The sequence below is a fragment of the Sphingomonas sp. Leaf412 genome, assembly GCF_001425405.1.
Lineage (GTDB): Bacteria > Pseudomonadota > Alphaproteobacteria > Sphingomonadales > Sphingomonadaceae > Sphingomonas.
Map to the genome: position 1 here is coordinate 1,035,108 of NZ_LMQP01000003.1, position 55,001 is coordinate 1,090,108.

Genomic DNA, 55,001 nt, shown 5'->3' on the forward strand with positions numbered 1-55,001 from the left:
GGAGGCGTGGGGCGCGACGAAGTGGTCGCGCCACCTGATCGCAGTGTTCTCGCAGGGGGAGTGGCAGCCGGAGGGCATCCGGGTGGCTCCGCGCACCGAAACTGAGTGGGAACGCACCCACCGCTTCATGACCGGCCAGTATGCGCGGCACATGTTCGAGGGGGGCAAACTCGCCCGCGACAACCTCATCGTGCCCGGACGCGCGGCGAGCTGGCGTGAAGGACTGCGCCTCTTCTTCGCGGAGATGGAAGAGGATGTCGCGGCTATCATCCGCGAGCGGATTAAGGCTGGCGATTGGACCCCGAACGATCGTGACGCCTACGACGTGCAGGGACCGGCGATCCTGGGATGGGAGGCGTCGTGATGGCGTCGCTCCCCGACCTCGACCGTCGCTTCTCTCGGAAGATCGAGGCAGGCAAGGGCATCCAGCTTTCGGCGGATGACCTTGACCTGTTCGTATCGACCGGAGCCTATGACGTGTTCCGCCAGGCCGTCGCAGAATACCAGAGGACCCAATGCCAGCAACGAAACGCCCGAAGCCGATCTACCAGCGCGGCCAATTCGCCCTCTACGAACGGCCAGGGCGCAACCTCGAGATCGTCTGGTATGACCACGAGCGACAGCGTGAGCGAAGCGCAAGCGCGGCTACGCGCGATCCTGAACAGGGACGACTAGCCGTCGACCGCAAGTTCCTCGAGTCCGAGGGCGCGCACCATTGCCCGACCTGTGGTCGGGCATGGGAAGCGTCCGGCAGTCCGCTGCTCTTGTCGCTCATTGCCGACTACCTCCTGCTGTCGACGGGCAAGGCTGGCGAGAAGTCTGCCAGGACCCGGCTCGGTCACGTCGTGCGCTACATCAACACGAAGAACCCGGCGATGACCGCCGCCCAGGCGGACCAGAAGTTTGCCGACGCCTTTCGCAAGTGGTTTGGAGCGGAGAAGATCACGAGCGGATCGCGAGGTGTAGTGGAGCGGAACCGATCCTTATCCTCGATTGAGGGAGCCTTGATGCAGCTTGCGGCGGCGATCAACGCCATGCCTGGACAGAAGGCCGGGTTCACCGTCATCCAGCAGAAAGAGGTCTCAGCCTCGCCGCAGTACCGAGCCGACGTGCCGACGATCGCTGCCATGTTCAACTACTGCCTCCGGCCCGACGACAAGTCGGTTCGGCACTGGCGGAACCCCGACGAGATCAACGCCAACCTCGTCGCTCGACGCGTAGAGGAGCGCGCGAACCTGTTGCGCTACCTCCGCGCGGCCGTCGCCACATGGGCGCGTCCCGATGCGCTCTACGACCTCCGCAAGCGGCAGTGGCACTCGGCGTCGGGCGTCCTCGACCTCAACCCGCCCAACCGGCGACAGACCCGGAAGCATCGACCCAAGGTGCCAGTCGCACGGCAGTTCGCTCCGCACCTGGATGACATGGGCGATGTCTGGCTGCCGGTGGCGTCGATCCGCGCAGCGTGGGACCGCACGGCGACCACGATCGGGCTGCCCGAGCATGGAGAGGCGGGCGAGAAGCTCATTCGTCGTAGCATGGCCACGATCGCGCGCGGACGGATCGGCGAGGCACAGTGGCAGCAGGGCAAGATGATGCTCGGACACGTCCGCGCCGACATCTCAGACATCTACGCTATCCGGGACACGGCCAACTTGGGACTGGCCCTCGCAGCAACCGAATCCATCATCGAAGAGGTCGAATCGCTCGCTCCCGGAGCATTTTACCGCGAATTTACCGCAGCGGCTGGGAGGCTGACCGTCGCGGCTTAGTCGCTAAGTCATTCGAAATACGTGAGAAAATCATGGAGCGGGTGAAGGGAATCGAACCCTCGTCGTAAGCTTGGGAAGCTTCTGCTCTGCCATTGAGCTACACCCGCCCGGAAACCCGTTCCGAACGCCTGCGCGCTTGCCACAGGGTGGGCGGGGCGGTCAACCGGCTACAGGAAGGTGTCCAGCTCCGCCATGAAGCGGTCGAACTGGTCGTGGTGGAGCCAGTGGCCGGCATTCTCGAATTCCACCACGCGGGCGTGGCGGAAATGTTTGATGCGGCCGTCCTTTTCGGGGTTCGATGCCCAGCTGTCGGCGCCGTAGAGCAGCAGCGTCGGGCAATCGATCGCCTGCCACAGTTTCTCCAGCTCCTCCTGCGGCATGTCGTGGAAGGGCCAGACGTTCAGGTGATTGTCGAACTTCCAGCTCCACGTGCCGTCCTCGTTCCGGCTCATGCCGTGCACGGTCAGGTGGTGGGCCTGTTCGTCCGTCAGATACGTGTTCTCCGCCTTCATCCGCGACAGCGCGTCGGCGAAGGTGGCGTAGCGTCTGGGCAGGCGGGCGGCGGCGGCGTGCTTGTCCGCGATCCACGTGCGCCAGCGGTCGGCGAAGGGCGTCTGCGCGCGGTCGGCGAGGACCTTCGGCGAGGGGCCAAGCCCCTCGATCGCGACGATGCGGCGGACCAGGTCGGGATAGAGGCCGGCGAAGCGCAGCGACACGTTGCCGCCCAGCGAATGCGACACGATCGTCACCGGGCCGCGATCGAGCTGTCGTACCAGTTGCGCCAGGTCGTAGACGAAGGCCGCGGTGTCGTAATTGCCGTCGGGCGCCCATTGGCTGTCGCCATGGCCGCGCAGGTCGGGCGCGACGACGTGCCAATCGTGGCGCAGCCGTTCCGCCACCCAGTCCCAGCTGCGTCCGTGGTCGCGCCCGCCGTGGACCAGCACCAGCGGCGGCGCATCGCGGTTGCCCCAGTCGGCATAATGCAGGCGCAGGCGTTGCGAGATGAAGCTGTTGGAGCTGGGAGCCGTCAGTGTCATGACGCCCGCATCGCCATGAAAGCGGGCTCGCGTCAACCGGCGCGGGACCCGACGCGCGCCGGTGCGTTATCGCGGTTCCATCTGATACGAGGCTGAATGACCAAGCTATTCCATGTCAGCGATGTCCATTTCGGGGCCGAGGACCCGGATGCCGTCGCCTGGTTCTCCGCCTGTGTCGCGCGCGAGAAGCCCGATGCGGTCATCATGACCGGCGACCTGACGATGCGGGCGACGACGAAGGAGTTCGAGGCGGGGGGCGCCTGGCTGCGCGACCTGGGCGTGCCGGTGACGCTGGAGGTGGGGAACCACGACCTGCCGTATTACTGGGACCCGATCCGGCGCTTCTTCTCGCCCTATTCGCGCTACGCCGCGGTGGAGAAGATGATCGAGAAGCCGCTGGAGGTGGACGGGATCACGGTCATTCCGCTGAAGACGACGGCGCGGGCGCAGTGGCGCTGGAACTGGTCGAAGGGGCGGGTCAGCACGGGATCGCTGCGCCGCGCCCTCGCGCTGATCGAGGCCGCGCCGAAGGGGAACCTCATCTTCGTCGCGGGGCACCATCCGCTGATCGAAGGCGGGACGAAGGGCACGGCGAAGACGCGGCGGGGGGATATCGCGCTGGCGGCGCTGGCGGGGGCGGGGGCGCATGCGGTGCTGTCGGGGCATGTCCACGATCCGTTCGACGTGCCGGTGGAGCGCGGGCAATGGACGGTGCGGCTGATCGGGGCCGGGACGCTGTCGCGGCGCACGCGCGCGACGCCGCCGTCGTTCAACGAGATCCGCGTGATGGGCGACCGGTTCGAGACGCTGGTCCGGACGCTGTCCGACGAACCGAGCCGCGCGATCAGCGAGACGACGCGGAGCGGGGAGGGCGTCCCGATCGGCTAAGCCACTGTTTTCGTTCGGGTGGTGAGTCGCGAATGTTGCGAATGTTGAGGCGATCGCGCGTAACGGCGCCGGGGGCGGTCTGGTCCCACGGGCACGCGTTCGCGTGCTCGCGGGCCATCGAACCTGCGGCCCGGTGGACCCCGGAACACATCCGGGGTGACGCGGGCTGTTCGCCCGGACGATATGGCGATCGGTCCGATGGGGCGAGGCGTTTCGTGAGAAAGAGCTTGGGGTTGTCGGTATAGCCGGCGCGGCGGCTGTAGGACAGGGGCGCTGGCGCAGCAGGCAGCATCAAGCACCATTGTGCTCCCGCGAAGGCGGGAGCCCAGACTGGGTCCCCGCCTTCGCGGGGACACACACCGTATGGCCGGTGCCGAAGCCCGGGCGCCTATCGCAGCTTCGCGATCTCCAGTCCGTCGGCCTTGGCGCGGTCCTTCACCGATTCCTCGCTGCGGGTCAGCGCCTTCGCGATCGCCTTCAGCGCCATGCCCTTCTTCGCCAGCAGGTGCAGCTTCTGGATCTCGTCCGTCTTCCACGGCTGTCGGTGGCGTTCGAAGCCTTCGCCCTTAGCCATGGAACACCGCCATCCCCGCATGAAGCGTCATCGCCGCGAGGCAGAGGGTGGACAGCGCGAACAGCGGAAAGCGGATGCCGACGCGGTTCACGGTCGCCTGGACGATCGAATGCGCGATCCGCAGGCCGACATAGCCCCAGGCCAGCCACGTGTTGAAGCCGTTTCCCGTGCCGGTCATCGCCAGTACGATGGCGATGGCGTAGAAGATCGTCGGCTGTTCCATCAGGTGATTGTAGTTGTGCGCGGGCCAGTTGACCGTCGCGGGCAGCGCGCGGTCGGCGTCGCCGGTCTTGGAGCCGGTCAGGGTGCGCAGGTCCACACCCGCCGCCTTCAGCGCGGGCATCCGCCGTGCCAGCATCCACACGCACATCACCAGCGTCCATGCGACCAGCACGACGACAGGTTTCAGAATGTCGTGATCCATGAACGGCGTTCCCCGATTACCTGCCGGGCGTGCCGGATTTGGTCGGGGTTGGCAACGGGCCGGACGTCACGGGAGTAAATCCCGTGAGCCTGCCCCCGCGGCGGCGGGGGTCGAACGCGGGCAGTTTGCCCGCGCCGGCCGGCGTGCGCCGTCTCGCAAGTAGCTTCGCTACCCGCGTGCGGCTTACGCGAACAGTTTCGCCCAGCCGCGCTTGGCGCGGTCCTTCCAGTGGCCGCGGTGATAGGCGTCGGACGCCAGCAGCGGCATGACGCTGCCCGCTTCGGCGAACACCATCTGCTCGATGCCGGTGTTGACCTTGCCCCAGCTCGCCGCCTCCTGAAGCGTCGAGGAGGAACAGGCGCCGTCGCGCACGTCGGCGACGGTGATCTGCACGGCGTACTTATGCACCTCGACATCGTCGTGGCCGAGGATTTCGGCGCACACGACGGTGTCCTGGATGAAGTTCTTCGGCACGCCGCCGCCGATCATCAGCAGGCCGGTGACCCCCGCCTCGATCTTGATCTGCGTCAGCTCCCGAAAATCGGCGATGGCGTCGAGCAGCAGGTACGGCTTGCCCGCCTTCGCGCGGTCGACCTGATGCTTGACGAGGCCGAAGCCCGCGGAGCTGTCCACGAACGCGGGGCAGAAGATCGGCACGTCATGCTCGTAAGCCAGCTTGACGAGGCTGTTGTCCTTCTTGCCATGTTCAACCAGATACTTGCCCATCTCGCGGATGAAGGCGCGGCTGCTGTACGCCTTGGGCTCCAGCGATTCCGCGATCTCGAAAATGGTGTGGTCGACGTTCTGGAGCGCTTCCTCGTCGATATACGTGTCGTAGATGCGGTCGATGTACAGCGAGCGCAACGTGTCGTCGTCGGGGATCTCCAGCGCCTGATAATGCTTGTGACCCAGCCCTTCGAAGAAGTCCATGTCGACGATCGTCGCGCCGGTGGCGACGATGACGTCGACCATGTTGTTGCGGACCAGTTCGGCATACAGGTCCATGCATCCGCCCGCGCTGGTCGAGCCCGCGATGACGAGGACGACGGTGCAGTCCCTGTCGGCCAGCATGTCGTTGTAGATCTTCGTCGCACGGCCCAGGTCGCGGCTGGTGAAGCTCATGTCCGCCATCGCGTCGACGATCGGGCGCGCGTCGAACGACGTGATGTCGATATGCTTCACCTGCTTGGACAGCAGTTCCGCCTTGCGCGTGTCGTTGATCGGCGCGTTCGCCGCGGCGGTCTTGGTCAGGGTGTCGGTCATGAGAATCCTCAAGCAAATAGCCGTCACCCCAGCGGACGCTGGGGTCTCATGCGGCTTGAGACCCCAGCGTCCGCCGGGGTGACGTGATGTGATGTGCGAGCGTTACAGCTTCACGACGTTCGAGGCGACCCCGACATCGTCGGCGCGCTCCACGACGGTATAGAGCGAGACCATCGGCTCGTCGGCGGCGACGACGGTCTCGTCCGAGCCGAAGCCGTTGAACGCGGTCCGCATCGCGCAGCCATAGGCGCCGAGCATCCCGATCTCGATATAGTCGCCGGTGCGGATGTCCGCGGGCAACTCGAACGGACCGGCCATGTGGTCGATATCGTCGCAGGTCGGGCCGTAGAAGCTGAAGCCGTGATCGCGGACGGTCGATTCCGGTTCGCGCAGCAACGCGACCGGGAAGCGCCAGCCGACGTGCGCGGCATCGAACAGCGCGCCATAGGCACCGTCGTTGATGTACAGCTCGCTGCCGCGACGCTTCTCGACCCGTACCACCAAGCTGGAATATTCCGCGCACAGCGCGCGGCCCGGCTCCGCCCACAATTCGGCCGAATAGCTGATCGGCAGGCTTTCGAACGCGCGATGGATCGTCTCGAAATAGCGCTCCAGCGGCGGCGGGGTCATGCCCGGATAGGCGGACGGGAAGCCGCCGCCAACGTCGATCACGTCCACCGTCACCGCGGCCTCCACGATGGCGGCGCGCACGCGCTCCATCGCCTCGGCATAGGCGTCCGGGGTCATCGCCTGCGAGCCGACGTGGAAGCAGATGCCGAGCGCATCCGCGGCTTGTCGCGCCGCGAACAGCAATTCCTTCGCCTCCTGCGGGGAGACGCCGAACTTCGATGCCAGGCTGAGCTTCGAATATTCCGACGACACGCGCAGGCGGACGCACAACGTCAGGTCGCTGGCGTGGCGGGTCGCGCGCTGAATCTTCTCCAGCTCCTCCATGCTGTCGAGGCTGAAGGTGCGGACGCCGTGCGTGAAATACGCCTCCGCGATCGCTTCCTCGGCCTTGACCGGGTGCATGAAGCACAGGGTCGCGTCGGGCAACGTGCGCGCGACGAGGCGGACCTCCGCGATGGAGGCCACGTCGTAATGCGTGATGCCGTTGTCCCACAGAATCCGGATCAGCTCCGGACTCGGGTTCGCCTTCACCGCATACATCGCGCGACCCGGAAACTTCTCGACGAAGAATCGGGCGGCACGGCCTGCGGCGTGCGGACGAACGAGCGTGACCGGCTGGACCGGCTGACGCTGGGCGATTTCGATCGCTCCCGACACTCGGTCGGAAGTCTTCGACGGGGCAGCTAGCCCCAGCGCGCGAGGATGCTGGTGCAAATCAAGGGACCTCCAATTGCCTTGCGGCAGACGACCACGAAAGCTGCCTTGCGGTTGGAAGTCCCATGGGGCAGCGGAAGCGCGAAGTAGGGTCGCGGTTTCGCGATGTAAAGTGGCTGCTGCGACGAAAGGTGCGATTGTGACGATTGTGCGACACCCGACCCGGGCCGGGGTGCGCGACGCGGCGGCGAAGATCGCCGCGATCCTGCCGCCGACGCCGATTTTCGTCCATGACATCAACGGGATGGCGGTCACGTTCAAGGCCGAGTCGTTGCAGCCGATGGGCGCGTTCAAGATCCGCGGCGCGTGGCACCGGCTGACCGCGCTGGACGAGCAGGCGCGCCGCCGGGGCGTGGTCGCCTTCTCGTCCGGCAACCATGCGCAGGGGATCGCCTGGGCCGCGAATCGCCTCGGCATCCCGGCGACGATCGTGATGCCCGCCGATGCGCCGCGCGCGAAGCGGGAAGGGACGCTCGCGCTCGGGGCGGAGATCGTGGACTACGACCGCGCGACGCAATCGCGCGAGGCGATCGCCGGGCGGCTGGCGGAGGCGCGGGGCGCCACGCTCGTCCCCAGTTTCGACGACCCGTGGGTGATCGAGGGGCAGGGGAGCGCGGGCGTCGAGGCGGCGACGCAGATGGCGGCGAAGGGACTTGGGCGCCCCGCGCACGTCGTCGTCCCGTGCGGCGGCGGCGGGCTGGCCGCGGGGATGGCGCTGGCGCTGCCCGACGCGCGGGTGACCGTGGTGGAGCCGGAAGGGTGGGACGACATGCGCCGCAGCCTGGAGGCGAGCTGGATCGAACCGGTGGGGCCGAACCCGCCGCCGACCGCGTGCGATGCGTTGCAGACGATGCGGGTGTCGCCGCTGACCTTCGACGTCCTGTCGCGCCGCGATGCCACGGGCGTGGCGGTGGGCGAGGGGGAGATCCGCGCCGCGCAGCGCTGGGCCGCGGCGCACCTGCGGCTGGTGGTCGAGCCGGGCGGGGCGGTGGCGCTCGCGGCGGTATTGGCGGGACGGGTGGCGGCGGAGGCCGGATTGCTGGTCGTCCTGTCGGGCGGGAACGTCGACATGGCGGCCTATGCCCGCGCGATCGGGGAGGATCGGGCATGAACGCGCTGTTCCCGGCCGTCGCCGTCCTCGCCGCCTTCGCGCTGGCGGGCGGGGGGATCCACCTGATCGCGAAGCGGCGCGACCGCACGCGCGGCGTGCTGATGATCGTGATGGCCGCGGTGCTGATCGGCAATTTGCTGATCTGGTACGCCTGACGCGTCCGCGCGCCGGCGCTATCGGCTTCTTAACCATGGCGGGGTAGCGTCGCGTTCATGTTCGCTGCCGAATTCGAACCCGCCGTCGACGATTCCCGCCGCCGCACCGCGCGGGCGGCGGTCGTCATCGATGCGGCGGCCGACGTCGGGCCGGGCGCGATGACGCGGGCGTTGTGCAAGGTATTGGACGTGTCGCAGCACGGCTGCCGCTTGCAGACCTATTCCGCGCTTCGCCGCGGCAGTGCGATCTGGCTGAACATGCCCGGTGTCGGGGCGATCGCCGCCGACGTGATCTGGGTCAACGACTTCATCGCCGGATGCCAGTTCCGCCACGCGCTGGACCCCGCCGCTCTCGCCGACCTGGCGACGCGACACGCGTGACCAGGGGAGCTACGGTCATGCGGCGTTCGGGGGGCAGATCGTTACGCCCCCGGAAAGATACGACATCAACACTGTCGTAAATCTGCCACACCGTTTCCGGAATATGACGGTTTCGATTAACCATTATTGCCGAGATATTTCGATGGGTTAGCATCCCTGCCATTCCCGCGACGCGCCGCAATGAATGCGGCGCGCGTCGGCAGCAGGATGGGACGCGCACATGGCCTTGGCTCGATCGACTACGTTTCGCGGAGGCCACGTCCTTCGCGCCCTCGCTCTCCTGTCGGTCGCGCCGGCAGCAATCTGCATCACGACGCCCGCATCAGCGCAGGACTATACGAACGTCACCGCCGCAGGCCGGGTGACCGATACGGCCGGCAAACCGCTTCCCGGCGCCACCGTCGTCGTTCGCTCCAACGATCAGGGCTTCACACGTCAGGCCGTGGTCCAAAGCGACGGCGCCTATCGCATTCCGCAGATTCCGCCCGGCACCTACACCTTCACGGTCAGTGCGGAAGGCTTTGCGCCGTTCACCGATGCCTCCGTTCTGATCTCGCAGGTCCAGTCCAGCAACAGCTTCCAGCTTGCGCCGGTGGCGGCTGCGGGAAGCGACACCGCCGCGTCGGATGGCGAACTGGTCGTCACGGGCCGCCGTGTGCAGACCGCGGACTTCGACCAGACCACGACCGGCGTCGTTATCCCGCTGGGCGAATTGCAGACCCGTGTCCCCGTCGCCCGCTCCTTGCGCGACGTCATCCTGCTCGCGCCCGGTACGACGCAGGGCAGCTCCGGACAGAATGCGGCCTTCGCCAACCAGACCGGCATCAGCGGATCGTCGTTCACCGAAAACGCCTATTACGTGAATGGCCTGAACATCACGGAATTCCGCCAGGGCTTCGCTCCGGTGACGGTACCGTTCGACTTCTACGAAACCGTCGATGTGAAGACCGGCGGTTTCCAGGCCGAGTTCGGCCGTTCGACCGGCGGCGTCGTCAACGCGACGACCAAGCGCGGTTCGAACGAATTCCACGGCAGCGTCTTGTTCAACTGGGAGCCCGACGACCTGCTTTCCGATGCGCCGAACACTTATCTGGCGGACAACGACGGCGATTATACCAATCGCACGGATACCGTCCTCCAGCTCAGCGGCCCGATCATCAAGGATCGCCTGTTCTTCTACGGACTTTACAATTTCCGTGACGTGACGAGCCGTAACGGCACCGTCGGCGCAGTTAACCCCGCCAACAACCGCATGACGCAACAGCGTACGACCAGCCCCTTCTACGGTGGCAAGATCGATGCGATCCTGTTCGAAGGGCATCGACTGGAGGGAACGTACTTCAACACGACCCAGGAGACGCAGACTTATACCACGGTCTACAACTCCGACACCAACGCCCGCGGCGCCTTCACCGGCGGATCGACGATCCGGTCGGGCGGCGAGAATTACGTCGGCCGGTACACGGGCACGTTCGCCCCGTGGATCACCGTCTCGGCGGCCTATGGCGTCAACAAAAACCGCGGCGGCACGCTGCCGCTCGACCTCATCAACTCGCGCATCACCGATCAGCGGAGCGGCACGCCGTCGGAAATCGGCAATCCCAACACGTCGGTGCAGACCAACGACGACAAGCGTGAATTCTATCGCGGCGATGTCGACCTGTATTTCCAGCTTCTGGGGTCGCACCATCTGCGCGGCGGCTACGACCGGGAGAATCTGACCGCGACGCAGCTGTCCACGACGCTGGGCAGCGGTTATCTGAACTATTTTACCGTCACCACGGCTATCGACCGGACCGGCCTGCCCATCGGCACGCAATACGTGACATCGCGCTTCTTCGAGAACGGCGGCACGTTCGGCACGACCAACCAGGCATTCTACCTTCAGGACAGCTGGTCCCTGCTGAGCGATCGCGTGACGTTGCAGCTGGGTATCCGGAACGACAAGTTCACGAACAAGGGTGCGGACGGCCGGGCCTTCTACGAATCCGGTGACCAGTGGGGACCGCGGCTTGGCTTCACGGTCGACCCGCTGGGTGATGGTCGGAACAAGATCTACGGCTCGTTCGGTCGCTATTTCGTGCCGATCGCGGCAAACACCAACATCCGCGGCGCGGGACGAGAGCTGGACTACACCCGCTTCAACATCCTGAACGGGGTGAACGCAAACGGCACGCCGATCGTCGGTGCACCGATCCTGACGGTCGCCAATCAGCGCGCCTGCCCGGACACGGGCGTGGCCAATTGCACGATCACCGCAAACGGCGAGGTCACCGATCCCACTGCGTTCATCGCCCAAGGGCTGAAGCCGCAGTCGCTCGACGAATATATCATCGGGTTCGAACGGCGGATCGGGTCGCGCATTCGCGTCGGACTGAATTATCAGTATCGCAAACTGGGCGAAGTCCTGGAGGACGTCGCGATCGATCAGGCGGCATTGGCCTATTGCACGAGCCAGGGCTTCTCCGCGGCCGATTGCGGCGAGATCTATACCGGTTTCGACCAGTATGTGCTGGTCAATCCGGGCCGTCCCGCCGCGATCCAGTTGCTCGGTCTGCCCGACGGCACGACGCCGGTGGTGAATTTCACGGCGGAACAGCTGGGATACCCGCGCGCGCAACGCGACTATCATGCGGTGACGGCGACGTTCGATCGTGAATTCGACGGCGTGTGGAGCCTGTCGGGGTCGTACACATGGTCGAGCCTGAAGGGGAATTACGAGGGCGGCGCCAAGTCCGACGTCGGACAGGCGGATACCGGCGCCACGCAGGACTTCGATCAGCCCGGCCTGACGCTGGGATCGGACGGCTTCCTGCCGGGGCACCGCCGCCATTCGTTCAAGCTGTACGGCAGCTATCAGTTCGGCGAGTTCCTCACGCTGGGCGCCAACGCGTTCGTCCAAAGCCCGAAGAAGTTCGGTTGCCTGGGCGTCGTCCCGGATGCGGTCGATCCGTTCGCGGCCCAGTACGGCGCGGCAGGCAATTTCTGTCAGGGCGTCGCGACACAGCGCGGTCGGTCGTTCGAGAGCGACTGGCGCAAGGAGCTGAATCTGACCGTCCAGGTCAAGGTGCCGGCAGACTTCGACGCGAGCATCCGTCTCGATGTCTTCAACGTCTTCAACTCCAAATCCGCGCTCGATTTCGATGAGTTCGGCGATCTCGACAGCGGGAGCGTCAACCCCAACTATCGCGCACCGCTGGTCTATCAGCAGCCGCGGTCCGCTCGCATTCAGTTCCGCGTCGGATTCTGATTCATCGGCAAGGGTAGCGGGGAACCGAACACACGGTTCCCCGCCGTCCTGGTACTAATTCCGCGCGTTGTTTGGAAGCGTACAACGGCGGCCCATCATCTCGTCGGCCAATCTTCCAAAGTTACGTCATCGCCCGGTTACTAAAGCAAAGCTTCAACCCGGAACGGCATCTCGCGTAGCCGCTTGCCCGTGGCATGATAGACGGCGTTCGCGATCGCCGCCGCGCAGCCGGTCATCGCGACCTCGCCCAGCCCCTTGGCGCCGAGCGTGTTGAAGAGGTCGTCGGGTCGGTCGACGAAACCGACGTCGATCTCGCCGATGTCGGCATTCACCGCGACCACGTAATCGGCGAGGTCGTTGTTGAGCCATCCACCGTAGCGCGGGTCGACTTCCGTTGCCTCGCGCAGGCATGCGCTGATCCCCCACACCACCCCGCCGCGCACCTGGCTGGCGGCGGTGCGCGGCGAAATGACGCGCCCGCAATCGGCGATGCTGACGACGCGAGGGACGCGGATGCGGCGCGTGCGCGGCTCGACGTGGACCTCGACGAAATGCGCGATGTAGCTGAAGCTGGTGAACTGCGGATAGGCCGGGCCGGAAACCGCCATGCCGCCCTTGCGCAGCGCCGCGACCTGCATCTCGCCCTGGCCGGGACCCACCGTCGTCACCTCGACCTGCACCGAGGGCCTGCGCACGCCGGCGAGCTGACGGTGGAGGTCGCCCGGCGGGGTGCGGCCGGCGAGCAGCTCGACCATCGCGGCCTTCAGCTTCGTGGCGGCACCTTCGGCCGCGGTGACGGCGCTCGCCGTGCCCCAGGATCCGGCAGTGACGTGCTGCGGCGCGACCGAGGTGTCGCCGATCGCGATCTCCAGTCCGGCCGGATCGATCGCCAGCTCGCGCAGCAGGACCTGTTCGATCGTCGAGCGGATGCCCTGGCCCATTTCGTGTCCGGCGGCGGCGAAGCGCGTCTTCCCGTCCGCACCGACGCGTAAGGTCGCGATCGTCGGGTGGACGATCGCGGGATAGGCGCCGCAGCCGACGCCCCAGCCGACCTGCGTGCCGTCGCGGCGCACCATCTTGCCCGGCGCGAGCGGACGCCCCTCCCAACCGAAGCGCTTCGCGCCCTCGACCAGGCATTCGTTGAGGAAGCAGGTCGAGAAGGGCTTGTCGTCGATCGGGTCACGCAACGCGCGATGCTTCAGGCGGAAGTCGAGCGGGTCGACGCCGAGTTTTACCGCCAGTTCGTCCACCGCGCTGTCGAACGCGAAGGAGGAGGGGTGCGGCGTGGGGGCGCGCATGTAGCCCGGCGCCTGGGTGTCGATGCGGATGTTGGCGGCGGTGCCGTGATAGTCGGCGATGCCGTACATCATCGGCGGGGATTCGTGATAGTCGGGTGGGAACTGCCCCTGCCGCGACTGCTGCTGGTCGGCGTCGTAGCGGACCGCGACCATCCGTCCGCCGGCATCCGCGCCGATCTCGATCCGGTGGCGGTTCTTCGGCCGGAACGTCGCGTTGTGGAAGATCTGCCCGCGCGGGACGACGAGCTTCACCGGACGCCCCGTCAGCATCGCCGCGCGCGCGACCAGCGCGGTCTGGCGCTGGGGGCCGCCCTTCTGCCCGAACCCGCCGCCGACCTGCGGGCTCTTCACGACCACCTGCTCGGGCGTCAGGCGAAGCGTGCGCATCAGCGCGCCCTTCACCATGTTCGATCCCTGCGTGCCTTCGTACACGGTCAGCACGCCGCCTTCCCACACTGCGGTGGTCGACAGCATCTCGATCGGGTTGTGATGCTGCGCCGGGCTGACATATTCCGCCTCGTGCCGCGTCACGGCGCGCGCCATGATGGTCGGGGCGTCCCCGGCGGTCGTCGGCTTCACCGGCTCGGTCTTTGCGTTCTTGTCCTCGATCGTCGCGACGAACGCGGCAGGGGCGTAACCCGGCCGCATCGCCTCCGCGCCCTCGATCGCGGCCTCCAGGCTTTCGGCGACCACAAGCGCGACCGGCTGGCCGCGATAGGCGATGTCCGCGGTGATCGTCGGCGGTGGCGGCGGACCACCGGGGCCGCCGGCGGGCGGGGGTGGAAAATCCTCGGCGGTGAGCACGCGCACCACGCCCGGCACGCGCATTGCCGCCTCGGTCGACAGCGCGGTCACGCGCCCCCTGGCGATCGTCGCGGGCACCTGCATCGCGTAGAGCAGGTTCGGGACGGCGACGTCGGCGGCGTAGCGCGCCTGGCCAAGCACTTTCTCGCGCGCGTCGACCCGGGGACGATCGGGAAAGCGTGCGCTGCTCATGCCGGTTTCCTTTGCGCGGCGATCATCAGCGCGTCGGCAACGGTGCGCCGGGCCAGATCGATCTTGAAGCGATTGTGCGTACCCGCGACGGCACCGTCGAGCGCGGCGCGCCCCGCGGCGGCGGCGCTCTCGGCGGTCAGCGTTCGTCCGACCAGCGCAGCCTCCGCCGCGGCGGCGCGCCACGGCCTGGTGGCGACGCCGCCAAGCGCGATCCGCGCCTGTCGCACGATGCCGCCCTCCATCTCCAGCGCGACCGCGGCGGAGGCGAGCGCAAAGGCGTAGCTCTCGCGGTCGCGGATCTTATGATAGGTCGATCGCCGCCCGGCGCGCGTCTTGGGCACCACGATCGCGGTGACGATCTCGTCGGGCGCGAGGGTGAATTCGAGATGCGGGGTGCTGCCGGGCAGGCGGTAGAGATCCGCGACGGGCAGCGAGCGCGTGCCCTGGTCGCCCAGGATCTCGACATAGGCGTCGAGCGCGACCAGCGCGATCGGCCAGTCCCCGGGCGACACCGCGGTGCACGACCCGCTTGCGCCCAGCACGGCCTGCCCGCGGTCGAGACCGCCGATCGCGGCGCATCCGGCGCCAGGCTCGCGCTTGTTGCATGGGTAGGTGGTGCCCGCGGACGTGCCGCCGGCGCCGTTGCGGAAGTACAGGCACCGGGTCCGCTGGAAGAGATTGCCTCCGACCGTCGCCATGTTGCGCAATTGCTGCGACGCGGCCTTGGCAAGCGATTCGGCCAGCACCGGATAGTCCCGCAGCACGGTGCGATCCGCCGCCACCGCGCTCATCGGCGCCATCGCGCCGAAGCGCAGCCGTTCGCCGCCGGTCTCGATCGCGTCCAGCCCTTTAATTGCGGTAACGTCGATCAGATGCTGCGGCCGCTCGATGTCGAGCTTCATCAGGTCGTAGAGCGTCGTTCCGCCCGCGATGTACCGTGCCCCCGGCCCCGCGGCGGCGAATGACGCGACGGCGGCCTGGGCGCTGTCGGGGCGGGTGTAGCTGAAGGCGCGCATCAGACCCGACGCCCCTTCTTCGCCACATCCTCGATCGCGGCGACGATCCCGACATAGGCACCGCACCGGCAGATGTTTCCGCTCATATACTCCCGGATCGTCGAGCGATCGGTGGCATTGCCTTCGCGCACGCAGGCGACGGCTGCCATGATCTGCCCCGGCGTACAATAGCCGCATTGCAGCGCGTCGTGATCGATGAAGGCCTGCTGCATCGGATGCAGCGTGTCGCCGTCGGCGAGCCCCTCGATCGTGGTGACGTTGCGCGCGTCGGTCTTGACCGCGAGCGTCAGGCAGGAGGCGACCCGCCGTCCGTCGACGTGCACGGTGCAGGCGCCGCACTGGCCATGGTCGCAACCCTTCTTCGCGCCGGTCAGCCCCAGCCGCTCGCGCAGCAGGTCGAGGAGCGAGGTGCGCGGATCGACCGCGACCGGGGTGGCGCGGCCGTTGACGATCGGCGCGATGTCGATCGAGGGTCCGCGTGCCGCTGGGGCCTGCGGTGCGGCCTGCGCTTCGGCCTGTTCGAGCAGGACGAACGCCGACGCTATCCCGGCCGCACCGCCGAGGGTCGTGCGCCGGGTAATGCCGGGACCGTCGACTTCGCTCGCTCCGCCGTCGCCCATATCGCCGCTCTCCTGCCGGTCCATGCATGGGCCCGAAATCCTATCGTTCTCGATCCTCGTGACGATGGCAAGCGGCGTCACGGTATCGCGCGAGCGGTTTGTGCGTTTGGCCGGGAAACGACGGAGCTTCATCGATGACCGACCCCCTTTCGCAAACGCGCCGGCGTGAGATCGCCATCGAGCATCTGCTGTTCAAGACGATGGAGTATGTGGAGGATCGACACCCCGGCCTGCTGAATTTTCTCGCCGGCAGCCTCGACCATCTCGGCGATCCCGCCGATGCCCCCGACAAGGACGACGAGGCGGTGCGCGGGATCGCGCGGGGGATGATCGAAGGCGCGCGACGCCAGGGCGTGGCGCGTGACTGACGCCGGGGACGTGGTTCACCTGCGCCGCTGCGTCGACCTCGCGGCGGAGGCCGTCGCGGCGGGTGACCAGCCGTTCGGATCGTTGCTGGTTTCGCAGGACGGCGACGTGATTTTCGAGGATCGCAACCGGACCGGCGGCGGCGACCGTACCCGCCATCCCGAATTCGCGATCGCGCGATGGGCGGGCGAGAACCTGTCGCCGGAGGAGCGACGGACGGCCACCGTCTATACGTCGGGCGAGCATTGCGCGATGTGTGCGGCCGCGCACGGTCTTGCCGGACTGGGGCGGATCGTGTTCGCCACCTCCACGCCGCAATTGCTGGCGTGGATGGACGAACTGGGCAAGCCGCCATTGGGGATCGCTGCGCTGCGCATCACCGACGTGATCCCGGATGCGGAGGTGAGCGGCCCCTTCGCCCAGTTTGCGGAGGAAGTGCATCGATTGCATGCCGCGGCACGCCGCCGAGGGGCCTGAAGCGCATCTGCGTCATGCAAGCGCGCGTCCGCGAAGGCCGAATGCGTGCTGCGGAAACGGGAAGGGCCGATTATGGAGCAGCGATGCACGCCACTCCGTATCCCCTATGCCTGCCATGAGGCAGATGCCATCCCGGCTGCGCCGTCTCGACGATGCGCTCGCCGCGCTGCCGCTCGACGAACCGATGCTGCTGACCGAGCTGGACGGCTTCCTCACCGGCATCCTCGTCTCTCCCGAGCTCATCATGCCTGCCGAGTGGCTCCAGAGCATCTGGGGCTCGGACGACAGCGGATACGCGCCGTTCGACGATCCTGTGGATGTGCAGTGGTTCGCCGACGCGGTCCAGGCCCGTTACAACGAGGTCGCGCGCGACCTTGACCGCGGCAAGTTCCAGCCGATTTTCGACGTCGACGGGCGCAACGGCGACCTGCTCTGGGACCTGTGGATCGATGGCTTTTCGCAGGCGATGGAGCTGCGACCGGCAGCATGGGCATCCTTGGGCGCGAGCGGGGATGCCGATCTCGAACTGGCCATGTCGCGCATCTCGACCCTGATCGCGATCGCGCGGAACGAGAGCGATCTGGACAGTATGGAGATCAACGCAGTGGAGGATCAGGCGCCGTCGACGATCATCGACGGCGTTGTGCACCTCCACGCTGCGCGTCGGCGGGCCACGGGCTTTCAGGCGATCCCGGCAGCCGGATCGCGCGCTGCCAAGGTCGGTCGCAACGATCCGTGTCCTTGCGGTTCGGGCAGGAAGTCCAAGCGGTGCTGTGGATAGCTGACGTCGCAACGGTGTCGGGCACCATATTCTCGCCTGACGTCAGGCGGCTGCGCGACTTATCCGCTCCCGTTCGTTGAGGGGCAATGAGTAGCCGATCAACCTCGCATCGCATCCCCGGCGCGAGCGTCGCGGGCAACACCGCCGCCAAGGTTGACCGGCCCGCGGCGGTCGCGGCGGCGCCGTTCGCCGCCTGGTTATGCTTCGCAGCGCTGCTGGCCGAGCGTATCCGGCGCGACAGTCCGGGGGAGGGGACATGACGGGCGTCACGCGCTGCATACCGGGTGAAAGGGAATGGTGACGCCCGCCCTGCCGCCCTGCCTTCGCGACTGGCGGGAAGCGCCGCGCGTGCGGACGCTGAACGAGCGCGTTGCCGACACCGCAGGACGTTTCGTCCTGTGCTGGTTGCAGCAGGCCTTGCGGGCGCACGACAATCCCGTGCTCGAGGCCGGCGTCCGGCTCGGCAACGCGCTCGGTCTGCCCGTGCTGGTCTATCACGGCGTGAACGAGCATTATCCCTACGCCTCCGACCGGCTCCACCACTTCATCCTGGGGGCGAGCCGCGACCTCGGCATCGCGTGCCGTGAACGCGGTCTCGCCTGCGTTCAGCATGTCGACCGCGCTGGACGTCGTGAGAAGGGCCTCGTGTACCGGCTCGGCGCTCAGGCGGCGGCGATCGTGCTGGAGGACCAGCCCACATTCGTCGCGCGCTGGCAGTCCGATCGGGTCGCCGCACGGACAGCGGTGCCGGTCTACGCGGTCAACGCCGCTTGCCTGGTGCCACCCGCCGTGATCGGCGACGATGTACGCGGCCGGTCGGGCTTCCTTCGGCGGCATGAGCCCGAGCGCGCCACCTGGGTGGAAGCGGACGCGGCGGCGCCGGACATGCCTGCCTATGCCGGACCGCTGCCCTTCGTGCCGGACGTGCTCGATACCTGCGATCTCGACGCGCTGGTGGCCGGTCTGGACATCGACCACAGCTTGCCGGCCAGCGCCTCGCACCCGGCCGGCCGACGTGCGGCGAAGGATCGGCTTCAGCGCCTGGTGGCGGAAGTTCTGCCCGGCTATGCGTCGGTGCGCAACGACGCCACGCGGACGGATGGCGCCAGCGGTCTATCGCCCTATCTGCACTTCGGCGTCCTGGGCCCGCGCGAGGTGATGAATGCGGTCGCCGCCGCCGATGCCGGGAGCAGGCATAAGGCCAAGTTCGCCGACGAGCTTCTCGGCTGGCGCGAGTGGTTTCACCATCAGGCGCGAACGCTCGCCAAGCCGGAGCATTACGGTCGGGTCGCGGGCTGGGCGATCGAAACGCTGGCCGACCACGCGAGTGACCCGCGGCCCGACCTGGAAACGCTGGACGCGCTCCTGCACGGCAGGACCCGCGACGAAACCTGGAACGCCTGCCAGAAGCAGTTCCTCATCGACGGCTGGATGCACAACAATCTGCGGATGTACTGGGGCAAGCGCATCATCGCGATGACGCCTAGCCCCGAGGCGGCGTGGGCCACCGCCTGCTATCTCAACGACCGGTTGAGCCTCGACGGTCGCGATCCATCGACATACGGCAACATCGCGGCGATGTTCGCCGGATCGCCATCGGATCGCGAGCGGCCGATCTATGGGCGGGTGTCGACCCGCGGCGATGGCTCTACCCGTCGCAGGGAGGGAGGCGACCAGTGGCTTGCTGCCGAAGCGGCGAGGCACGCGCCGCGCGTATCGATCCCGGCGGAGGTGCCGGTCGACCCGTACCTGACCGGCGAGGCGACGGGCTGAGCCGACATGCGGGCGCCATTTAGACGATGGCCGCTTTCGGAACGGTCACGGGTTGCGCTGAACGTGGCCCGCGGGTCCATCTCCCACCCTGCAAGCGAATGTCGACGCGGACCGCTTGTGCTGCCTCCGGGCGACTGGCACCCTTGGCGATCATGAACTTACGAGGGGTGGTTTCAGGATGCCTTTTGCGCCGTTCAATCTCTCGGGGAAGGTGGCGTTGGTCACCGGCGGCAACGGCGGCATCGGGCTGGGCATGGCGGAGGCGCTCGCCATGGCCGGTGCGGATGTCGTCGTGTGGGGGATGAAAGCCGACAAGAACGCCGTGGCGCTGGAGCGGCTGCGATCGCACGGCACGCGCGTGGCGGTCGAGCGCGTCGACGTGGCCGACGAGCAGGCGGTCGAGGAAGGTGTCGCCGCCGCGGTCCGCGCGTTCGGCCGGCTCGACTTCGTCGCCGCCAACGCCGGCATGGGACTGGCCTCCCCCGGTTTCGACGCGATGACGACCGATACGTGGCGGCGTGTTCTCGTGGTCAATCTGGACGGCGTGTTCTGGACGCTGCGCGCGGCCGCCCGCCACATGAAGGAGCGCGCGGAGCGTGGCGATGCCGGCGGTTCGCTTCTGGCGACATCCTCGACCAGCGCGATCCACGGCGCACCGCGCAACCAGGCCTATGCCGCGGCGAAGGGCGCGGTGCTGCCGCTGATCCGCGGGATCGCGGTCGAATATGCGCGCTGGGGCGTGCGTGCCAACGCCGTCCTTCCGGGGTGGATCACGACCGACATGACGGCACGGCTGCACGGCGAGGAGCGGTTCGAGGAAAAGGTGATCGGCCGCGTGCCGATGCGGCGTTGGGGAGAGCCGGACGATTTCGGCGGGATCGCGGTCTACCTCGCGTCCGATGCCTCACGATTCCATACCGGCGACAGCTTCGTGATCGATGGCGGCTACACGATCTACTGATCGGAGGGCAGGGGCGGTCAAGGCGATCCGTGCCCTTGCGGTTCGGGCAGAAAATTCAGGCGATGCGGTGGATAAGGCAAGTATGACAAGCGAAGCGCGCATCCTGCACGTCACCATCCGCGTGCCGATGGACAGGGCCTATGCCTTCGCGCAGCGGCCGGAGAACTTCCCGCGCTGGGCGGCCGGGCTGGCCGACAGCCTGCGCAGCACCGAGCGTGGCTGGATCGCCGACACGCCGGAGGGCGAGGCGGCGATCCACTTCAGCGAGCCCAACGCGTTCGGAATCTTGGATCACCGGGTCACAAGGCACGGGCAGCCCGACGTGATGGTGCCCATGCGGATGATCCCGAACGGCGACGGCACCGAGGTGGAGCTTATTCTGTTCCGCCAGCCCGACATGACCGACGCCGACTTCAAGCGCGACGCACGCATGGTGAAGGCAGACCTGGGAGCGTTGAAGACTTTGCTCGAAGCCGAGGCGTGAAAATCGACGCGATGATCGGAAACTTGCCGTCTTCGCACAGGCTTCCGCCTTATCGTCGCAGCATTATCGCGCGGAGGGGCTACGCCTGTACGACCAGCTCCTCAAGCCCGCGGAAGAAGGGCAGGGTTCGCCATTTCGGTTCCGCGTCCGGCGCGACGATGCGGAGCGCCGGGAAGCGCTGGAACAGCTTGAGCAGCGCCACCTGGCCCTCCAGCCGCGCGAGCGGCGCGCCGATGCAGATGTGGCTGCCGCCGCCGAACGACAGGTGCGGCGCACGCTTCGCATCTATCACGAACGCTTCGGCATCCGTGTAGACCGCGGGATCCCGGTTCGCCGCGCGCAGGATCGCCGTCACCGCCTGCGTCGCCCGGACGGGGCAGCCGCCGACCTGCGCATCTTCGGCCATGATCCGCTGCGTGATGTCGACCGGCCCTTCGTAGCGCAGCACTTCCTCGACCAGGGCAGGCGCCAGGCCAGGATCGGCGAGGAGCTTGTCGCGCTCGCCCGGATTCAGCATCAGCAGCCGCGCGCCGTTGCCGATCAGGTCGGTCGTGGTCAGATTCCCGCCGACCAGCAGCGCGATCAGGTTGATCGCGAGTTCGGCGTCGTTGATCGCCGCACCTTCCGCCTGCAAAGCCACCATGTCGCTGATGAGGTCGTCCTGCGGCGCGGCCCGGCGGCGCGCGATCTGGTCGTGGAAATAATCGTGCAGCGCGGCGCGACATCGCTCCAGCGTCGCGGTCTGTTCGGCTGAGCGGAAGGGGTTGAGGCCGAGGATCACGCCTTCGGACCAGTCGCGAAAGTCGGTCAGGCGATCGTTGTCGACGCCCAGGATGCTGGCGATCGCGTCGACCGGAACGGGGACGCAGAAGGCCGCCATCAGGTCGAACGGCTGCGTCGGGTCGATCGCGTCCAGCGCCGCGTCGATCACCTGTTCGACGCGGGCGCGGCACGTCTTCACCCGCGCGTAGAAGGCGCGCTGGAGCGGGCGGCGGATGCGTGCATGGTCCGGATCGTCCAGCGTGAGAATCGACACCGCCTCCGTCCGCGGTACGCCGGGCGGCAGCTGCGCCGCCTGCCGCCGGACCAGCAGCGCCGCCTCCTCCGCACGCGCACCGTCGCGCCAGGTCCGCCGGTTTGCGAGGACGCGGTGCGCCTCGGCATAGCCGGTGACGACGAACGTCCCCGCCTGCGCGTCGCGCGCCACGGGGCAGGCATCGCGCAGCGGCCGCAATACCGCATGGGGATCGTGCTGATAGGCCGGGTTCATCGGCGTCAGGGCGGCGAGCGATGCGCCGGGTCGGTCATCCATATTCGACTCTCCTGCCATCACACTCGACTGTTATCGTGCGGACGGCAACAGGGCAGCGGCGCCCGGTGGCGCGGTGACGCGAACCGGCATAAGCTGTTGGGATGACGATCGATCGAGACACGTTGCTCGCCCGCTACGCCGCCGAGCGCGACAAGCGACTGCGGCCGGAGGGGACCGCGCAATATATCCGTCTGGACGCGCAATTCGCCGACCGGCCGGTCGACGTGCAGGCGCCGGTGGCGGATCGGGCGCCGGTCACCGACGATGTGACCTTCGCCTTCGTCGGCGGCGGGTTCGCCGGGCTGGTGACGGGCGCGCGTCTGGCGGAAGCGGGCGTGACCGACGTGCGCATCGTCGAGAAGGGCGGCGACGTCGGCGGTACCTGGTACTGGAATCGCTATCCGGGGGCGCAATGCGACACCGCGTCGATGGTGTACATGCCGCTGCTGGAGGAGACGCAGCACCGGCCGACGGAGAAATATGCGCACGGGCCGGAGATCCTCGCCCAGTGCCGCCGCATCGCGGAGCGCTACGGCCTGTACGACAAGGCGCTGTTCCATACCGAAGTGACCGGGGTGACCTGGGACGAGGCCCGCGCGCGCTGGGTGATCGAGACGAACCGGAACGACCGCTTCACCGCGCGCTTCATCGGGCTGGGCACCGGGCCGCTGCACGTTCCGAAGCTGCCGCGCATTCCGGGTATCGCCGATTTTCGCGGGCACAGCTTCCATACCAGCCGGTGGGATTATGCCTATACCGGCGGCGATCCCGACGGCGCGCCGCTCGACCGGCTGGCGGACAAGCGGGTCGCGATCATCGGCACGGGCGCGACCGCGGTACAGGCCGTGCCGCACCTCGCCGCGGCGGCGCAGCAACTGTACGTCGTGCAGCGCACGCCCTCCTCCGTCGACGTCCGCGATAACGGGCCGATCGATCCCGACTGGTTTTCCGAGGTGGCGGTGCCGGGCTGGCAGGCGCGCTGGCTGGAGAATTTCACCGACAACCAGGCGGGGGGCAACGCGCGGGAAGACTGGGTCAAGGACGGCTGGACCGACCTGTCCCGGCGTATCCGCGCGCGGCTCGCCGGATTGCCGCGCGAGGCGATGACGCGGGAGGCGATGCTCGCCGCGTACGAGGAATCCGATTTCGAGAAGATGGAGGAGATCCGCGCGCGCGTCGACGCGGTGGTCGCGGACGCGGGCACGGCGGAGGGGCTGAAGGCCTGGTATCGCCAGCTATGCAAGCGACCGTGTTTCCACGACGACTACCTTGCCGCCTTCAATCGACCCGGCGTCCAGCTCGTCGACACGGGCGGCAAGGGGGTGGAGCGGATCACCGAACGCGGCTTCGTCGTCGCCGGGCGCGAATATGCGGTCGATTGCATCGTCTGGGCTTCGGGATTCGAGGTCGGCAGCGAGCATCACGAGCGCGCGGGCTTCGATCCGGTCGGCCGCGACGGCGTGCGGCTGTCCGACGTCTGGGCCGAGGGCATGCGCTCGCTGCATGGCATTCACGTTCACGGCTTCCCCAACGCCTTCTTCGTCCAGCCCGCGCAAGGGGCGAACCTCATATCGAACGTGCCCCACAATCTCACGGAATCGGCCAGCACCATCGCGCCGATCGTCCGTGCGGCGCTCGATCGCGGCGCGCGGGAGGTGGACGTGACGGCCGAGGCGCAGGAACGCTGGGTGAAGCTGCTGCTCGACGCGCCCCCGCGGTTGATCGGCGGACCGGACTGTACGCCGGGATATTACAACAACGAGGGGCAGGACCCGACCCCGGCCATGCGCCTCGCGGTCGGTTACCCGGCCGGACCGAGCGCGTACTTCCGCTATCTGGCGAAATGGCGCGACGACGCGGCATTCGCCGGTCTGGAGTTCCGGTAGGACCGTCGGTCAAGCGACGCGCGCGCCTGACCGTGTGACGTCACGCCTGGGTCTTGGTCGGCTCGTCATTCGGGATCGGACTTTCGATCGACGGATCCTCGACCCCGTCCTCGACGGCAGCCTGCAATCTGGCGATCTCCATATCGGTGACCCCGTTGCCCGTCGGCTGGATCGGCAGGTCCGCGGGGGAGTCGATGTCGTGCTCGGATCGCGTGTCGTCGGTCATGTAATGCTCCTGACTAGGTTCGTTGAACGCACCATTCGCCGAACAGGGGGCATCGGTCCGCGAAGCATTCGATACGACGGTGCCGGACCGCGCGGTTGCTCCCGCCGGGATTAAGGACCAGCATGGCACGCCACGATCGGCGGAGCCACGATGCAGGATTATTCCTCCTATGACGCGATCGGGCTGGCGCAGCTCGTGCGGACCGGCGCGGTCTCGGCATCCGAACTGGTCGAGGCCGCGATTTTGCGGGTCGAACGGCTGGATGGGCAGATCAACGCCGTCGTTCATCGCGCCTTCGACGAGGCCCGGACGGCGGCATCCGGCCCGCTTCCCGACGGGCCGTTCGCGGGCGTGCCGTTCATCGTCAAGGATTTCGGCATCGGCGTGGCGGGCTGGCCGAACACCAGCGGTAGCCGGTTTTGCGCCGACATCGTCGATGCGGACGACAGCGGGCTGACGCGGCGCTACCGCGATGCCGGAATCGTCATGCTCGGGCGCGGCGCCTCTTCCGAATATGGCATCGTCGGCAATGTCGAGACCGCCTTGTTCGGCCCGACGCGCAATCCGTGGAATCCGAATCACATCGCGGGCGGATCGTCCGGCGGTTCGGCGGCGGCGGTGGCGGCGGGGATCGTGCCGATGGCGCATGCGTCGGACGGGCTGGGCTCGATCCGCATCCCGGCGGCCTGTTGCGGCCTCGTCGGCATGAAGCCGACGCGCGATCGCGTGCCGAACCTACCCGACGGCTTCGATTATGCGATGGGGTTCTGCGTCGATCACGTGGTGACGCGCAGCGTCCGAGACAGTGCGGCGATGCTCGACGCCTCGGGCATTCCCGAACCGGGGTCACCCTATGCCGTGCCGCCCAAGGCGGGGCCGTATCTCGACGAGGTCGGACGCAGCGTCGGCACGTTGCGGATCACCTGGTCGGGCGACACCCCGTCGGGGCAGCCGATCGATGCCGAAGTACAGGCGGTGCTCGAACGGACCGCCGCGACGCTGGCCGCGCTGGGGCACGAGGTGCGCGAGGGGACGCTCGGCGTCGATCATCGCGCGATGGCGCGGGCGCGCGCGCCGGTGTCGGCCGCCAACTTCGCGGCGGGCATGCGCCGCGTGATCGAGCGGGTCGGGCGTGAGCCGCGCGAGGATGAGCTCGAACCGATGACATGGGCATCGCTGCAAGGTTCGCGGCAGGTGACGGGCGAACAGGCGTTCCTGGGCTTTCAGGAATTGCGAATGCTCACGCGCGGCGTGCTGCGCCGGTTCGAGACGATCGACGTCCACCTCTGCCCGGTCATGACCGCACCGCCACCGCGGATCGGGTTCAGCGATCCCGCGACCGTCCCGCCGCGCGAGATCGGGAAGCGGCAGATGGCGCTGTATCCGTTCGCCGCGCTGTTCAACTTCACGGGTCAGCCGTCGCTGTCGCTGCCGCTGGGCATGAGCGCGGACGGGCTACCGATCGGTATGATGTTCACCGCGCGTTATGCCGACGAGGCGACATTGTACCGATTGGCGGGGCAGATCGAACGCGAGATGCCGTGGGCGGCGCGTCGTCCGCAGGTGTGGGCATGACGCAGTGGCGGAACTGGTCGGGCAGCGTGGTCGCGAACCCCGCGGCTATCGCGCGCCCGCGTGACGAGGCCGAACTGGCGGCGATCGTCCGTGACGCGCGGCAGGTGCGCGTCACCGGGGCGGGGCATTCGTTCATGCCGTTGTGCGAGACGAAGGGGACACTGATCTCGCTCGCCGACATGGTCGGCGACCTGATCGTCGCGGCGGATCGGCGAAGCGTCGATGCACCGGCGGGCTGGAGCCTGAAGCGGCTGACCGAGGCGTTGTGGGCCGAGGGGCTGTCGCTGCCGAACCAGGGCGACGTGAACCCGCAATCGCTCGCCGGCGCGCTGTCGACGGGGACGCACGGGACCGGACGGGACCTCGGCTCGCTTGCGACCCTCGCGCGCTCGTTCCGGCTGGTTACCGCCGACGGCAGTGTCGTCGATTGCGACGCCGTGACGCTGCCCGACCTGTTCCAGGCGCAACGCCTGTCGCTCGGCATGCTCGGCGTCGTGACCCGCGTGCGGATCGCGGTGATCCCTGCGCTGCACCTCGAGGAGCGGATCGAACGACGGCCGCTGGCCGAGGTGCTCGACCGATTGCCGGAACTGGCGGTGGCGACGCGGCACATGGAATTCTTCCAGTTCCCCTATTCGGACACGGTCACGCTCAAGACGCTGCATCCGACCGATGCGACCGAGCTGACGCGGGAGGAGGGCGGCGATCAGGTCTTCCAGGCGTGCTGCGACCTTGCCGCCGCCGCGCCGCGCGCGGTGCCGATGATCCAGCGCACTTTGTCCCGCCTGATCCGTCCGTCGCGCCGCGCCGGCCCGGCATGGCGCATCTTTCCCTCCGAACGGCAGGTGCGTTTCGAAGAGATGGAATATGAGCTGCCGGTGGCGAACGCCGTCGCGGCGCTGCGCGAGTCGCTGGCATTGCTCCGCTCACACCGGATGCCGTTGATCTTCCCGTTCGAATTCAGGATGGTCGCGGCGGACGACATCTGGCTGTCGCCGTTTCACGCCGGCCCGTGCGCATCGATATCGGTGCATCAATATGCACCGATGCCCTGGGCAAGGCATTTCGCCGAGCTGGAGGCGGTGTTCCGCGCGCATGGCGGGCGCCCGCACTGGGCGAAACGGCACACGCTGACGAGCGATGATGTGCGCACGCTGTATCCGAACGCCGAAGCGTTCGGCGACGTGCGTCGGGCGATCGATCCGGAGGGCAAGTTCATGAACGACGACCTGCGCCGTCTTTTCAACTTCTCGCTATGACCGACGCGAACGCCACCACCGCAAGCCAGCAGCTTCACGGGCATCTGATCGGCCTGCCAGGCTCGCGAGACAGGCTCAACACGCCGGCGCTGATCCTCGATATCGATGCGTTCGATCGCAACGTTGCGCGCATGGCGATATTTGCGCGCCGGCATGGCCTGAACCTGCGGCCGCACGCCAAATCGCACAAGAGCGCCGACATCGCGCGCGCGCAGCTCGCAGGCGGTGCCGTCGGGCTGTGCTGCGCGAAGCTGGGCGAGGCGGAGGCACTGGCGGCAGAGGGCATCGACGGCCTGCACCTGACCTCGCCGGTCGTGACGGCGGCGGGGATCGCACGGCTGGCGACCCTGTCCCGGCGCCTGTCCGCGTTGAGCGTGGTGGCGGATCATCCGGATATCGTCGACGCTCTTGCAAGCGCCGCGCACGGCGGCCCCGCCCTGACCGTCTTCGTCGACATCGATCCCGGCATCCATCGCACCGGCGTCGCCTCTCCCGAGGATGCCGTCACGCTCGCACGACGTATCGTCGACTGTCCGAACCTCACCTTCGGCGGCGTCCAGTTCTACTGCGGCGCGCAACAGCATATCGCGCGCTTCGCCGATCGGCGAACCGCGATCGTCGACCGGACGCGGTATCTGAGCGCGTGCCTTGCGCTGCTTGCCGCGGCGGGGATGACGCCGCCGGTGGTCACGGGCGGCGGGACGGGCAGTCACGTCATCGACGCGGAACTGGGCGTGCTGACCGAATTGCAGGTCGGCTCCTATATTTTCATGGACCGCGAATATTCCGACTGCGACCTGCACGGCGACGACGCGCCACCGTTCGAAACGTCGCTGATGGTCGATGCGCGCGTGATAAGCGCCAACGCGTCGGGACTGGTGACCATCGACGCCGGCCTGAAAGCGTTCGCGACGGAGGCCGGTGCGCCGCCGGTGATGTCGGGCGCAGGACCCGACGCACGCTACCGCTTCATGGGTGACGAGCATGGGGCGATCGTGGGCACCGACCTTCCGGGCATCGGAGCGCGGGTGACGCTGGGAACGCCGCATTGCGACCCGACCGTCAATCTATACGACGCGTACCATGTCGTCAGGGGCGACGTGCTGACCGCGATCTGGCCGGTAACGGCGCGTGGACGGTCGACCTGATCGCGATCGGGCGTGCCTCACGCGAGTGCGTCCGACCCCGTCAGCATCGCCGCCGTGCGTGCATCGTATCCCAGCAAGGTTCGCGACGCGCTCGGCAGCTTCTACGACCAGTCGAACCAGCTGCGCACCGCGCTCGGCGAGATGGACGCGGCGCTCATCAACGCCTTCGACCAGCGCTACGTGGAGCACGTGCCGGACGCTTGATCGGCTGAATGGGATGATCGCGCGCGCCGAGGATCGTTCTTCCATCCCTGGCGCCCGCACCGTCGGCCTGACGGCTACCAGCTCATTTCCGGCAACCGGTTCCTACCTGAACGAAGGTCCGCTTCCGCGCCGGCGTGAACGGCCACCTGCGGGTCGGACAGGCCGGAACGGCAGGTCGCGTAGAATGGACACGAGCAGTTGCGCATACTGCCCCGATGGATCGAGATCCGGGTCGAAGACGGTGACGGTCATGCCGATGCACCGGACATCCGCGACCAGACGGCCAAGGATCGATGTCAGATCGGGGACCGATATTCCGGGACTGCCGGGACAGTCGACGGCAGGCATGACGGATTGGTCGAGCACGTCGACATCCCAATGTAGCCAGAATCGCTGGTGGGCGGATCGGTCCAAGCGGTCGGCGATGCGGCGCGACACGACGTCCGGTCCGATCGCTATAGCGTCGAAGACGTCGATGCGCTCGATGGCCGTGTCCACGATGTCCGGCCACGCGAAATCGGGATCTCGACCCTCCCGCTCTCCAAGCTGCACCACGTCTTCGTCGGCAACCAGCGGTGCGGCGATGCCGGGCCAGTCCGTGCCCAGCGGCTCGCCCCGCCCCGTCGCCAACGCCAGATCCATCCCTGCGGCAGCCCCGGGCGCGGCGAAGTCGTGATTACCCGGGTGGCGGAAGTCGCTATGTCCGTCGACATGCACCAGCGACAGGGCGCCGGCTTCACGCGCCCCCGCAAGTGCGCCCAGCAGGATCGAACAATCGCCGCCGACGACCAGTGCGAATTCGCCCGCCTCTCCCGCGTCGCGTACCCTCTCCGCAAGCCGAAGATTGAAAGCGCGTAGGGTCGTGCCGTTGCGGATGCGCGTGCCAGGCCCGGAATTCGGCGAATAGACCGGCCGTTCGAGCCATGTCGTCGACGGTGATCCCAGCGCCTTGTCCAACCCCGCCTCGAGAAGCGCTGACGGCGCGCGCCAGGTGCCGGGCTCGTGCCGGGGCGTAACGGGCGAAGCCCGAGGTTCGAGGGTGCCGCAATCATTCGCATCGAATGGACATACATCATGGCGGACAGGGTGGGATTCGAACCCACGGTGGGCGTGAACCCACGGCGGTTTTCAAGACCGCTGCCTTAAACCACTCGGCCACCTGTCCGTGCCGTCGCCGATGCCGCCGCGCGCCCGATTGTGCAAGTCCGACGACGGTTCGTGGTTCCGCGTGCGCGGGGGCTGTGCCAAAAGGCGGCATGAAGGTCCTGATCCGCCGCTGTCTCATGTCGCTGGCCGTCGCCGGCCTCGCCGGCGCCGCGCTGCCGGCGGGTGGCGTGCCTGCCGATGCCGCCGCCACGGCCGCGCAGGATGAGGCCGGTTTTCCATCGTATCTGGCGCAGGTGCGCGCGCGGGCGGTGGGGGAGGGGGTGCGTCCCGCCACCGTCGATGCGGCCTTCCTGGGGCTGACGTTCAACCCGCGCGTCGTCGCGCTCGACCGGCAGCAGCCCGAAACCGCGCCCAACGCCCCCGTATCCGACTTCGCGCCCTATCGCCTGCGCCATGTCGATGCCGCGCGGATCGATCGCGGGCGGTCCACCTATCAGGCGCAGCGCGGGCGGCTCGCCAGCGTGGAGGCGGCGACGGGCGTGCCCGAGCAGATCATGGTCGCGATCTGGGGGCACGAGACGAACTACGGCAGCTACACCGGCGACTTCGACCTGGTCCGCAGCCTCGCCAGCCTGGCCTACGAAGGGCGCCGCCGCAGCCTGTTCGAGGGCGAGCTTATCGCCGCGCTGAAGATGATCGACCGCGGCGTCATCTCGCGCGAGCGCCTGGTGGGAAGCTGGGCCGGGGCGACGGGCAATCCGCAGTTCCTTCCCTCGGTCTACCTCCGCCTCGCCCGCGACGGCGACGGCGACGGGCGCGCGGACATCTGGCGCAGCGCGCCCGACACGTTGGCGTCGATCGGCAATTATTTCGTGCAGGCCGGCTGGCGCCCGGGCGAGCCGTGGGGCGTGCCCGTGACGGTGCCCGCGGGCTTCTCCCGCACCGCGGTCGCCAACCGGCTCGTCTCGCCGCGCTGCCCGCGCGTGTTCCAGCGCCATTCGGGCTGGCGCACCATGGCGGAATGGCGCGCGCTGGGCATCGTGCCCGAACGCGGCAGCTGGCCCGCGGACGAGGTGCAGGCGGTATTGATCGAGCCGGACGGCGCGGGCCGGACCGCCTATCTGCTGACCGGCAATTACCGCGTGATCCTCGATTACAATTGCTCCAACTTCTACGCTCTTTCCGTGGGTCTGCTCGCCGATGAGATCGCCCGTTAGCCTCGCCGCGGCGCTGTTCGCCGCCACCACCGCCCCGGCGCTCGCGCAGACGCCGCCGCTGCCGCCCGAGGCGGGGACGCCCGCCGGCCCGAGCGGCACCGCGGGCATGGGCGCGCCGTCGCGCTACGATGCGGTGATGTGGGGGCAGGTCGATCCCGCGCTGACCGGCATCGCGGTGGCGACCGGCGCGGTCCCGGCGGGCGACCATGTCGAGGTGACGGTGCTGGCGACGGGGCGGACGATCCTGCTGCCCGTCGTCGCGGGGACGCCGGCACTGGCGCTGTCGCCCGACGCCGCGCGGCTGTTGGGCATCGATGCGCGGGCCGGGGTGCGCGTCCGTGCGGTCACCGCCGATCCCGCCGACGCCGCCGCCTTGCGCCGGGGCAGCGCCGCCGCGGCGCGGCTCGATACGCCCGAGCCCGTGCTGCGCGCGTTGCGTCGCGGGCTTCCCGCCGCCGCCGCGACGGCGCCGTCGCGCCTGCGCGTGCCGCGGGCGCCCGCGTTGACCGTCGCGGACGCCGCACCCCCGCCGCCCACCGCCCTGCGCCCAGACGCCGGGGCACGGACGGTGGTGGTCACCGCCGACGTGCCCCCGACGCGCCTGATCCCGCCGACGGATGATATCGTCGCCGCCGCCGCCGTCCCGGCGCGCTTCGTCGTGAACGTGCAGACCGTCGCGAAAGAGGGCCCCGCGCGCGACGCCGCCCGGATGCTGCGCGGAACCGCGGCGCGCGGGCCGGACGGGTGGCTGGTCCGCCTGGGTCCGTTCGACGGCCTCCCGGCGGCGCAGGCGGCACGTGACGACGCCGTTTCGCGCGGCTATGCCGACGCCGCCATCTTCATCGCCGACCGAGTATCTCCATGACCAAGTCCCTGACCTATCTCGCGATCCCCGCCGCCATCGTCGGCCTGGCCTATCCCGTGGCGGCGCAGGCGCCGCAGGCCCCGCGGTTCGACACGCCCGCGCCGGTGGCGTTCATGGAAGACCTGTCGTCGGGCGCGGTATTGTTCGAGCGCGACGCCGATCGCCGGATGCCGCCCGCATCGATGGCGAAGATGATGACGGTTTACACCGTGTTCCAGATGATAAAGAACGGCGACCTGCGGCTCGACACCGAGTTCGAGGTGCGGCCCGAGACGTGGAAGAAGTGGCACGGGCCGCAGGCGGGATCGACGATGTTCCTGTCGGTGGGCGAGCGCGTGTCGGTCGCCAACCTGCTGTACGGCGTCGTCGTGCTGAGCGGCAACGACGCCTGCGTCGTGCTGGCGGAGGGGATTTCGGGCACCGAGCCCGCTTTCGTCGACCGCATGAACGAGACCGCGAAGAAGCTGGGCCTGACCAACAGCCATTTCGGTACGTCGAACGGCTGGCCCGACAATGGCGTCACCTATGTCACCGCGCGCGACCTGGCGAAGCTGGCCGCCGCGACGATTCTGGAGCATCCCAAGCTCTACAAGCAATTCTACAGCCGCCGCGACTTCACCTGGGGCAAGACGCTGGGCAGCGGCAGCGACATCACGCAGGCGAACCGCGATCCGTTGCTGGGCCGCGTCGCGGGCGCGGACGGGCTGAAGACCGGACATACCGAGGAGGCGGGCTACGGCTTCACCGGATCGGCGGAGCAGGGCGGACGCCGCCTCGTCATGGTCCTCGCCGGCTTGACCAGCTTCAACCAGCGCGCGCAGGAATCGGTCCGCTTCATGGAATGGGGCTTCCGCGCGTGGCAGGCGAAGCCGGTGGTGAAGGCGGGCCGCACCGTGGGACAGGCGGACGTGCAGCTGGGCGATGCGAGCACCGTCGACCTGGTCGCAGCGAAGGACCTGAAGGTTTCGATCCCGTCGGGCAGCACGCCGCAGATGTCGGGCAAGATCGTCTATCAGGGCCCGATCAAGGCGCCGTTGAAGAAGGGGCAGCATGTCGCCGACTTGGTCATTTCCTCCCCCGGCCTGCCGCAGCAGACGATGCCGCTGGTCGCCGCCGCGGACGTGGGCGAGGCGGGCTTCTTCGGCCGCGCGTGGCATGGACTAACGAGCCTTTTCGGATGATCGACAAGTGACCGATGGGCGCTTCCTCAGCCTCGAGGGCGGGGAGGGGGCGGGGAAGTCGACGCAGGCGCGGGCGTTGCGGGAGGCGCTTGCCACGCGCGGCATCCACGCGATCGTCACGCGCGAACCCGGCGGCAGCGAGGGGGCGGAGGCGATCCGCGACCTGTTGATGCAGGGCGCCGCCAGCCGCTGGAGCCCCCATGCCGAGGCGTTGCTGTTCGCCGCGGCGAGGGCGGATCATGTCGAGAAGGTGATCCGTCCCGCGCTGGGTGCCGGGCAATGGGTGATCTGCGACCGCTACGTCGATTCGACCCGCGCCTACCAGGGCGCGGCGGGGGGCGTGGACGATGCCGCGATCCTCGCGCTCCATGCCTTCGGATCGCGCGGCCTGCTGCCCGACCGCACTTACCTGCTGGCGCTTCCCGCGGCGGAGGGGGCGGCGCGGGCCATGGCGCGCGACGGCGGCGGCGACCGTTTCGCGATGCGGGGCGAGGATTTCCACGCCGCGGTCGCGCAGGCGTTCGACGGTTTCGCCGCGCGCGAGGCGGATCGCTATCGCCGCATCGACGCGATGCAGCCCGCCCCGGCGGTGACGCAGGCGATCCTTGACGACCTCGCCGACTGGCTGCCGTGACGCGATTGCGCGGACAGGATGGGGCGGTCGCGGCCTTCGTCGCGGCGATGGGCGGCGGCGCGCTCCACCACGCGTGGCTGCTCGCGGGGCCGCAGGGGGTGGGGAAGGGGACCTTCGCGCGTCTGGCCGCGCGCCGCCTGCTGGCGGAGGCGATGTCGCCCGGCACGCTCGCGCCCGGGCTGGACGTGCCCGCGGATCATTATGGCGCGCAGTTGTTCGCCGGCGGCACGCACCCCGATTATCGCGAGCTGACCCGCCTGCCCAAGTCCGACAAGGAGCCGGAGCTCCAGCGGAGCATCAAGGTCGATCAGGTCCGCGCGCTGCTCCCGTTCCTCGGCACGCTGCCGTCGCTGTCGCCGCGCCGCGTGATCGTGATCGACAGCGCCGACGACCTGGAACGCCCCGGCGCGGGCAATGCGCTGCTCAAGAGCCTGGAGGAGCCGCCCGCGGGCACGATCTTCCTGCTGGTCAGCCACGCGCCCGGTCGCCTGATGCCGACGATCCGCTCGCGCTGTCGCCTGTTGCGTTTCGACACCCTGTCCGACGCGGATACCGCGGCGGTGGTGCGCGACGCGCTGCCCGATGCCGACGCGGACGAGATCGATGCGCTGGTCCGCGCGGGCGCGGGCTCGCCGGGGCGGGCGCTAAGCTATGCCGGGCTCGACCTCGCGCGGATCGACACCGCGCTCGCCGCGATCGCGCGCGACGGCGATCCCGACAATCGCCACCGCCTCGCGCTCGCCAAGTCGCTGTCGGGCAAGCCCGCGCAGGCGCGGTACGAGGCGTTCCTGGATCGCGTCCCCACCGCCATCGCGGAGGCGGCGGCGCTGCGCCGGGGGGAGGGGCTTCGCATCGCGCTCGACGCCTATGATCGCGCGCGCGCCAGTGCCGCCGCGGCGCGCGGGCTGTCGTTCGATGCGCAGGCGACCGTCCTCGACCTTGCGGGCATCGTTGCCCGCCTCGCCGCACCGCGATAGAGCGCCCGGATGGGCGACCCTTATTACATCACCACCGCGATCAGCTACCCCAACGGGCGCCCGCATATCGGCCACGCGTACGAGGCGATCGCCGCCGACGTCATCGCGCGGTTCCAGCGGCAGGCGGGGCGCGACGTGCGGTTCCAGACCGGCACCGACGAACACGGGCTGAAGATGGTGCAGGCGGCGCGCGAGCAGGGCCGCGACGTGCGCGACCTCGCCGCCGAAATGTCCGGTCATTTCCGTGGTATGTGCGACGCACTTGGGATCAGCTACGATCGCTTCATCCGCACCACCGACGCGGATCATTACCGCGCGAGCGAGGCGATCTGGCGCGCGATGGAAGACTCGGGCGACCTGTACCTGTCGCGCTACGAGGGCTGGTATTCGGTCCGCGACGAGGCGTTCTACGACGAGAAGGAACTGACCGGGGAGGGCGACGATCGCCTGTCGCCGCAGGGCACGCCGGTGACGTGGACCGCGGAGGAGACGTGGTTCTTCCGCCTGTCGAAATACCAGCAGCCGCTGCTCGACCTGTACCGCGCCAACCCCGACTTCATCCGGCCGGAGGCGCGGCGGAACGAGATCGAGCGGTTCGTGGAGGGCGGGCTGTCCGACCTGTCGGTGTCGCGCACGACGTTCGACTGGGGCGTGCCGGTGCCGGGGAGCCCGGGGCACGTGATGTACGTGTGGGTCGACGCGCTGACCAATTACCTGACGGGCGCGGGCTATCCCGACGCGCTGACGCCGCACTGGCCGGCGGACCTGCACCTGATCGGGAAGGACATCGTCCGCTTCCACGCGGTCTACTGGCCAGCGTTCCTTCTGTCCGCGGGCATCGCGTTGCCCAAGACGGTGTTCGGCCACGGCTTCGTCCTGCACCGCGGGGAGAAGATGTCGAAGAGTGTCGGGAATGTCGTCGATCCGCTTGAACTGGCGGGACATTTCGGCGTCGATTCGTTGCGCTACTTCCTGCTGCGCGAGGTCAGCTTCGGGCAGGACGGCAGCTATTCCGCGGAGGCGATCGTGACCCGCGTCAACGCCGAACTCGCCAACGCGTTCGGCAACCTGTCGCAGCGGACGTTGTCGTTCATCGCCAAGAACCTTGACGGCGCGCTGCCGGATATCGGCCGGACCGAGCCCGCGGATGGCGAATTGATCGAGGAAGTGGTCGTCGCCTGCGCCGCGCTGAAGACAGCGTTCGACGACCTCGCGCTCAGTCAGGGCGTCGAGGCGTGGCTGCGCGGCGTCGTCGCCTGCAACCAATATATCGACGCGCAGGCGCCCTGGGCGTTGCGCAAGACCGATCCCGCGCGGATGCACGCCGTCCTGCGCACGCTGGTCCGCGCGATCCGGATGCTGGCGATCGCGATCCTGCCCGTCGTGCCCGACGGCGCGGGGCGCATCCTCGACACGCTGGGCGTCGCGACGCGCGATCATGCCGCGATCGATGACGACGGCTGGTATGATCGCGCAGCAAGCGACGGTTTTCGCATCACAACGCCCACGCCCGCCTTTCCCCGTCTGGACCTGCCCGCGGTGGTGGAGGAGGGGGCCTGATGCTCGCCGACAGCCATTGCCACCTGAACTACAAGGGACTGGCGGAGGATCAGCCCGCGATCCTCGCCCGCGCCCGCGCCCGCGGCGTCACCGCAATGCTCAACATCGCGACGCGCGAAAGCGAATGGGACGCAGTGCTGGCGACCGCGGAGCGCGAGCCCGACGTCTGGGCCACGGTGGGCATCCACCCGCACGAGGCGGACCAGCATCCCCATGTCGATACCGCGAAGCTGGTCGAGCGCGCGCGCCATCCGCGCATCGTCGGCATCGGCGAAAGCGGGCTCGACTATTTCTACGACCATTCCGACCGCGCGCGGCAACAGGCCAGCTTCCGCGCGCACATCGCCGCGGCGCGCGAAGCCGGCGTGCCGATCGTCGTCCACACCCGCGATGCGGAGGACGATACCGCGGCGATCATGGCGGAGGAGATGGAGGAGGGCGCCTATGCCGGCGTCATCCATTGCTTCACCGCCAGCGGCGCCTTCGCGGACAGGGCGATGGACCTCGGGCTCTACATCTCGATCTCGGGCATCGTCACGTTCAAGAATGCGAAGGATCTTCAGGAAACCGCCGCGCGGCTTCCGCGGGATCGCCTGCTGATCGAGACCGACGCGCCGTTCCTGGCGCCCGTGCCCAATCGCGGCAAGACCGGCGAACCCGCCTTCGTCGCCGACACCGCCATCTTCCTCGCGAAGCTGCGCGGCGAGGATGTCATGGAATTGCAGGACTATACCGCGCGAAACTTCCACGCGCTCTTCGCGAAGACCGTGGCCGCGTGAAGATCCGCATCCTGGGGTCCGGCACGTCGTCGGGCGTGCCCAGGATCGGCAATGACTGGGGCGCGTGCGACCCTGCTGAGCCGCGCAACGCCCGCACCCGCGCCTCCGCGCTGGTGGAGCATGACGGCACCCGCATCCTGATCGACACCAGCCCGGACATGCGCGCGCAACTGCTCGCGGCCGACGTGGGAACCGTCGACGCGATCATCTGGACCCACGAACATGCCGACCATGTGTTCGGGATCGACGACGTGCGCCAGATATTCCACGCGCTCGGCCGTCCCGTCGCGGGCTATGCGCGCGCGGCGACCGAGGGAAAGCTGCGCGCGCAATTCGCCTATGTGTTCGAGGGGCGCGACGGCTACCCGCCGACCGTATCGCTGCAAACCCTGCCCGACGTGCTGACCATCGGCGGGCTCACGATCCGCAGCGTGGACCAGCCGCACGGATCGATCACGTCGGCGGGCCTGCGGTTCGAGGGCGGCGGCCGCGCAATCGGCTACGCCACCGACGTCGGCGGCATGACCGACGCGATGCGCGGCCTGTATGCCGGCCTCGACGTATGGGTCGTCGACGCGCTGCGCCGCCGTCCGCATCCGACGCATCCGACGCTGGCCGCGGTGCTGGGGTGGGTCGAGGAGCTGCGGCCGCGCCGGACCGCGTTGATCCACATGGACCAGTCGATGGACTATGCGACCCTTGCGGCGGAGCTGCCGGCCGCCGTCGTGCCGGGTCACGACGGGCTGGAGATCGACGCATGAGCGACGCCACGGGCCATGCATTGATCCTGGCGACGATGCTGATCCTGCCGGTCAGCGCGCTGGTCGCACGGCGGCTGCCGCTGGCGACGACGGTGAAGTACGGGCTGATCTGGGCCGCCATCTTCACGATCGGTGCTATAGCCGTCGCGAGTTTTACATAATGTGTATTATCGATTTCACGCATCGGCGTCGGGGGGTGTCGTCGTGATCGAGCGCCTCGTGGCGATCATGGCACGGCTGCGCTCCCCCGGCGGCTGCGAATGGGATCGGGCGCAGACGTTCGCGACGATCGCGCCGTACACGATCGAGGAAGCGCATGAGGTCGCCGACGCGATCGAGCGTGCGGACATGGCGGACCTGAAGGACGAACTGGGCGACCTGCTGCTCCAGGTCGTCTTCCACAGCCGCATCGCCGAGGAAGCCGGGCTGTTCGCGCTGCCCGACGTCGTTGCAGCGATCAGCGACAAGATGGAACGCCGCCACCCGCATATCTTCGGCGACGCGCCGGACGGCGGCCACCATTTGTGGGAGGAAGTGAAGGCCGCCGAACGCGCCGCGAAGGGCGCGGACAGCGCGCTGGATGGCGTCGCGGCGGGCCTGCCCGCGCTGATGCGCGCGGAAAAGCTCCAGAAACGCGCCGCGCGCACCGGGTTCGACTGGCCCGACGCCGCCGGCCCACGCGCGAAGATCGACGAGGAACTGGCGGAGGTAGAGGCGGCGACCACGCCCGACGACGTGGCGGAGGAGATCGGCGACCTCCTGTTCGCAATCGTCAACTGGGCTCGCCACAAGGGGGTCGATGCCGAGGCCGCACTGCGCGCTGCCAACACCAAATTCACCCGTCGGTTCAAGGCGATGGAAGCGGAAGATGCGAGCTTCTCCACCCGCTCGCTGGCGGAGCAGGAAGCGCTCTGGCAACAGGTAAAGGCGCGTTAACCCCGGGCCAGATGCCGTTCCAGAAAGGCGGTGACGGCGCGGACATGACCCCAGGTCGCCGCGCTCGCCGCGATGTCGTAGGCATGTTCGATCCCCGGCAGCGCGACATGCGTGACCGGCGTCGACAACGCGTCGGCGAAGGCGGCGGACTCCTTATGCGGCAGCAGGATGTCGCCGGTGCCGTGGATCACCAGCATCGGCGGTGCGTCGGGGCGGATGCGATCGACCGGACTGACGTCGTGCCACCGCGCATCGGGCGGCCCGGGCATGAACCGCGTCGCGGCGAAGCGCATCATCGCACCGTGGTTGCGCCCCGCCCGCCGCGCACGGTCGAGCATGTCGAACCGCCCGTACAGCGGCACCGCGACCGCGACCGAGCAGTCCGCTCCCTCGAACCCCGGCTTCAGCGCGGGATCGTCGTGGGCCAGCGCCACCATGGCGGTCAGATGCCCGCCCGCCGATCCGCCCGTCACCGCGATCCGCGCCGGATCGCCGCCATGTTCCGCCGCATGCGCGCGGACCCACGCGACCGCGCGCAGCACGTCCTGGACCTGCACCGGCATGCGGTGCTTCGGCCCCAGCCGGTAGTTCACGTCCGCGACCAGCCAGCCGCGCGCGGCGAGATGGTCGATCAGCGGCCGTGCCTGCTGGTGCTTGTGCCCCGTGATCCACGCGCCGCCGTGGATGTGGACCAGCACGGGCATCGGCGCGTCCGGTCGCACCGCCGGCATGACGAGGTCGAGGGTCTGCCGCGCCCCCTCCCCACCATAGGCCACGTCCGCGATCCGCCGCGTACCCCTGGCGTCGTACACGATCGGCCACAGTCCCGCGGACCACGGCACCGCATCGTCCAGGTCCATCGCGCGCAGCAGGACGCGGGCCGCGTGCCGGTTGCGCCGGTGGCACAGCGCGTACGCGACGGTCGCGGCCGTGGCCAGCGTCGCGCCCGTCCCCTCCCCGTCGCGCCACATCGCCGATGCGACGACCGCCGACGCGATGGCGAGCGGGAAGGCGAACGACTGTCCGATCCAGCTGGCGACCCACCACAGGCCCAGCAGCGGGGCGGGGATCGACCGCGGCTGCGCGGGGATCAGCCCGGCAAGCGCATGCCACAGCAGCAGCGCGGCGACATAGGCCACCTACCGCGCCCCCGTCACAGCGACTGGCCGTCATCGATGTCGATCACGCTGCCCGTCACGTGGCGCGATGCGTCCGATGCGAAATACACCAGCATCGGGTCCAGCGTGTCGATCGGCATCATCCGGCGCCGGTGCCATCCCGCGATCTGCGCCTTGCCGCCGTCGCCGTCCCACCAGTCGCCGCCGATCTCGGTCCGGATGTAGCCCGGCTGGATCACGTTCACGTTCACCCCCGATCGCACCCATTCGCGCGCCAGGTTTCGGCCCAGATGCGCGACCGCGGCCTTCGACGCGGCATAGGGGCTGTCCCCCTGCCCGGTCATGTGCGCGGTGATCGACCCGATCAGGACGATGCGCCCGCGCCCGTGATCGCGCGATCCGTCCGCGATCAGGCGTTTCGCGCCCTCGCGCGCGGTCAGGAACAGGCCGGTGAAATTGGTATCGACGGTGGATCGCAGGTCCGCCAGCGACAGTTCGGTCGCGCGGCCCGCGTTGCTCTGGCCCGCATTGGCGACGATCGTGTCGACGGTGCCGAACCGCGCCTCCGCCGCATCATAGGCCGCGATCGTCGACGCCTCTTCGGTGACGTCCAGCGCGACCGCCAGCGCCGCATCGCCCAGCTCCTGTGCCAGCGCTCGCACCCGCTCGACCCGCCGCGCGCCCAGCACCACGCGCGCACCCGCCGCCGCCAGCGTCCGCGCGAACTGCACCCCCAGCCCCGACGACGCCCCGGTCACCAGCGCCACGCGCCCGTCCAGTTGCCCCATGTCCCGCTCCCGTTTCTTCGCATTCCGAATAGGCGGAGCGGTAACCATTTCAAGCTAGTCCGGGCGAATGCGGATCGTCCTTGCCGTTTTGCTGTTCACGACGCCTGCGCTGGCGGAGGCGCCCGGCGAACGCCGCACCGCACCCGAAGCGTCGGACGTGGCGCTGTTCGTCGTCGCGGCGGGCGCGGTCTGGCTGACCCGCCGCGCGCTTCGCCGCCGCGCCTTGCCGAAGGATTGACCCCGCACCCGTCAACGGGCACCCGCGGCGCATGGCCGACGACATCCTCGACCGCCTTCAGGCGACGATCACCGCGCGAAAGGCCGGCGACGCCGACGCCTCCTATACCGCGCAGCTGTTCCGCCGCGGTCGCGCCCGCATCGCGCAGAAACTGGGCGAGGAGGCGACCGAAACCGTCATCGCCGCGATGGGCGACGATGCGGCGAAGATCGTGCCCGAGGCCGCGGACCTGTTGTATCACCTGCTCGTCCTGCTCGCCGACGCGGGCCTGTCGCTCGACGACGTGCGTGCCGAACTGGCGCGGCGCGAAGGGACGTCGGGCGTGGCGGAGAAGGCCGGGCGCCCGCTGACCTTTTCCGCCGACGGAGGACCGCCCGCATGAGCGTCGACGCCACCCTGCCCTACGACGATGCCAACATCTTCGCGAAGCTGCTGCGCGGGGAGATCCCGTCGCGGCGGGTGTACGAAGACGATCATACGATCGTCTTCCACGACATCGCGCCGTGGGCGCCGACGCACCTGCTGGCGATCCCGCGCGGGTCGTACGTGTCGTGGGACGATTTCTCCGCGCGGGCGAGCGATGCGGAGATCGCCAGCCTGACGCGCGCGATCGGCGCCGCGGCGCGCGCCGCGGGGCTGGTGGAGACGGGCTACCGCCTGATCGCCAACATCGGCCGCGACGGGCATCAGGAGGTGCCGCACCTCCACGTCCACATCATGGGCGGCCGCGCGCTGGGACCGATGCTGGTCCGCAACGACGGACGGGCATGACCCTGCCACCCGGAAGCTATTGCGCGCGTCCGTTTTGCCACTAGGCTCCGCCGATTAACGCAGTTCGGGCCGCCGGGGGGCGGCCAAGGGAGATTTATGGCGACCAGACCGGCAGGCGGCATCCTTGCGCGGATGATGAAGCGCAAATCGATCGCGCAGGTCCAGCACGAGACCGAATCGAGTGAACTCAAGCGCACGCTCGGCAAGTGGAACCTTCTCCTTCTCGGCGTCGGCTGCATCATCGGTGCGGGCATCTTCGTGCGTACCGGCAGCGCCGCGGCGCTCCATGCGGGTCCGGCGGTACTCCTGTCCTTCGTCGTCGCGGGCATCGTCTGCGCCTTCGCGGGGCTGTGCTACGCGGAATTGTCGTCGACTCTGCCGGTGTCGGGATCGGCCTACACCTACGGCTACACCACGCTGGGCGAGTTCGTCGCGTGGATCATGGGCGCGCTGCTGCTGCTCGAATACGGGCTCGCGGCGTCGGTCGTCGCGGTCGGCTGGGGCGGCTATGTCGTCAGCCTGCTGGCCGATTTCGGGCTACAGATCCCGCCGCAATTCACCGGCCCCGCAGGCTACACGCTGATGCGCGACGGCGCGCCGGTGCTGATCGACGGGCAGACCGTCACGACGATCTTCAACCTCCCCGCCTTCCTCATCTGCCTCGCGCTCGCCGCGCTGCTGGTGGTCGGCGTGTCGGAATCGGCGAAGGTGAACAACGTCATCGTCGCGGTGAAGGTCAGCGTGCTGGTCGCCTTCATCGTCGTCGGCGGCCTGATCGTCCTCGCCCGCTTCCCCGAACTGGTCGCCAAGAACTGGACCCCGTTCATCCCGGAGAACCAGGGCGACGGGAAATTCGGCGTCGACGGCATCATGCGCGCGGCGTCGATCGTCTTCTTCGCCTATATCGGGTTCGAGGCGGTCTCCACCGCCGGGCAGGAAGCCAAGGATCCGAAGCGCGACATGCCCTTCGGCATCATCGGCAGCCTGGTCGTGTGCACCGTCATCTACATGCTGGTCGCCGCGATCATGACGCTGCTGGTGCCCTACAACCAGCTGAACGTGCCCGATCCCGTCGCGGTCGTGGTCGACAATTTCGGCCCGACGTGGAGCTGGCTGGCCAAGATCATCAAGGTGGGCGCGATCGTCGGCCTGACCTCGGTCGTGCTGGTGCTGATGTACGGGCAGACGCGGATCTTCTATACGATGGCGCGCGACGGCCTGCTGCCGCGCGTCTTCGCGACCGTCCATCCGAAGTTCAAGACGCCCTATATCAACACGCTGCTCGTCGGCCTCATCACCGCGGTGGCGGCGGGGTTCTTCGACATCAACGTGCTGGGCGACATGACCTCGGTCGGCACGCTGGCGGCGTTCGCGATCGTCTGCCTGTCGGTGATCTACCTGCGCCGCGCCGCGCCGGATCTGCCGCGCGGCTTCTCGGTGCCCTTCTATCCGGTCCTGCCGGTGCTGGGCATCCTGTCCTGCGGCTACCTCATCACGACGGTGCCGTGGCCGGTGCTGAAGTTCTTCCTGTGGTACATGGCTGGCGGCGTGGTGCTGTACTTCGCCTACGGCATCCGCAATTCCAACCTGCAACGCGGCGTCGGGCAGGACGGCGGCCCCGACATGGGCGAGTTCGTCGCCCCGGTCGGCGAGCAGCCCTGATCGGCAAGCACGCGTGAAGGAAAGGGGCCGGCGGAGCGATCCGCCGGCCCCTTTCGTCTCACGCGGTCGGCCGTCCCGCCTTCAGCTCGTCGCGGATTTCGCGCAGCAGCACGACCTCCGCCGCCTCCGCCGCGGGCTCCGCGGTTCCGGCCGCCTTCTCGCGCTCCATCTTCGCGACCATCCGGTTCACCCCGCGCATCATCAGGAAGATGATGAAGGCCAGGATGACGAAATTGATGACGACGGTGATGAACTCGCCATAGCCGAACAGCGGGACCCCGGCGGCCTTCAGCTGGGCATAGCTGTCGGGCGAGCCGGTGTAGCCCGCAGGAATGGCGCCGAGCGGTACGAAATAGCTCGAGAAGTCGAAGCCGCCAAACAATGCGCCGACGACCGGCATGATGATATCGTCGGTCAGCGATTTCGTGATCGTGGCGAACGCCCCGCCGATGATGACGCCGACCGCGAGGTCCAGGACGTTGCCCCGCGCGATGAAGGCCTTGAAATCGTTCAGCATGAGATGCTCCCCCTGTCATGGTCGAAGGTCGCGGAGGCTAACCCCACATTGCCGCTTCGCCTAGGGCACCATGTGTCCTATACGGGTGACACAGGTTCAGGAGACTTTCCGATGACGCGCCCGATCGCCGCCGCCCTGATGGCCCTTCCCCTCGCCGCCTGCGGGCTGAACAGCATCCCTACGGCGGAGGAAACCGCCAAGGCGCGCTGGGCCGACGTGCAGAACGAATATCAGCGCCGCGCCGACCTGATCCCCAATCTCGTCGCGACGGTGAAGGGCTATGCGAAGCAGGAATCGGACGTGCTGGTACGCGTGACCGAGGCGCGCGCATCGGCCAACCGCGTCCAGGTGACGGGCGAGCAACTGACCGATCCCGCCGCGGTCCAGCGCTTCGCCGCGGCGCAGAACGCGGTGACTCTGTCGCTGCAACGCCTTCAGGAGGCGTATCCCGACCTGAAATCGAACCAGAATTTCCTGTCGCTGCAATCGCAGCTGGAGGGGACCGAGAACCGCATCACGATCGCGCGTCGCGATTACAACGGGGCGGTGCAGGATTATAACACCCGCATCCGCACCTTCCCCGACGCGATCGGCGCCAAGATCGTCTACGGCGCGAAGCCGATGGTGCCGTTCCAGGCGACGACGCCCGGCGCAGAGGCCGCGCCGACGGTGAACTTCGGCGGTTGATATCGTGCGCCGTCACCCCGGCGACCGCCGGGGTCCAGCTGGGGGACTTTCGTGACCACGCCCGTCGCTAGCTCACCGACGTTCCGTTGCCGGACCCCGGCTGTCGCAGGGCGCGTTCAAAAAGCGCTCCGTCATGCCGGGCTCGTCCCGGCATCCATCGCGCCGCGAGAGCGGAAGCCGTTGTTCGGGCGGCACGATGGACCCCGGAACAGGTCCGGCGTGACGACGCGCTGTTTGCACGGGTCCGCGCTCCGCAACCGTCATACGTTCTTGCGCCTGTCACTCCCGATCGCCGCGGTGCTGCTCGGCGGATCGACGGTCGCGGCTGCCGCCTATGTGGATGATGAAGCGGACATCCTGCCGCAGCCCACCGAAGCGCGTCTGGCGAAGGCGGCGGCGACGCTGGAACGGCGCACGGGGCATCAGTTCGTGGTCGTGACGACACGATCCCTCGGCGGACAGCCGGTCGAGCGCTACAGCCTCGCGCTGTTCGACCGGCTCGGCGTCGGGCGCGCCTGCTGTGACGACGGCGTCGGGCTGCTGGTGGCGCCGGTCGAGCGCAAGGCGCGGATCGAGGTCGGCAAGGGGCTCGAACACGCGCTGACCGATGCCGAGGCGGCCCGGATCATGAACCGCGACATCCTCCCCCGCTTCCGCGCCGGCGACCTGCCCGGTGGCGTCGAGCGCGGCGCGCGCGCCATCATCGCGGAGATCGACGCATGACCATCGCGCGCTTCCTCCTGGCTCTCCTCCTGCTCACCGCCCTCCCCGCCGGCGCGCAGGACTTCCCCAAGCTTACCGGCCGCGTCGTCGATGCCGCGGGCCTGCTCGACGCCGCGCAGGTGCAGCAGCTCACCGCTTTGTCGGACGGGGTGGAGAAGGCGTCGTCGCGCCAGCTGGTCGTCGCGACGATCCCGGACCTGCAAGGCTATACGATCGAGGATTACGGCTACCGCCTCGGCCGCGCGTGGAAGATCGGGCAGGCGGGCGCCAACAACGGGGTCATCCTGCTGGTCGCGCCGAAGGAGCGGAAGGTGCGGATCGAGGTCGGCTACGGCCTCGAACCCATCGTGACCGATGCTTATGCCAGCGTGGTCGTCAACCAAATCATCCTCCCCCGCTTCCGCGACGGCGACATGCCCGGCGGCATCGTGGCGGGGGCGCAGGCGGTGGCGGAGCAGCTGAAACTGCCGCTGGAGGCCGCCGAGCGCCGCGCGGCGGAAGCGACCGCGAAGCGCGCGCAGCGCAGCGAGGATGCGGGCGAGTGGATGACCGCGATCTTCTGGATCGTGGTGGTGATCCTGTTCGTCGTCGTCCCGCTCCTGCGCCGCGGGGGCAAGGGGCGGCGCTATCGCGGCGGCTTCGCGCCCATCGTGATGTGGGGCGGCGGTGGCTTCGGCGGCGGGGGCGGCGGCTCCTCATGGGGCGGCGGCGGCGGTTTTTCGGGCGGCGGCGGGTCGTTCGGCGGCGGCGGCGCGAGCGGGAGCTGGTGATGACGCGACTGGTACTGACGCCCGCGGAGCGCGATGCCGTCACTGCCGCGGTGGTGGCGGCGGAGGCGACGACCGATGGCGAGACCGTCACGATCGTCAGCGAACGGTCCGACGCCTATCATGACGTCGGCCTGCATTACGCGCTGGTTGCGGTCCTCGCGGTCCCCGTGGCGGCGGCGATCTGGCCCGCGCTGCTGCTGCCCGGCAACGGTTGGGAGACCGGGCGGACGCACGACCTGACCCTGCTGCTGATCGCGCAGGCCGTCGCCTTCCTGATCGTCCGCTTCGCGCTGGCGTGGATGCCGCTGCGGCTGTGGCTGACGCCGCAGGCGACGAAGGCGCGCCGCGTGCGCCGTCGCGCGGTGCAATATTTCCGCGTCGCCGCGGAGCGCCGCACCGCGGGCCGCGAGGGCGTGCTGCTGTATCTGTCCGCGGACGAGCATGTCGCGGAGATCGTGGCCGATGCCGCGGTCCATCGCGCGGTGCCGCCCGAACGCTGGGCGGAGGCGATGGCCGCGCTGGTCGATGCGGTGCGTGACGGGCGCGCCGGCGACGGCATGGTCGCCGCGGTGGCCGCGATCGGCGCGATCCTCTCGCAGCATTTCCCGAAAAGCGCGGGCAATGCCAACGAACTGCCGGACCGGGTGATCGAATTGTGACGGAGACGATGTGGGAGGGCCGTTTCCTGCGCGCGCTGCGCGACGGGCAATGGGAATATGCCGCGCGCGCGCGCGACATCACCGCGGCGGTGATCCTGGCGATCACGGACGCGGACGAGGTGATCCTGGTCGAGCAATATCGCGTCCCGCTGGGATGTCGCACGATCGAGATGCCCGCGGGCCTCGTGGGCGACGAGGATCCGGGCGAGGCATTGGAGGACGCCGCCGCGCGCGAGCTGGAGGAGGAAACCGGCTATCGCGCGGCGCGGATCGAGCGGCTCGGCCAGTTCGCCTCCTCCCCCGGCATGACGAGCGAGACGTTCACCTTCGTCCGCGCGCACGGCCTGACCCGCGTCGGCGACGGCGGCGGGCATGAGGGGGAGGATATCACCGTCCACCTCGTACCCCGCGCTGACGTCGCGGCCTTCGTCGCGGCGCGGCGGCGGGACGGATGGGCGGTGGATGCGAAGATGCTGCTGCTGCTGGCGGGATCGGTGCTGCCGTCGGGCGGGTAACGGCGGACGACGCCCGCCGGTTCGTCCCGGGATACAGGGTTGCGAACCGCATCGCTTGAGGCTCTAAATCCGGGACAGGCCCGGGACGAGGGCGGGGTCGTCGCAACCGACCACGGATGTAGCGTCCCACCCTCCCCCGTCATGCCGGGCTGGTCCCGGCATCCACGGCGCCGCGTCATCACCGGCCGGAAGACGTGCGGCCCGGTGGATGCCGGGACAGGCCCGGCATGACGAAGGAGCGATCCTATCGCGCCAACCACGAAAAAGGGGGCGACGCCTCGCGACGCCGCCCCCTTTCGAAATCTTCGGAACAGCCCGCCGCTCAGTGCGGCCGGCCGATCCCCGCGATCGCCCGGTCGACCAGCGCGCGGTCCGCGTCGGCGCCGTGGCGCTGGCGGATCAGCGTCGCCGCCGCGGTCGCCGCCGCCTGCGCGGTTTTCGTGCGGACCTCCGCCAGTGCGCTGCGCTCGGCGGCGGCGATCTTCTCCTCCGCCATCTTCGCCCGGCGCTCGACCAGTGCGTCTGCGTCGATCTTCGCCTGCGCGACGATCGCCTCCGCTTCCGCCCCGGCGTGGCGGGTCATTTCCGCCGCATCCCCCTCGGCGGCGGCGATCTTCGCGGCATATTCGTCCCGCAGCTTCTCGGCCTCGGCACGCAGCGCCTTCGCTTCGTCGAGCTGGCGACGGATGTCCGCGATCCCGCGGTCGAGCCCGGCGGTGACGGCGCGCACGCCGCCCTTCCAGATCACGATCGCGAGGAAGAAGATCATCGCGATCGAGACCCACACGGTCCCGTTCAGGCCCAGCACCGACGGATCGGTGTGATGCTCAGCCGCCTGCGTCGTCAGCGCCTCGCCGCCCTCGTGGGGCATACCCTGCGCGGAATCGGCATCGGCCAGGTTGGCCGCGACGGTCGCCGATCCGGCGAGGATCAGGATATCAGCCATGGATCACCGCCTTCACCGCGCCGCGCGCGTCGTCGAGGGAGACGTCGGTGCCCGCCACGCGTGCGACGATCGCCTGCGCGGCCTCCGCCGCGACGGCCTCGATCTCCTCCGCCGCACGGGCGGAGGCGTCGCGGATGCGCGCCTCGGCCTCGGCCACCTTCGCCGATTGCCCGGCGTTGGCGGCGTTCAGCGTCCGCTCGGTCGCCAGCGCGGCGGTCTGCCGCGCCTCCGCCACCAACCCCTGCGCCTTCTCGCGCGCCGCGACGTCGCGGGCGCGCCAGTCGGCTTCCGCCGCATCGGCCGCGTCGCGCGCCCGGCTTGCGGCGGAAAGGTCGTCGGCGATCGACTTGTCGCGACCGTCGATCGTCGCCTGCACCTTGGGCAGCATGCCCCGGCCGACGATGAAGAACACCGCGCCGAAGGTCAGCAGGAGCCAGAAGATCTGCGACGCCCAGGTGGCGGCAAGTTGGGAAATCTGCGGCATCGTAATCCCAGTCGGGGGTTATCCCCGCCGGGCGGCCCGCCGTGCGGCCCGCCCGTCAGGTCGATAGGTTACGCGACGAAGATCAGGATCATCGCGACGACGAACGCCAGCAGGCCGAGCAGCTCGGCGGCGGCGAAGCCGATGAACAGGCGGCCCTGCTGACCGTCGGCCGCACCCGGATTGCGCAGCGCGCCTTCGAGGAACGAGCCGAAGACGTTGCCCACGCCGATGGCGGCCATGCCGGCACCGATGGCGGCCAGACCGGCGCCGACGAGCTTTGCGGCTTCTGCGTCCATGATAGAAACTCCCGATAAGATACGTGGTTGAAAAGGAAACCTAGTGCAGATTGACCGCGTCGTTGATGTACAGCGAGGTCAGCAGCGCGAAGACATAGGCCTGGATGCCCGCGACCAGCAGCTCCAGCGCGGAGATGCCGACCATCAGGACGAAGCTGGGAACGCCGACGACGCCGCCCCACAGCAGGCCCGAATTGCCCGCGTTGATGATGAAGCCCGCCAGCACCTTCAGCAGGATGTGTCCCGCCATCATCGCGACGAACAGTCGCAGCGCGAGGCTGAACGGGCGGACCATGAACGACACCAGCTCGATGACCGGGATCAGCCACATCAGCCACAAGGGCGTGCCGTGCGGCACGAACAGGCTGAAGAAGTGGAGCCCGTGGCGCCAGAAGCCGACGATCAGGACGATCGAGAAGCTCATGATCGCCAGCACGCCGGTGATCGTGAAATGGCTGGTGAAGGTGAAGGGGTGGACGCCCACGACGCCCAGCGGCAGCAGGCCGAGGAGGTTGGCGAACAGGATGAACATGAACAGCGAGAAGACGTAGGGGACGTACTTCTTCCCCTCCGGCCCCACGTTCGCGGCGAGCATGTTGTCGATGAAGCGCGTCGCGCCCTCGACCATCATCTGCCCGCGCGTCGGGACCAGCGAACCCTTCAGGCCCATCGACATGAACGCGATCAGCGCGACGACCGCCGCGACCATCCACGCGGACGAGTTCGTGAACGCGATCTGGTGCCCGCCGATCGCGAAGCCGTCCCAGATCGTCTGCACCTCGAACTGGTGCATCGGGTCGATCTTGCCGCCGCCTGCCGCCACGTTGCTCGTGTCCTTCATGAACGAAACCTCCCAAATTACTTGGGAGGCTGGGAAATCCGGATGATGTTCCTGAACGCGACGATGATCCCGAGGAACAGCATCACGAGCAGGCCCCAGGGCGACGTGCCGGCAAATCGGTCGATCACCCAACCGATCAGCGCGCCGCCGATCATTCCCCCCAGAAGTTCGGCGAGCACGCGGTTGCCGAGCCGGTAGCCGGCGTCGGGTCCCTTGTTGCCCGCACCCGTCCGGTGCGCCTCGTCGCGGTGCGCATTCGCAAGCCGCTCATCGAGCGACTGGAGACGCGCATCCTCGCCGAGGGGGTCTGGTCCGGGTTCGTTTCCTGCCATGTCCGCATGTCCTTCCCGTGAGTCGGGCAGGCGCGGAGGATAGCCGGAAGGCGAGCCCGCCAAGGCGCCGCCCGGTTAGCCGGGGGTCCGGGGGGTGTCAACCGTTGCGGGGGCCGCCGAGCCTCCCCGCTCCGCGGGGAGGGGGACCAGCCGAAGGCTGGTGGAGGGGGAGCGCCACAGGCGAGGCGCTCGTGGATAGCCCCCCTCCCCGTGCCGGGGAGGATCTACACGCAGCGCGAATCGCGTACCGGCGCGCCCGCGCCACGCGTCTGCCAGCTGCCGTCGGGCGCGCGATACTTCTCGCCCGGCTTCGTCTGCGCCACCAGATTGCATCCGCTGGTGAAGGCGAACTGGTCGACCGCCACGCCCTGCTCCGCGGCGGAGCGCGTGTAGGCGGCCTTGCGCTGGATGTTGATGTTGCTGACGATCGCGCGCACGTCCGCCCCGCCGCCGACGACGCCCAGGTATCCGTCCGCCTGCTCCCCCACCTGCCCCGCGGCGCGCGCGGCGGCATAGGCGGGGTCGCGTTGCGCCAGCGCGGGCGCGGCGACCAGCGCGGTGGCGGCGATCAGCGGAAGCAGCGTGTAGGCCATGTCAGAAGATCCCCGGATTCTGCTTGATGAGCGATTTGGCCTGATCGTCCAGGCGGTACACGACTTCCTGCGTCACGCTGATGTTCAGGTTGATGACGATCGGCTTTTCCGGTGCGGAGATGTTCACGCACCCGCCCGTGCACAAGAGGGCCGCCGTCAGGACGGATCGAATCGTTCGCTGGGTCATCGCTTCCGTTTCGGTCATGGCACGATCTCGCTTTCGGGTGGCTGAACGGGCGCGGCGTTCTGCGCGTCGATCAGTTGTTGCAGGTTGCGCTTCACCAGCCGGCTGGGGTCGTAGAAGCCCGCGGCCGAATCGATCAGCCCGCGGAACGGCGCGGCGATGCGGATGTCGAACCGGATGGGCAGGCGCGTCAGCCGGCGGATCAGGAAGTTCGATTTGGCCCCCTCCCCCTGCCGGATCCCCGCCACGCGCACGTCGGTCACCATCTCGCCCGACAGCGGCCCGTTCATCGCGATGTCGAGTTCGCGATAGGTCAGCGACTTGAGCGCCTGGAACGCGAAATCGCCCCAGAAGCCGAGCTTCTCCTGGCTGATCCGCCCGACATAGGCCAGCGTCCCGCCGGGCGCGCGCGCCGTCAGGCGGCCGCCGACGATCCGTCCCCCGTCGGCGTCGAACGTCATCGGCAGGACGCCGTCGAACGTGCCGGTGGCGCTCAGATTCTCGAAATCGAACTGTTCGATGAATCCGGCCGCGTCCATGCCCGCGATGCGGAAGGTCATCCGCCGCGACTGGTCCTTCGCGAAATCGAGCAGGGTCGGGTCCAGGGTCAGCGTGCCGCCCGCGAACGGCCACGTCCCGCCGTCCACCTTCACGCGGGTATCCGGCAACGTCTGGTACACGATGCGCCCGTTGGTCACGGGCACGCCGGTGTTGATCGACGCGACCGTCGCCACCTGTCCGGGCGCGCTTTCGAGCGCCAGCAGGTCGGTGAAGCGGATCGTGCCCGCCAGCCCCTCCACCGGCCCGAAGGCGGCGGCCAGATCGGTGTCGGCGGTGGAGAAGGTGCCGGTGGAGGTGACCCCCGCGGGCGACCAGTCGATGTCGCCGCGCCCCTTCACGATCCCCTTCACGTCCGCGATCACGCCGAAGGTCAGCAGGGTCAGGCGATCGGGCTGGAGCGCGTCGCCGAACGCGATGCCGGGAACGTCGATCGCCGCATGGCCCGTCCCGGTGGATAGCCGGTGCCCGATCCCGACCCTCGCCACCTCCACGCCCGTCACCGGCTCGACCAGCCGCCCGGCCACCCCGATCTCGCCGTCCGCCAGCCCGAAGGCGACGTCGCGCGCGGCCAGGGGGTTGAAGCGACGCTCCGCCGCCGGCGCGGCATCCGCCACGGTCAGCGCGCCGGTCAGCCCGAACCGCCCGCCCACGAGGTTCCACGTGCCCGTCGCGGCGAACATGACCAGCGGCACCGCACCGATCCGTCCCGCGCCCCCCGACATCGTCCCCGCCAGCCCCGTCGGCGTGACTCGCCCGTCGATCCGCGCGACGTCCAGGCTGGTCACCGCGCCCGGTCGCCCGATCCGCGCCGACACGTCGTCGGCCGAGAAGCCGCGCGTCGACAGCGCCACGCGCGCATCCGCGGCGGCGAGCGTCAGCGGCGTCCCGCCCAGCGTTCCCGTCAGCCGAGGGGCGGCGATCCGTGCGCCGCCGGTCACCCCGGCGGGGCCGACCGCGACCAGCGCCTCGCCGGTCGGGCACAGCGCCAATCGGGCGGGGTCGAGCGTCAGGCCCGACAGGATCAGGCGATCGAACGCGACCGGGGTGCAGGCAGGATCGATCCGCCAGGTGCCGCCCGCCCGCCGCGCGTCGATCGGCAGCACCAGCCGCTCGACCCGCCCGCCCGCGATCGGCCCGGTCAGCGTGGCGGTGGTGGACAGGCGCCCCGCCCCGAAGCGCACCGGGGTCAGCGCGATCGCCGCGCCGTCCGCCGCATAGGGCGCGATCGTCGCCACGCCCGTCCAGGCGGCGGCCTTGTCGAAGGCGACCGTCGCCTGCGGCAACCCGCCACCGCCGAGTGCCAGCCGTCCCCCGCCCGTCAGTCGTCCGTCGCGCCAGGCAAGCGGGGCGTCCCCGCCGAACGTCATCCGCGCCCCGCTGGCGGCGGTCGCGCGCGCCGACCCGACCAGCACGCGAAGCTCACCGTCCGCCTGCGAAACCGACACGTCGGCCCGCCCCGAAAACCGTGCCGCGGCGCGGGTCAGCGCGATGTCGGCACGGCGGATCAGCGGCGCGACCGGGCTGCCCGCGCCGACGCCGCCCAGCGTCGGAAGCAACGTGCGCGCGTCCGCGTCGTCGATCCCGACGATGCCCTTGTATTGCACGTTCCGCGCATCGGCGCCGAAGCCGCCGTCGATCGCCGCCCGGCGCGCTCGAACGCCGCTACCCGTCACGTCGCGTGCCGCGAAGGCGACGTCGCCGCGCACCGATCCGTCGACGATCCGGGCGGCGACCGTGCCCGTGATGCCCGCGGTGCGCGCCTGCGGATGGATCACCGCCCCGGTGGTCAGCCCCGCCGACAATGTCGACGCCGCAAGGTTCCCCAGGACCAGCCGCGCGCGGGCGTCCGCCGCGAGGGAGGCGACACGCGTCCCGGCGCATGCCAGCATCGCGCCGCGCACCGGTCCCGCGAAATCGATGCCGTATCCCGCCTCGCCCTTCCGCGTCGCGTTGCCCGTCGCCTTTCCCGTGGAGCGCACCCGCCCGTGCGCGGTGACGCCGCGCGCCGCGCAGTCCCCGACGCCCAGCCGCGGCGCGACCACCGCCATCGTTCCCGCGAAGCCGTCGTCCAGCCTCCCCCGCCCGGACAGCGCGATCCCCGCCGCGCCGTACGGCGTGTCCAGCCGCATCCGCGCGTCCGATACCGCCACGTCCAAAGCGGGCAAGGCGAACGGCCCGCCGCGGGACGCGGGCAGCAGCCGGTCGATCTCCCCCAGCGTGACGCGGCCGTCGATCATGCGGCCGCGAATCCGCACCTTCCCCGCCCGCAACGCCACCAGCCGCGGACCCGACAGGCCGATATCGGTCAGCGTCTCGACCCAGTCGGCGACGAGGTCCGGGTTTCCGGGATCGCCGATGACCACGTTCGTCAGCCGCTGGCGACCGAAGCCGAGGTCCGCGACCTCGTACCGCGCGGTCACGCCGCGCCGCGCCAGTTCGCGATCGATGACGCCGGTCGCGATCGGGACGCGCGACAGCCACAATCCGCCGACCGCGGTCAGCGCCAGCACCGATACCGACACGGCCACGCGCCGTCCGCGCCGTCGCGGCGCCGCTTCGTTCGTGTCCGACGCCACCATGCCGGTGCAGCATAGGCGGCCGACCCCCGCCGACGCAATTGCGCGCGTCGCCGGGCGTGATAGTTTGCGGCGGATGGCCCGCGCCGACCCGACCGACCCCACCGATCCCGCGGGCCACCGCGCCCGGCTGCGCACGCGCCTGCTGGGCGACGCGGACGGGCTGCACGATCACGAACTGGTCGAATATCTCCTCGCCCTCGCGATCCCGCGCCGCGATACGAAGGCGCTGGCCAAGACGCTGCTGCACGAATTCGGCGGGATCGGCAGCCTTCTGGCCGCGGACCCGGCGGCGCTGGCGCGGGTCGGCGGCATGGGGGAGACGAGCAGCGCGGCGATCAAGATCGCGCATGCCGCCGCGCTGCGCATGATCGGCACGAAGGCGCGCGAGGCGCCGGTGCTGGGCAACTGGCAGGCGCTGGCCGATTACCTGCACGCCGCGCTGGCGCATGTGGACGTGGAGGAATTCCACGTCCTGCATCTCAACACGCGCAACATGCTGGTGCGCGACGAACGCATGAGCCGCGGCACGATCGACGAGGCGGCGGTGCACGTGCGCGAGGTGATCCGCCGCGCGCTCGACCTAGGCTCCGCCGCGCTGATCCTCGTCCACAACCACCCGTCGGGCGATCCCACGCCCAGCCGCGCCGACATCGACATCACCCGCGCGATCGTGGCGGCGGGCAAGCCGCTGAACATCGCGGTCCACGACCATATCATCGTCGGCCGCTCCGGGCAGGTCAGCCTGCGCGCGAAGGGATTGCTGTAACTGGCTTCCGGCAAGGTTTCCGGTGAAGGCCGGGCGCCGGTCGATAGACCGTATCCGGCATCGGCCCGCCTCCGCCACCCCGTCATGCCTGGCTCGTCCCGCATGACGGGGTGACGTGAAGACCACAAAAACGGCCGCCGGATCGCTCCGGCGGCCGCTCGTTCGTTCGTCGGTCGCAAATCAGGCGGCGGGGGCCGCGCTGTTCAGGAAGCCTGCCAGCTCTTCCTTGCTCACGCTCTTCGAACTGTCCTTGTCCGCCTGCTTGAAGGCGGCCTCGTTCCAGACCTTGTCCGATTTCGCGGCCGGATCGCTCTTGGTCTTGAGCGCGTCCATCCACGACGCGAACTCCGTCTTGCTCAATGTGCCCGACTTGTCC

The 55,001-nt window shown here is 69.0% G+C and carries 61 protein-coding genes, 2 tRNA genes and 2 pseudogenes (1 of these 65 only partly in view); 40 read left to right on the plus strand and 25 right to left on the minus strand.

From position 1 onward, the window contains the following. Together ASG29_RS12090 and ASG29_RS12100 are read left to right on the plus strand one after the other, a co-directional pair. On the plus strand, window positions 1–364 hold a 364-nt coding region (locus ASG29_RS12090), incomplete at its 5' end, for a hypothetical protein (protein WP_162242973.1). Between the two features lie 151 nt (window positions 365–515). Then, complete coding sequence (locus ASG29_RS12100) at window positions 516–1,769, plus strand: hypothetical protein (protein ID WP_156457996.1); 1,254 nt, start codon at window positions 516–518, stop codon at window positions 1,767–1,769. A gap of 33 nt (window positions 1,770–1,802) precedes the next feature. Here ASG29_RS12100 and ASG29_RS12105 read toward each other — a convergent pair. Both ASG29_RS12105 and ASG29_RS12110 read right to left on the minus strand, forming a co-directional pair. Next, window positions 1,803–1,876, minus strand: a tRNA-Gly gene (locus ASG29_RS12105). A 60-nt stretch (window positions 1,877–1,936) separates the two neighbouring features. Next, on the minus strand, window positions 1,937–2,806 hold the full coding sequence (locus tag ASG29_RS12110) for an alpha/beta fold hydrolase (RefSeq protein WP_055984201.1): 870 nt from the start codon (window positions 2,804–2,806) through the stop codon (window positions 1,937–1,939). A 96-nt stretch (window positions 2,807–2,902) separates the two neighbouring features. On the opposite strand from ASG29_RS12110, the gene ASG29_RS12115 reads away from it, so the two are divergent. Further along, window positions 2,903–3,694, plus strand: a complete 792-nt coding sequence (locus ASG29_RS12115) for a metallophosphoesterase family protein (protein ID WP_055984204.1) — start codon at window positions 2,903–2,905, stop codon at window positions 3,692–3,694. Between the two features lie 388 nt (window positions 3,695–4,082). Here ASG29_RS12115 and ASG29_RS12120 read toward each other — a convergent pair whose 3' ends face one another. The 4 genes from ASG29_RS12120 to ASG29_RS12135 form a co-directional block, all read right to left on the minus strand. Further along, entirely contained in the window at window positions 4,083–4,268 is a 186-nt protein-coding gene (locus ASG29_RS12120) for a hypothetical protein (RefSeq protein WP_055984207.1), read from the minus strand. Then, window positions 4,261–4,692: an MAPEG family protein gene (locus ASG29_RS12125; RefSeq protein WP_055984210.1), complete on the minus strand. Its 432-nt coding sequence runs from the start codon at window positions 4,690–4,692 to the stop codon at window positions 4,261–4,263. Before ASG29_RS12125 ends, ASG29_RS12120 begins: the two co-directional genes overlap by 8 nt. 183 nt (window positions 4,693–4,875) lie before the next feature. Beyond that, the gene (locus ASG29_RS12130; RefSeq protein WP_055984212.1) at window positions 4,876–5,955 is read right to left on the minus strand and encodes a 1,9-bis(guanidino)-5-aza-nonane synthase; all 1,080 of its coding nucleotides are present in this window, start codon (window positions 5,953–5,955) and stop codon (window positions 4,876–4,878) included. A gap of 102 nt (window positions 5,956–6,057) precedes the next feature. Next, a complete protein-coding gene (locus tag ASG29_RS12135) occupies window positions 6,058–7,299 on the minus strand; it encodes a type III PLP-dependent enzyme (protein WP_082515961.1) in 1,242 nt (413 codons plus the stop codon). Window positions 7,300–7,438: 139 nt separating this feature from the next. Between ASG29_RS12135 and ASG29_RS12140 the strand changes: the two genes are divergently transcribed. The 4 genes from ASG29_RS12140 (at window position 7,439) to ASG29_RS12150 (ending at window position 12,196) form a co-directional block, all read left to right on the plus strand. Beyond that, a complete protein-coding gene (locus ASG29_RS12140) occupies window positions 7,439–8,410 on the plus strand; it encodes a threonine/serine dehydratase (RefSeq protein ID WP_200932452.1) in 972 nt (323 codons plus the stop codon). Continuing rightward, entirely contained in the window at window positions 8,407–8,565 is a 159-nt protein-coding gene (locus ASG29_RS16770) for a hypothetical protein (protein ID WP_156457997.1), read from the plus strand. The genes ASG29_RS12140 and ASG29_RS16770 overlap by 4 nt, the downstream gene beginning before the upstream one ends. A 57-nt stretch (window positions 8,566–8,622) precedes the next feature. Further along, a complete protein-coding gene (locus ASG29_RS12145) occupies window positions 8,623–8,946 on the plus strand; it encodes a PilZ domain-containing protein (protein ID WP_055984221.1) in 324 nt (107 codons plus the stop codon). A gap of 361 nt (window positions 8,947–9,307) precedes the next feature. Then, window positions 9,308–12,196: a carboxypeptidase regulatory-like domain-containing protein gene (locus tag ASG29_RS12150; protein WP_235532893.1), complete on the plus strand. Its 2,889-nt coding sequence runs from the start codon at window positions 9,308–9,310 to the stop codon at window positions 12,194–12,196. Window positions 12,197–12,336: 140 nt separating this feature from the next. Here the strand turns inward: ASG29_RS12150 and ASG29_RS12155 are convergent, their stop codons facing one another. The 3 genes from ASG29_RS12155 to ASG29_RS12165 are packed head-to-tail and all read right to left on the minus strand — an operon-like array spanning window position 12,337 to window position 16,150. After that, window positions 12,337–14,490 (minus strand): xanthine dehydrogenase family protein molybdopterin-binding subunit, encoded by a 2,154-nt coding sequence (locus tag ASG29_RS12155; protein WP_055984227.1) that lies wholly within the window; start codon window positions 14,488–14,490, stop codon window positions 12,337–12,339. Further along, complete coding sequence (locus ASG29_RS12160; protein ID WP_055984229.1) at window positions 14,487–15,506, minus strand: FAD binding domain-containing protein; 1,020 nt, start codon at window positions 15,504–15,506, stop codon at window positions 14,487–14,489. The genes ASG29_RS12155 and ASG29_RS12160 overlap by 4 nt, the downstream gene beginning before the upstream one ends. Further along, complete coding sequence (locus ASG29_RS12165; RefSeq protein WP_235532894.1) at window positions 15,506–16,150, minus strand: (2Fe-2S)-binding protein; 645 nt, start codon at window positions 16,148–16,150, stop codon at window positions 15,506–15,508. Before ASG29_RS12165 ends, ASG29_RS12160 begins: the two co-directional genes overlap by 1 nt. A 110-nt stretch (window positions 16,151–16,260) precedes the next feature. On the opposite strand from ASG29_RS12165, the gene ASG29_RS12170 reads away from it, so the two are divergent. The 8 genes and pseudogenes from ASG29_RS12170 (at window position 16,261) to ASG29_RS12195 (ending at window position 20,968) form a co-directional block, all read left to right on the plus strand. After that, window positions 16,261–16,494, plus strand: coding sequence for a hypothetical protein (locus tag ASG29_RS12170; protein ID WP_082515963.1), 234 nt, complete (start codon window positions 16,261–16,263; stop codon window positions 16,492–16,494). After that, complete coding sequence (locus ASG29_RS12175; RefSeq protein WP_055984233.1) at window positions 16,487–16,969, plus strand: nucleoside deaminase; 483 nt, start codon at window positions 16,487–16,489, stop codon at window positions 16,967–16,969. The genes ASG29_RS12170 and ASG29_RS12175 overlap by 8 nt, the downstream gene beginning before the upstream one ends. A 115-nt stretch (window positions 16,970–17,084) precedes the next feature. Further along, the gene (locus tag ASG29_RS12180; RefSeq protein WP_055984236.1) at window positions 17,085–17,750 is read left to right on the plus strand and encodes a UPF0149 family protein; all 666 of its coding nucleotides are present in this window, start codon (window positions 17,085–17,087) and stop codon (window positions 17,748–17,750) included. An 86-nt stretch (window positions 17,751–17,836) separates the two neighbouring features. After that, entirely contained in the window at window positions 17,837–18,010 is a 174-nt protein-coding gene (locus ASG29_RS16775) for a hypothetical protein (RefSeq protein ID WP_156457998.1), read from the plus strand. Between the two features lie 34 nt (window positions 18,011–18,044). Then, window positions 18,045–19,523 (plus strand): deoxyribodipyrimidine photo-lyase, encoded by a 1,479-nt coding sequence (locus ASG29_RS12185; RefSeq protein WP_055984238.1) that lies wholly within the window; start codon window positions 18,045–18,047, stop codon window positions 19,521–19,523. 211 nt (window positions 19,524–19,734) lie between these two features. Next, window positions 19,735–20,484, plus strand: coding sequence for an SDR family NAD(P)-dependent oxidoreductase (locus ASG29_RS12190; protein WP_235532896.1), 750 nt, complete (start codon window positions 19,735–19,737; stop codon window positions 20,482–20,484). Between the two features lie 24 nt (window positions 20,485–20,508). Then, window positions 20,509–20,559 (plus strand): annotated as a pseudogene (locus ASG29_RS17845) (SEC-C metal-binding domain-containing protein); the annotation flags it as partial. 7 nt (window positions 20,560–20,566) lie between these two features. Then, on the plus strand, window positions 20,567–20,968 hold the full coding sequence (locus ASG29_RS12195; protein WP_055984243.1) for a polyketide cyclase: 402 nt from the start codon (window positions 20,567–20,569) through the stop codon (window positions 20,966–20,968). Window positions 20,969–21,047: 79 nt separating this feature from the next. Here the strand turns inward: ASG29_RS12195 and ASG29_RS12200 are convergent, their stop codons facing one another. Further along, a complete protein-coding gene (locus ASG29_RS12200; protein ID WP_055984246.1) occupies window positions 21,048–22,280 on the minus strand; it encodes a cytochrome P450 in 1,233 nt (410 codons plus the stop codon). Between the two features lie 101 nt (window positions 22,281–22,381). Between ASG29_RS12200 and ASG29_RS12205 the strand changes: the two genes are divergently transcribed. After that, on the plus strand, window positions 22,382–24,166 hold the full coding sequence (locus ASG29_RS12205; protein WP_055984249.1) for a flavin-containing monooxygenase: 1,785 nt from the start codon (window positions 22,382–22,384) through the stop codon (window positions 24,164–24,166). A 40-nt stretch (window positions 24,167–24,206) separates the two neighbouring features. Here ASG29_RS12205 and ASG29_RS12210 read toward each other — a convergent pair whose 3' ends face one another. Then, a complete protein-coding gene (locus tag ASG29_RS12210) occupies window positions 24,207–24,392 on the minus strand; it encodes a hypothetical protein (RefSeq protein WP_055984252.1) in 186 nt (61 codons plus the stop codon). Between the two features lie 150 nt (window positions 24,393–24,542). Between ASG29_RS12210 and ASG29_RS12215 the strand changes: the two genes are divergently transcribed. From ASG29_RS12215 to ASG29_RS12230, 4 genes are read left to right on the plus strand one after another with little or no spacing between them, the layout of a single operon-like run. Then, entirely contained in the window at window positions 24,543–25,967 is a 1,425-nt protein-coding gene (locus ASG29_RS12215; protein ID WP_055984255.1) for an amidase, read from the plus strand. Continuing rightward, window positions 25,964–27,226 (plus strand): D-arabinono-1,4-lactone oxidase, encoded by a 1,263-nt coding sequence (locus ASG29_RS12220; RefSeq protein ID WP_055985560.1) that lies wholly within the window; start codon window positions 25,964–25,966, stop codon window positions 27,224–27,226. The genes ASG29_RS12215 and ASG29_RS12220 overlap by 4 nt, the downstream gene beginning before the upstream one ends. Next, a complete protein-coding gene (locus ASG29_RS12225) occupies window positions 27,223–28,374 on the plus strand; it encodes a DSD1 family PLP-dependent enzyme (RefSeq protein WP_055984259.1) in 1,152 nt (383 codons plus the stop codon). The genes ASG29_RS12220 and ASG29_RS12225 overlap by 4 nt, the downstream gene beginning before the upstream one ends. Window positions 28,375–28,428: 54 nt before the next feature. Continuing rightward, window positions 28,429–28,578 carry a hypothetical protein gene (locus ASG29_RS12230; protein WP_235532897.1) on the plus strand — a complete coding sequence of 50 codons (150 nt, stop codon included), beginning with the start codon at window positions 28,429–28,431 and terminating at the stop codon, window positions 28,576–28,578. A gap of 102 nt (window positions 28,579–28,680) precedes the next feature. On the opposite strand, the pseudogene ASG29_RS12235 reads toward ASG29_RS12230, so the two are convergent. After that, window positions 28,681–29,571, minus strand: a pseudogene (locus ASG29_RS12235) (arginase family protein); the annotation flags it as partial. A gap of 82 nt (window positions 29,572–29,653) precedes the next feature. Further along, window positions 29,654–29,743: transfer RNA gene (locus ASG29_RS12240), tRNA-Ser, on the minus strand. A gap of 91 nt (window positions 29,744–29,834) precedes the next feature. Here ASG29_RS12240 and ASG29_RS12245 point away from each other — a divergent pair. Genes ASG29_RS12245 through mazG form a run of 10 tightly spaced genes read left to right on the plus strand, consistent with a single transcriptional unit; the run spans window position 29,835 to window position 38,595 of the window. Continuing rightward, complete coding sequence (locus ASG29_RS12245) at window positions 29,835–30,902, plus strand: lytic transglycosylase domain-containing protein (RefSeq protein ID WP_055984266.1); 1,068 nt, start codon at window positions 29,835–29,837, stop codon at window positions 30,900–30,902. Continuing rightward, complete coding sequence (locus tag ASG29_RS12250) at window positions 30,886–31,767, plus strand: hypothetical protein (protein ID WP_055984268.1); 882 nt, start codon at window positions 30,886–30,888, stop codon at window positions 31,765–31,767. Before ASG29_RS12245 ends, ASG29_RS12250 begins: the two co-directional genes overlap by 17 nt. Further along, entirely contained in the window at window positions 31,764–32,948 is a 1,185-nt protein-coding gene (locus ASG29_RS12255; protein ID WP_055984270.1) for a D-alanyl-D-alanine carboxypeptidase family protein, read from the plus strand. Before ASG29_RS12250 ends, ASG29_RS12255 begins: the two co-directional genes overlap by 4 nt. A gap of 7 nt (window positions 32,949–32,955) precedes the next feature. Then, the gene (gene tmk, locus ASG29_RS12260) at window positions 32,956–33,582 is read left to right on the plus strand and encodes a dTMP kinase (RefSeq protein WP_055984273.1); all 627 of its coding nucleotides are present in this window, start codon (window positions 32,956–32,958) and stop codon (window positions 33,580–33,582) included. Continuing rightward, complete coding sequence (locus ASG29_RS12265; protein WP_055984276.1) at window positions 33,579–34,559, plus strand: DNA polymerase; 981 nt, start codon at window positions 33,579–33,581, stop codon at window positions 34,557–34,559. The genes tmk and ASG29_RS12265 overlap by 4 nt, the downstream gene beginning before the upstream one ends. A gap of 9 nt (window positions 34,560–34,568) precedes the next feature. Further along, window positions 34,569–36,119 (plus strand): methionine--tRNA ligase, encoded by a 1,551-nt coding sequence (gene metG / locus ASG29_RS12270; protein WP_055984278.1) that lies wholly within the window; start codon window positions 34,569–34,571, stop codon window positions 36,117–36,119. Then, window positions 36,119–36,898 carry a TatD family hydrolase gene (locus ASG29_RS12275; RefSeq protein WP_055984281.1) on the plus strand — a complete coding sequence of 260 codons (780 nt, stop codon included), beginning with the start codon at window positions 36,119–36,121 and terminating at the stop codon, window positions 36,896–36,898. The genes metG and ASG29_RS12275 overlap by 1 nt, the downstream gene beginning before the upstream one ends. Next, entirely contained in the window at window positions 36,895–37,659 is a 765-nt protein-coding gene (locus ASG29_RS12280) for an MBL fold metallo-hydrolase (RefSeq protein ID WP_055984283.1), read from the plus strand. The genes ASG29_RS12275 and ASG29_RS12280 overlap by 4 nt, the downstream gene beginning before the upstream one ends. Then, on the plus strand, window positions 37,656–37,820 hold the full coding sequence (locus tag ASG29_RS17220; protein ID WP_200932454.1) for a hypothetical protein: 165 nt from the start codon (window positions 37,656–37,658) through the stop codon (window positions 37,818–37,820). Before ASG29_RS12280 ends, ASG29_RS17220 begins: the two co-directional genes overlap by 4 nt. A gap of 43 nt (window positions 37,821–37,863) precedes the next feature. Further along, on the plus strand, window positions 37,864–38,595 hold the full coding sequence (gene mazG / locus ASG29_RS12285) for a nucleoside triphosphate pyrophosphohydrolase (RefSeq protein WP_082516085.1): 732 nt from the start codon (window positions 37,864–37,866) through the stop codon (window positions 38,593–38,595). Here the strand turns inward: mazG and ASG29_RS12290 are convergent. Together ASG29_RS12290 and ASG29_RS12295 are read right to left on the minus strand one after the other, a co-directional pair. Next, on the minus strand, window positions 38,592–39,734 hold the full coding sequence (locus ASG29_RS12290; protein ID WP_055984286.1) for an alpha/beta hydrolase: 1,143 nt from the start codon (window positions 39,732–39,734) through the stop codon (window positions 38,592–38,594). The genes mazG and ASG29_RS12290 overlap by 4 nt on opposite strands. Window positions 39,735–39,748: 14 nt before the next feature. Then, complete coding sequence (locus ASG29_RS12295) at window positions 39,749–40,501, minus strand: SDR family NAD(P)-dependent oxidoreductase (RefSeq protein ID WP_055984289.1); 753 nt, start codon at window positions 40,499–40,501, stop codon at window positions 39,749–39,751. A 67-nt stretch (window positions 40,502–40,568) separates the two neighbouring features. Here ASG29_RS12295 and ASG29_RS16780 point away from each other — a divergent pair, with 67 nt between their 5' ends. The 4 genes from ASG29_RS16780 (at window position 40,569) to ASG29_RS12310 (ending at window position 43,172) form a co-directional block, all read left to right on the plus strand. After that, window positions 40,569–40,739 (plus strand): hypothetical protein, encoded by a 171-nt coding sequence (locus ASG29_RS16780; protein ID WP_156457999.1) that lies wholly within the window; start codon window positions 40,569–40,571, stop codon window positions 40,737–40,739. Window positions 40,740–40,770: 31 nt separating this feature from the next. Then, window positions 40,771–41,121, plus strand: coding sequence for a phosphoribosyl-ATP diphosphatase (locus ASG29_RS12300; protein WP_055984292.1), 351 nt, complete (start codon window positions 40,771–40,773; stop codon window positions 41,119–41,121). Then, a complete protein-coding gene (locus ASG29_RS12305; protein WP_055984296.1) occupies window positions 41,118–41,510 on the plus strand; it encodes an HIT domain-containing protein in 393 nt (130 codons plus the stop codon). Before ASG29_RS12300 ends, ASG29_RS12305 begins: the two co-directional genes overlap by 4 nt. Before the next feature lie 96 nt (window positions 41,511–41,606). Further along, window positions 41,607–43,172: an amino acid permease gene (locus ASG29_RS12310; RefSeq protein WP_055984298.1), complete on the plus strand. Its 1,566-nt coding sequence runs from the start codon at window positions 41,607–41,609 to the stop codon at window positions 43,170–43,172. A gap of 58 nt (window positions 43,173–43,230) precedes the next feature. On the opposite strand, the gene mscL is transcribed toward ASG29_RS12310, so the two are convergent. Next, a complete protein-coding gene (mscL, locus tag ASG29_RS12315) occupies window positions 43,231–43,689 on the minus strand; it encodes a large conductance mechanosensitive channel protein MscL (protein WP_055984302.1) in 459 nt (152 codons plus the stop codon). Between the two features lie 111 nt (window positions 43,690–43,800). Here mscL and ASG29_RS12320 point away from each other — a divergent pair, with 111 nt between their 5' ends. From ASG29_RS12320 to ASG29_RS12340, 5 genes are all read left to right on the plus strand, one after another. Continuing rightward, a complete protein-coding gene (locus tag ASG29_RS12320) occupies window positions 43,801–44,376 on the plus strand; it encodes a LemA family protein (protein WP_055984305.1) in 576 nt (191 codons plus the stop codon). Between the two features lie 297 nt (window positions 44,377–44,673). Continuing rightward, window positions 44,674–45,099, plus strand: coding sequence for a TPM domain-containing protein (locus ASG29_RS12325; protein ID WP_235532900.1), 426 nt, complete (start codon window positions 44,674–44,676; stop codon window positions 45,097–45,099). Continuing rightward, window positions 45,096–45,869 carry a TPM domain-containing protein gene (locus tag ASG29_RS12330; RefSeq protein WP_055984310.1) on the plus strand — a complete coding sequence of 258 codons (774 nt, stop codon included), beginning with the start codon at window positions 45,096–45,098 and terminating at the stop codon, window positions 45,867–45,869. The genes ASG29_RS12325 and ASG29_RS12330 overlap by 4 nt, the downstream gene beginning before the upstream one ends. Beyond that, the gene (locus ASG29_RS12335) at window positions 45,869–46,528 is read left to right on the plus strand and encodes a hypothetical protein (RefSeq protein WP_055985565.1); all 660 of its coding nucleotides are present in this window, start codon (window positions 45,869–45,871) and stop codon (window positions 46,526–46,528) included. The genes ASG29_RS12330 and ASG29_RS12335 overlap by 1 nt, the downstream gene beginning before the upstream one ends. Further along, complete coding sequence (locus ASG29_RS12340; protein ID WP_235532933.1) at window positions 46,522–47,043, plus strand: NUDIX hydrolase; 522 nt, start codon at window positions 46,522–46,524, stop codon at window positions 47,041–47,043. Before ASG29_RS12335 ends, ASG29_RS12340 begins: the two co-directional genes overlap by 7 nt. 322 nt (window positions 47,044–47,365) lie before the next feature. On the opposite strand, the gene ASG29_RS12345 is transcribed toward ASG29_RS12340, so the two are convergent. From ASG29_RS12345 to ASG29_RS12380, 8 genes are all read right to left on the minus strand, one after another. After that, on the minus strand, window positions 47,366–47,977 hold the full coding sequence (locus ASG29_RS12345) for a F0F1 ATP synthase subunit B (protein WP_414884732.1): 612 nt from the start codon (window positions 47,975–47,977) through the stop codon (window positions 47,366–47,368). Window positions 47,978–47,981: 4 nt separating this feature from the next. Continuing rightward, entirely contained in the window at window positions 47,982–48,473 is a 492-nt protein-coding gene (locus ASG29_RS12350) for an ATPase (RefSeq protein WP_055984315.1), read from the minus strand. 68 nt (window positions 48,474–48,541) lie between these two features. Next, on the minus strand, window positions 48,542–48,769 hold the full coding sequence (locus tag ASG29_RS12355; RefSeq protein WP_055984318.1) for a F0F1 ATP synthase subunit C: 228 nt from the start codon (window positions 48,767–48,769) through the stop codon (window positions 48,542–48,544). Between the two features lie 40 nt (window positions 48,770–48,809). Further along, window positions 48,810–49,592, minus strand: coding sequence for a F0F1 ATP synthase subunit A (locus ASG29_RS12360; protein ID WP_200932522.1), 783 nt, complete (start codon window positions 49,590–49,592; stop codon window positions 48,810–48,812). A 35-nt stretch (window positions 49,593–49,627) separates the two neighbouring features. After that, window positions 49,628–49,942, minus strand: a complete 315-nt coding sequence (locus tag ASG29_RS12365) for an AtpZ/AtpI family protein (RefSeq protein ID WP_055984324.1) — start codon at window positions 49,940–49,942, stop codon at window positions 49,628–49,630. A 224-nt stretch (window positions 49,943–50,166) separates the two neighbouring features. Then, complete coding sequence (locus tag ASG29_RS12370; protein WP_055984325.1) at window positions 50,167–50,535, minus strand: YdbL family protein; 369 nt, start codon at window positions 50,533–50,535, stop codon at window positions 50,167–50,169. Window position 50,536: 1 nt separating this feature from the next. Beyond that, window positions 50,537–50,662: a YnbE family lipoprotein gene (locus ASG29_RS12375; RefSeq protein ID WP_321163195.1), complete on the minus strand. Its 126-nt coding sequence runs from the start codon at window positions 50,660–50,662 to the stop codon at window positions 50,537–50,539. Window positions 50,663–50,736: 74 nt separating this feature from the next. Then, the gene (locus tag ASG29_RS12380) at window positions 50,737–53,859 is read right to left on the minus strand and encodes a YdbH domain-containing protein (RefSeq protein WP_055984328.1); all 3,123 of its coding nucleotides are present in this window, start codon (window positions 53,857–53,859) and stop codon (window positions 50,737–50,739) included. 73 nt (window positions 53,860–53,932) lie between these two features. Here ASG29_RS12380 and radC point away from each other — a divergent pair, with 73 nt between their 5' ends. Further along, a complete protein-coding gene (gene radC, locus ASG29_RS12385; protein ID WP_055984331.1) occupies window positions 53,933–54,625 on the plus strand; it encodes a RadC family protein in 693 nt (230 codons plus the stop codon). A 180-nt stretch (window positions 54,626–54,805) separates the two neighbouring features. Here radC and ASG29_RS12390 read toward each other — a convergent pair whose 3' ends face one another. Then, window positions 54,806–55,001: the final stretch of a hypothetical protein gene (locus tag ASG29_RS12390; RefSeq protein ID WP_055984334.1), read on the minus strand. It continues 422 nt past the right edge of the window; only the last 196 of its 618 coding nucleotides appear in the window; its start codon lies off the right edge, out of view; it ends in the stop codon at window positions 54,806–54,808.

Excerpts from the sequence above, each read along its gene's own strand:
- ASG29_RS12100 (WP_156457996.1), top strand. The coding sequence starts at position 516 with ATGCCAGCAACGAAACGCCCGAAGCCGATCTACCAGCGCGGCCAATTC.
- ASG29_RS12110 (WP_055984201.1), bottom strand. The coding sequence starts at position 2,806 with ATGACACTGACGGCTCCCAGCTCCAACAGCTTCATCTCGCAACGCCTG.
- ASG29_RS12115 (WP_055984204.1), top strand. The coding sequence starts at position 2,903 with ATGACCAAGCTATTCCATGTCAGCGATGTCCATTTCGGGGCCGAGGAC.
- ASG29_RS12120 (WP_055984207.1), bottom strand. The coding sequence starts at position 4,268 with ATGGCTAAGGGCGAAGGCTTCGAACGCCACCGACAGCCGTGGAAGACG.
- ASG29_RS12125 (WP_055984210.1), bottom strand. The coding sequence starts at position 4,692 with ATGGATCACGACATTCTGAAACCTGTCGTCGTGCTGGTCGCATGGACG.
- ASG29_RS12130 (WP_055984212.1), bottom strand. The coding sequence starts at position 5,955 with ATGACCGACACCCTGACCAAGACCGCCGCGGCGAACGCGCCGATCAAC.
- ASG29_RS16770 (WP_156457997.1), top strand. The coding sequence starts at position 8,407 with ATGAACGCGCTGTTCCCGGCCGTCGCCGTCCTCGCCGCCTTCGCGCTG.
- ASG29_RS12145 (WP_055984221.1), top strand. The coding sequence starts at position 8,623 with ATGTTCGCTGCCGAATTCGAACCCGCCGTCGACGATTCCCGCCGCCGC.
- ASG29_RS12155 (WP_055984227.1), bottom strand. The coding sequence starts at position 14,490 with ATGAGCAGCGCACGCTTTCCCGATCGTCCCCGGGTCGACGCGCGCGAG.
- ASG29_RS12160 (WP_055984229.1), bottom strand. The coding sequence starts at position 15,506 with ATGCGCGCCTTCAGCTACACCCGCCCCGACAGCGCCCAGGCCGCCGTC.
- ASG29_RS12165 (WP_235532894.1), bottom strand. The coding sequence starts at position 16,150 with ATGGACCGGCAGGAGAGCGGCGATATGGGCGACGGCGGAGCGAGCGAA.
- ASG29_RS12170 (WP_082515963.1), top strand. The coding sequence starts at position 16,261 with ATGACCGACCCCCTTTCGCAAACGCGCCGGCGTGAGATCGCCATCGAG.
- ASG29_RS12180 (WP_055984236.1), top strand. The coding sequence starts at position 17,085 with ATGAGGCAGATGCCATCCCGGCTGCGCCGTCTCGACGATGCGCTCGCC.
- ASG29_RS16775 (WP_156457998.1), top strand. The coding sequence starts at position 17,837 with ATGAGTAGCCGATCAACCTCGCATCGCATCCCCGGCGCGAGCGTCGCG.
- ASG29_RS12185 (WP_055984238.1), top strand. The coding sequence starts at position 18,045 with ATGGTGACGCCCGCCCTGCCGCCCTGCCTTCGCGACTGGCGGGAAGCG.
- ASG29_RS12195 (WP_055984243.1), top strand. The coding sequence starts at position 20,567 with ATGACAAGCGAAGCGCGCATCCTGCACGTCACCATCCGCGTGCCGATG.
- ASG29_RS12200 (WP_055984246.1), bottom strand. The coding sequence starts at position 22,280 with ATGGATGACCGACCCGGCGCATCGCTCGCCGCCCTGACGCCGATGAAC.
- ASG29_RS12205 (WP_055984249.1), top strand. The coding sequence starts at position 22,382 with ATGACGATCGATCGAGACACGTTGCTCGCCCGCTACGCCGCCGAGCGC.
- ASG29_RS12210 (WP_055984252.1), bottom strand. The coding sequence starts at position 24,392 with ATGACCGACGACACGCGATCCGAGCACGACATCGACTCCCCCGCGGAC.
- ASG29_RS12215 (WP_055984255.1), top strand. The coding sequence starts at position 24,543 with ATGCAGGATTATTCCTCCTATGACGCGATCGGGCTGGCGCAGCTCGTG.
- ASG29_RS12220 (WP_055985560.1), top strand. The coding sequence starts at position 25,964 with ATGACGCAGTGGCGGAACTGGTCGGGCAGCGTGGTCGCGAACCCCGCG.
- ASG29_RS12225 (WP_055984259.1), top strand. The coding sequence starts at position 27,223 with ATGACCGACGCGAACGCCACCACCGCAAGCCAGCAGCTTCACGGGCAT.
- ASG29_RS12245 (WP_055984266.1), top strand. The coding sequence starts at position 29,835 with ATGAAGGTCCTGATCCGCCGCTGTCTCATGTCGCTGGCCGTCGCCGGC.
- ASG29_RS12250 (WP_055984268.1), top strand. The coding sequence starts at position 30,886 with ATGAGATCGCCCGTTAGCCTCGCCGCGGCGCTGTTCGCCGCCACCACC.
- ASG29_RS12255 (WP_055984270.1), top strand. The coding sequence starts at position 31,764 with ATGACCAAGTCCCTGACCTATCTCGCGATCCCCGCCGCCATCGTCGGC.
- metG (WP_055984278.1), top strand. The coding sequence starts at position 34,569 with ATGGGCGACCCTTATTACATCACCACCGCGATCAGCTACCCCAACGGG.
- ASG29_RS12275 (WP_055984281.1), top strand. The coding sequence starts at position 36,119 with ATGCTCGCCGACAGCCATTGCCACCTGAACTACAAGGGACTGGCGGAG.
- ASG29_RS17220 (WP_200932454.1), top strand. The coding sequence starts at position 37,656 with ATGAGCGACGCCACGGGCCATGCATTGATCCTGGCGACGATGCTGATC.
- ASG29_RS12295 (WP_055984289.1), bottom strand. The coding sequence starts at position 40,501 with ATGGGGCAACTGGACGGGCGCGTGGCGCTGGTGACCGGGGCGTCGTCG.
- ASG29_RS16780 (WP_156457999.1), top strand. The coding sequence starts at position 40,569 with ATGCGGATCGTCCTTGCCGTTTTGCTGTTCACGACGCCTGCGCTGGCG.
- ASG29_RS12300 (WP_055984292.1), top strand. The coding sequence starts at position 40,771 with ATGGCCGACGACATCCTCGACCGCCTTCAGGCGACGATCACCGCGCGA.
- ASG29_RS12305 (WP_055984296.1), top strand. The coding sequence starts at position 41,118 with ATGAGCGTCGACGCCACCCTGCCCTACGACGATGCCAACATCTTCGCG.
- ASG29_RS12310 (WP_055984298.1), top strand. The coding sequence starts at position 41,607 with ATGGCGACCAGACCGGCAGGCGGCATCCTTGCGCGGATGATGAAGCGC.
- mscL (WP_055984302.1), bottom strand. The coding sequence starts at position 43,689 with ATGCTGAACGATTTCAAGGCCTTCATCGCGCGGGGCAACGTCCTGGAC.
- ASG29_RS12320 (WP_055984305.1), top strand. The coding sequence starts at position 43,801 with ATGACGCGCCCGATCGCCGCCGCCCTGATGGCCCTTCCCCTCGCCGCC.
- ASG29_RS12330 (WP_055984310.1), top strand. The coding sequence starts at position 45,096 with ATGACCATCGCGCGCTTCCTCCTGGCTCTCCTCCTGCTCACCGCCCTC.
- ASG29_RS12335 (WP_055985565.1), top strand. The coding sequence starts at position 45,869 with ATGACGCGACTGGTACTGACGCCCGCGGAGCGCGATGCCGTCACTGCC.
- ASG29_RS12350 (WP_055984315.1), bottom strand. The coding sequence starts at position 48,473 with ATGCCGCAGATTTCCCAACTTGCCGCCACCTGGGCGTCGCAGATCTTC.
- ASG29_RS12355 (WP_055984318.1), bottom strand. The coding sequence starts at position 48,769 with ATGGACGCAGAAGCCGCAAAGCTCGTCGGCGCCGGTCTGGCCGCCATC.
- ASG29_RS12365 (WP_055984324.1), bottom strand. The coding sequence starts at position 49,942 with ATGGCAGGAAACGAACCCGGACCAGACCCCCTCGGCGAGGATGCGCGT.
- ASG29_RS12370 (WP_055984325.1), bottom strand. The coding sequence starts at position 50,535 with ATGGCCTACACGCTGCTTCCGCTGATCGCCGCCACCGCGCTGGTCGCC.
- ASG29_RS12380 (WP_055984328.1), bottom strand. The coding sequence starts at position 53,859 with ATGGTGGCGTCGGACACGAACGAAGCGGCGCCGCGACGGCGCGGACGG.
- radC (WP_055984331.1), top strand. The coding sequence starts at position 53,933 with ATGGCCCGCGCCGACCCGACCGACCCCACCGATCCCGCGGGCCACCGC.